Here is a 41,885-nt window from a genome sequence, read left to right as displayed (position 1 = left end):
AAAGCAACGATGCGAGCCATCATAAAGAACTCAAAAACCATAAAACAGGAATGAGAAAAATATAGCACGTATGAAAACCAAACAAAAAATGCTCACGAAGCCCATTACAGCAGGCTTTGCGAGCATTTTTTTTATTTTAAAAGTGTCAAAGATGGGATTATATACTTACAAGCCGTCTATTTCCAATAGGATGGTTAAAACTATTTTGTATAACAAAATAACGAACAATGATATTTTAGCAATATAACTATTATTGACAAACATAACTGGAAGATTATAATAATAGTATACCGGTATATCGGTATACCGGATGCACGTAATTAAGAAATTCTAGAATAGTGTTTTAGAGAGGAGAGAGTACTATGTTCAGGTTCATGCACACCAAACTCCCGGAATTTATCAAGAAAATGTATGTCGCTGTCCACGACGTGGATGACACGAAGACGATGGAAATCCATGGTCTGGAAAGTCTGCACAGTGCCAAGATGCAGTCACTGCGTACAGGCCGTATTGAAGAAGCAGTCCATGAAATCGCTGGCCGGGATGATGTACAGCATGTAGAAGTCCTCGTACTGCCCCGTGTTCCCGAAACGATGCATACTGTTCTTATCAAGGGCAAGGACGAAAACGGCAAGACGACGAAGATTATCATGGAAGTCATCAATATCATTCATCCTACAGAAGAAACAGAATTTGACGGCTGCACGGATATTGAAGACAGAAGACCAAAACTGGGTCTGCACTAAGGAGGCGCATACATCATGAAATATAAAGTTCTGCCCGGTGGGGATATTGATAATAAGATTATACCTGTATCGGTTGTATTTCTCGATGTCAAAGAAATTGAAAAGAGTGGTCTTTCCCAGGATGATGCTATCCGCAAGGTAGCTTCTACGATTGAAGGGCCGGCTGCTATCAATATATTTGATATGGATGCCGTGACGACAACCAGTGACGGCATTGTCGTCGAAGGGGCTATCGTCCGCATGGGGGCTTCCGATAATGGCAAAGTCAATAATGAATTCGGCATCCTGCCCATGCAGGAAATCACCCTCTCCGATGAACTCGTAGAAAAGGAACCCCATCTGAAACAGTGGAAGAAATTATTCCCGGAAAAGAAAATGTTCCGTGGCCCGAACCCGAAAGACAAGAAGATTCCTGTCCATAATGTCGTCATTACCGGCCGGGCTTCCAACAACAATTCCGCAACGGAAATGATGAATATCATCACTATGGATGAAGTCCTGTTCCCGATTCTGGGCCAGCTCGAATGTATGCATCACGGTGACGTCCTCGTCGGTCTGACCGGTCAGGTCATTTCTGTCGGCATCGGTATGACCGTCGCTGAAATGTACGGTCGTGTATTCCCGCATCCGCAGTTTGAAGCCGGCGATACGGCTCATGGTTCCGGTGCCTATGCCAAGACGTTGAAACAGTATATTCCCTGCATCGTCTGCGATAAGAAGGTCATTGCCCGTCTGACTATCCGCGCTCTCCAGTGCGGCTGCGTACCGGCCCGTGATATTGGCTGCTCGCCTGTCGTCCTGTCTATTGCCCGCGCTATGGGTACACCCATCGACTTTGACCGCATTACACCGGCCGCCCAGGCAGAACTGGACAGCATCGGCTGCACGCGGGAATGGATGAAACAGACGTCTCATATGACGGCAGATGAAGTCATCGCCCATGCCGATGAAATCCTGCCGGGCGTGGAACAGGCCAAAAAGTATCATGCCGATGATCTGCTGGTAGAAAAAGAAATCTGATAGAAACAGGGGATTTGCCATGGCTGATGAAAATATTATTGTCTATACGGATAAGACCGTTGTCAAAGTACAGGGACTCGATGTCAAAGGACTGGACACGCGGGCACTGGAAAAAATCCTGATGGATAAATTTCATTCTGTCGTCCGGGTCATTGGTGTAACCGGTTCGTCTATTGATATGGATATATATGGTATCGATCCGGAACAGATACAGAAAGACGAACATGGTCTGATCCAGGCTATTTCGACGACAGAAGGGGTTACGGCGACGGAGCTGGCGAAACTGGCAGGAGCGGAAAAAATCGTACCTGTCGATATCAATCATATTCCCCAGCGTGACCACGACTACTGTGCCCGGGAAAGGTGGATTCATCATGATTGATACGGCGACGATTATTCCCACCGGTGATGAAATCAAAGCGGGTATCGTCTTTGATACCGATAGTGCTGCTGTCGTGCAGCAGCTGGTGCGCTACAATCCGGAAATGCAGATTACCCGTATTGCGCCGGTGACAGATGAAGAAGATAAAATCGAACAGGCCATCCGCAAGGCTGCAGCCGTATCGGATCTGGTCGTGCTCATCGGGGGGAGCGGTGGAGGACACCGTTACAGTTCTACGCTGGGAAAAGATTTTACCCACACAGCACTGGAAGCGATGTTGTCGCCCAGTGCCAGCCGGCAGCTCTTTGGCAAGAACGGTCATTTGTGGAGCTGCCTGGTATGTGGCAGATTGGGTGATGCACTGGTTCTGAACCTGCCAGGTCCGTTTGTCGAAGCCAGCGCAGCGATTGAAGCATTCGTGAAAAATGCCGCATCAGACAATCTGGAAACCATCAATGCAGCCATGGCGGAGGCTGTGAGAAAGCAGTATCCCTGATGAATGATTACAGGGTACGACTCTACAGAACCTGCCTGTATCAGGTACCGGCGGCTGTCGGCGTCTGGTGCAGGGCAGAGGACCTGGATGGCGTTGATGGACAAATCAGACGGAGTCTGACGGCATATCAGAGGGAAGACGTACGATGTATTACAGATCCTGTAGCGCTTGACCAGTATCTGGCAGATTATGTGACCTGGCTCTGCCCGCTCGCTGTTCTGGCAGCGGCCGCCAATATAGCGGCCTGGCAGAATGGGCCACGGACAGGCGGTATTATCGGATCCCTGGGGGGAGAAGCCCATGTCATCGATGAACATATGGCGGAAATCCTCCCACAGGTCTGGTGCCTGTCGTATGCAGGAGGACCGGGACTGTTATTGCAGGGAAGCCGGCAGGCGGCCTGGAAAATGCGGGAGTACCTGGAATACCCGGGACAACAGTTTACCTGGGATGATGTGCGGCTGCATCTGAAACAGCAATCTGTTTCTGCCTACTTGTACGTTACCGATGGCAGTGGCGGAGAAGGCATACTGGCCTGTGGTGATGAACAAAAAGAAGAACGGATTTGTTTATCTGATAATAACATATCATTCTAAACGATAACTATATGATTTAAACTGAAACGTATGCAAGACAAATTGTTCGTGATGATCGTGAAGAAAGAGAGTTGAAACGTGACATGTTAGATTTGAAAAAGCAGGAACTGCCTCATCTCATACGGGTACGGCAGCACTTCCCGACAGACTGCATCAGTGACATTCCCGCTGCGGTACGGCAGGAACTGGATAAACTGACGCTGGATGACAAATTGCGCGATAAACAGATTGCCATTACGGCTGGCAGCCGGGGGATTGCCAATATTGCAACTATTATCCGCAGTATTGCTGACTATGTCAAGGCAAAAGGGGGACATCCATTCATTGTCCCTGCCATGGGAAGCCATGGCGGTGCGACAGCCCAGGGGCAGATTGACGTACTGAAAGGATATGGCATTACGGAAGAAACGATGGACTGCCCTATCCGTTCGTCCATGGAAACGGTATATCTGGGAGAAACGGAAAATGGCGCTCCTGTATATTTCGATAAAAATGCTTATGAATCGGATGGAATCATTGTCTGCAACCGGGTAAAACCGCATACAGATTTTTCGGCTCCCAATGAAAGCGGCATCGTCAAAATGATAGCCATCGGCCTCGGGAAAAAAGATGGCTGTTCGGCCATGCATGCCCATGGTCTGGCCCAGTCCATTGCCCAGTCCTGCAAGGTGTCGTTGCAGAAAGCGCCCATTCTCTGCGGCCTGGCCATCGTTGAAAATTCCAATGATCAGACATACCTCCTCCAGGGTGTGCCTGTAGAAACGTATATTGAAACCGATGCGAAACTCCAGCTTCTGGCCCGCAGTCTCGTACCGCATCTGCCAGGCAGCCAGTACGATCTGGTTGTCGTCAAGGAAATAGGAAAGATTTATAGTGGGACCGGGATGGATACGAAAGTCATCGGACGTATCCGCGTGCGCGGTGTGGAAGAACCGGAAAGCCCGGATATCCATATGCTCGTCGCTCTCCGTATGAATGAACATTCCTATGGAAATGCCCTGGGTATCGGTCTTGCCGACATAACGACGAAAGGTCTGGTCAGTCAGATAGACCGGGAATCCATGTATTCCAACCTCATTCCTACGACCTATCTCGAACGGGGCAAGATCCCTGTGTACTTCGATACGGAAGAAGAAGCTATCAGTCAGGCCTATGCATTGGCCAATCCCGGACCGGATGGACGCATTGCTATCATAGAAAACACACTTCATGTTCAGGAACTGCTCGTGTCGGCTCAGATAGTCAAAGAAAATCCGGAACTGGAAGTGTTGGAAGACGATGTGCCTGTCGTGTACACGCCGGACGGAATACTCAATGTGTAACGAATATAGACTGACCTGATTCATCTATCCACTGGAGGTATCATATCATGAATGATGGGAAACAGATTTCGAAAGTAAATGTCGTAGGGGCATTGTCCATTGCGGCGTTGATGTTCAGTAGTTATGTAGGACCGGGATTTGCCGCAGGGACGCAGACCGTAGCCTATTATCTGAAAGCCGGTTCGGCAGGTGTCATCTGGGGGCCGCTTCTGGTCGGTATCCTGACTTTTATCTGGTGCTGGCTGACCTTTGAATTCAACCGTATTTACAAACCGAAAGATTACCGGGAACAATCGGATATGATTTACAAAAATCCGGCTGTACGGCAGGTACTGGGGATTTTTAAGGATTTCTTTTCTCTGGTACAGATTTTCCTCGTAGCCGCCGGCATGATTTCCGGTGCCGCTATTATTCTGGAACAGACCTTTGGTATTCCTAATATGGTCGGGACCCTTCTCTTTGGCGTTTTCATGATTGGCTTTACGCTAAAGGGTGCTAATCTGGTCATGAAACTGGGCAACACGTTGACTATTCTGATCATTGCCATCATTATTTTCATTTTCTTCATCAGTATCGGTACATGCTGGCCGGCAGCGGACCAGTTCATCGAATCGGGCTCTACAGCTGCTGATTACGGTCTTACGACAGGCTATGCCTGGGTCATCGTTTTCTCGTCGATTATCCTCTTTACATGTGGCGCCAATGCGGCTGTTCCTTCCTGCCTTGTGACAATCCGCAGCAAGAAAGATACCTTCCTGGCAGCTCTGGGTACGGCGATTCTCTGTGGCGGCGGTACCATGCTCTGCACTATTCTGTTTGCCGCCGGCATGCCTCATATCACGAAAGAAAGCATCCCTATGCTGTATCTCCTTCACGATATCGTTCATTCTGCTGACTGGACACGGTATCTGTATGTTGCCATTGCCGTTTCCGCTATGCTGAGTACCGGCGTAGGCCTGTTATTCGGCATCAGCGAACGATTCCAGTTGTTGTCGGCCCGCCACAATATCATGGCCAATAAGACGGCGTTCTATCGCCGTGCTGTCATCGGTGTCATCGTCACCCTCATCAGTGTCGCATTCAGCCGCCTGGGTATCCTGACGATCGTTGCCAAAGGTTATGTCGCTTTTACACTCGTTTCGGCACCGTTCCTGATTTATATCCTTTTCCTGGCCGTTCCCTGGAGAATGTACAAAGACAAACAGGATGGGACCTATCCGGAACAGAAATAACGTCGTATATGCATAGTTTATACTATAATAGTAAGGGAGGAAGTCACTATGCCGTCACTTCACATTGAATTTTACTCAGATGTTTTACGCATTGATACGGGAATCGAAGTTATTTATCCGCAGAACTGTACCCGCACGCCGGAACCTCTGCGGGATGTCATCAAACCGCCATTCCCTGTACTGTATCTCCTCCATGGCATCATGCGTGACCAGACAGGCTGGATCCGTTTCACCAACGTGGAACAATACGTCATGGATATGGGCCTCGTCGTCGTCATGCCTACGACGGGCCGTGGCCATTATATCAACCAGCCCCATGGATACCGGTACTTTGATTACATTACCCAGGAACTGCCGAAGGTTATCGGCAATATGTTCCAGGTATCGCAGAAACGGGAAGACACATTCATTGCCGGCCTGTCCATGGGTGGATATGGCGCACTCCATGCAGCAGCCCTCTGCCCGGACCAGTATGCCGCAGCAGCCAGTCTGTCTGGTGTCGTAGATATCGGAGTCATGTATGAATCGAAGGAGCTCTATTCGGATGCAGAACGTCTCATGACCTTTGATAATAAAGATCCCCGTGGCGGTGAAAATGACCTGGTCGTAGAATTCCAGAATGCCGTCAAAGCCGGTAAGAAACTGCCGAAGATGGTATGTGCCGTAGGCAATCAGGATTTCCTCCATGATTATAATATTGCTTTTTATGACAAGGTCAAAGATCTGGCAGATATTGAACTGTGGACGGAAGATGGCGATCATACGTGGGATTTCTGGGACCGCAACATCAAACGAGTCCTTCAGTGGCTGCCAATCAAGCAGCGTCTCGATGATTACAAACCGCAGTTTGTCGTAAAATAAAAAGGAAAGGGTGAGCAGCATGAGCCGGAATGATGGAACAAAAAAAGGAATCGTCCTGTTTGGCGGGACCTTCAATCCCATTCATCAGGGACATATCCGGCTCTGCTGCAGTGCCTGGAAGGCGGTTCATCCACGTCTCGTCGTTCTCATGCCGACCCAGCCATTCTATAAAGAACTGAATACGGAGGCGTCGCAGCGCATTGAAATGTGCCAGCGGGCAGTGGAAAATCTGCCATTTCCCGTAGCTGTCGATGGTTATGAAATACAGCAGGGGAGTTCCTGCCGGACCTATGATACGCTTTGCGCGATGAAACAGAAATTTCCCGACGATCCGCTGTACTTGCTCATGGGCTCGGATACGTTCCTTTCCTTCAGTTACTGGTATCGCTGGCAGGAATGCGGCAGGATGGCAGGACTCCTTGTGGGAATGCGCAAAAGTGATGACCGTGAGCAGATAGAAATGGTAAAAAGTCTGGTGGAACAAGATGGCATTTCGGTGCGGCTGCTGGATCATCAGGCCGATGATATTTCATCTCATGATATCCGTCAGCATCAGGAAAAACAGAGAGAGGAACTGGCACCGGCTGTCTATACGTACATCAGGGAACACCATCTCTATGGAAACGATACGGAGCGATGAAAACGGTGTAAAGTGAGTTATCACGATTATTTGTGGTAACTCGCTTTTTTTATAGCAAAATAGGATGAAGTACGCTTTACGCTGTAAAAAAAACGACCTGCCACAATGCAGCAGGTCGTTGATGATTCACTATATAGATTATTTTGCGAAGTAGCGGGCGAGGAGACCATCGAATACACGGCCATGACGAGCTTCGTCTTTTGCCATTTCATGAACGGTGTCATGGATAGCATCATAACCGAGCTGTTTAGCCAGCGTTGCGATTTCTTTCTTGCCAGCGCAGGCACCCTGTTCAGCGAGGGCACGCATTTCGAGGTTTTCTTTGGTATCAGCCGTTACGACTTCGCCGAGGAGTTCAGCAAATTTAGCAGCGTGTTCGGCTTCTTCAAAAGCGATGCGTTTGTAAGCTTCGGCAACTTCCGGATAACCCTGACGGTCAGCGACACGGCTCATTGCGAGGTACATGCCAACTTCGGAACATTCACCAGTGAAGTTGAGGCGGAGACCTTCAACAACTTTTTCATCGAGGCCTTTGGCAACGCCTACCTGATGTTCGTCAGCATAAGTTTTCGGGCCTTCCGGAACGAGAGTGAATTTTTCTTTCGGAGCGCCACACTGAGGACACTTTTCCGGAGCATCGTTACCTTCAAAAACATAACCGCAAACGCCGCATACAAATTTTTTCATGATTGTTACCTCCTAATAATATGAAACATAATTTAATAATGATAAAATCTTTACCGGTTCGTAATAAATAATCATTATTTATTACGAACACATTATAGCAGGTTACTGGAATAATTGCAAGAGTTAATCTTCTTTTGTACTCCAGGTTTTCCATTCTTCCATCCAGTTTTTCAAGGCTTTCTGAGGAAGAGTATAATCACAGAGAGTAGATTTAAGAGCTTTTCTCAATTCAGCTTCTTTTTCTCCCAGGGGATAAATGGACTTATATTCATCATATACATCCCAGAAATCGCGCATGTGGAGATTGGCATAGGTACTGCCGTAAATCTTGAAGCACGTATCGCACAAGGTGATAAACACGGCTTCTTCGTCGTGCTGATTGGCGTCATCGAGGCCGCAGCAGCGGGTGTAGAGACGGATTTTGTCGCCGAAAAGACGACGCAGATAATCATACACATCAGAAACCATCGTAGGCTGTAACTGCAGGAGCTGACAGCCGGGAGCAAAATAAATTGGGTACTGGGCAATGTTGTCAAACGTATCCATAATTGACACCTCTTTTTAATTAATATTTTTTATTTGTTATTTACAAATATTATAGCACGAATCACTAGGATTTGCAATAAGCGTTACGTGTTTCTCCGTAAAATTTAGGGTAAAAAGTCAGGAATAGATTATTGAGGCGAAAATATATGTTAGTAGAGTTAGAATTTACTAGTCATGTATATTATCGTTATTACTCAATCATTATGAATTATATGCATTTATTATTTAGAAGAAGAAATGATATATTTCTTACAAAAATATTTTTTTTACAATTATCAAATGTGTAAAATAGTGCATGAACAGTTGTAAAATGATGAACAGAACTACACAATAATATTTCAAATAGATATACAATGCGTAGAGTTTACGTTTAACGTATATTTTTGTCAACATATGACAATAGGCAAACAACGATGAACAATAGTGAACGCAATGAACAAAAATAAACAATGAACAAATTAGATAGAGTTTTACAAAAAGGCATGTTAGACATAAAATACGGGCATGGAACGGCACAACATTCACTCATGTAATACTCACTAAGTTTTGTGCCATATTTTTTAGAAAAGAGGTTATTCATAATGGGTAAAGGTATTTTGGATGGAATTGTGGTTCTGGATTTGACCCGTGTATTAGCTGGTCCGTATTGTGGAATGTTCTTGGCTGATATGGGAGCCACCGTTATTAAAGTTGAACGTCCGGGGAAAGGCGATGACAGCCGGGCTTTTGGACCGTTCCTTAACGAACAGAGCTGTTACTATATGAATCTGAATCGTAATAAATATGGCGTTACCTTAAATTTAAAAGCTCCGGAAGGTAAAGAAATCTTTAAAAAGATGGTTGCTAAGGCCGATGTTGTCATTGAAAACTATCGTCCCGGTACTATGAAAAAACTGGGTCTTGATTATGAAGTTTTAAAGAAAATCAATCCTCGTATTGTTTACGGTGCCTGCTCCGGTTTTGGCCAATATGGCCCTTACAGTCAGCGTCCTGGCTACGATATCATTGGACAAGCTATGGGTGGTCTTATGAGCGTAACCGGCTGGCCCGGAGGTGAACCGACACGCTGTGGCACTGCGATGGGTGATGTCCTTGGTGGTCTTAGCTTAACGGTAGGCGTTCTTGGTGCAATTGTTCATCAGATTAAAACGGGAGAAGGACAGATGGTCGATGTTTCCCTTGTTGACTCTGTTGTTTCTTCCTTGGAAATCATTACACAGATTTATCTGGCTACAGGCCGTATTCCTGAACGTATCGGGAATCGTTATGAATCTACATATCCTTATGATTCTTTCAAAGCAAAAGATGGCAGTGTAATTATAGGCTGTGGCAATGATAAACTTTGGAAATTGATGGCTACTGAAATGGGTCAGCCTGAACTCATTGATGATCCTGATTATAAAGCTGTTAAAGACCGTGTAGCTCACCATGAACAGTTGAAGGTAATCGTAGAAAACTGGACAAAAGATCAGACTGTTGACCAGGTCGCAGATCGTCTGACAAAAGCTGGTGTTCCCTCCTGCCCGATTATGACGATTGACAAGATTGTTAAAGATCCGCATATCGTGGGAGCACGTAAAATGTTCGTCGATGTGGAACATCCGGTAGCAGGTCATACGACATTAACAGGTGATCAGATTAAATTCAGTGATTGGGAACAACAGGTTCGTATGCCAGCACCTGTTCTGGGACAACACAACGAAGAAGTATATAGCAAATTCATTGGTTTGACGAAAGATCAAATCGAAGATCTCAAGGAAAAGAAAGTACTCTAAGAGTCAGCATATCCAAGGGCTGCTACTATAATACAGCAGCCCGATGGATACTAGAATATATAGAAAGAAGGTTTATTCATGTCCAAGGTAAGAATTTGTGAAGTCGGCCCCCGTGATGGCTTTCAAAATATTAAAGATTATATCCCTGTAGAAGATAAATTACATATTATTGATGGGCTGATTCAGTCTGGCGTCACGTATATGGAAGTAACATCTTTCGTTTCTCCTAAAGCCATCCCTCAGTTAAAGGATGCCAAAGAAATCGTCGGAATCTGCTTGAAAAAATATCCTGACGTTGAATTTATGGCATTGATTCCTAACCTGAGAGGTGCTCAGACTGCTGTTGAAACGGGAATAAAAAAAGTTGCTTATGTTGTCTCACTGAGTGCTAGTCATAATAAAGCAAATATTAACCGGACTCATGAACAGTCTTATAATGCATTGAAAGAAATTATGGAAACATATCCTCAACTCGACATTTGCGTTGATCTTGCTACTGCGTTTGGCTGTCCGTTTGAAGGGAAATTCCCGACAAGCCGTGTCGTTGAATTTTTGAAAGACTATGTTGATCTCGGTGTTAAAGAAGTATGCCTCTGTGATACCATCGGTATTGCAAATCCAGCTCAGGTGCGTGAAACCTTAAAAGCATTACAAATCGCTTATCCACAACTTAAATTAGCTGTCCATATTCATGATACGCGTGGTATGGGGCTGGCTTGTACATTGGCAGCTATCGAAATGGGCGTAACTGACGTTCAGTCTACACTTGGCGGTCTTGGTGGTTGCCCATTTGCTCCAGGCGCTTCAGGTAATCTGGCAACAGAAGATCTGGTTTATATGCTTAATGAAATGGGTTTTGATACAGGTATCGATTTTGAAAAAATTTTAAATCTGGCTAAAGAAGAAATAAAATTGATTCCGTCTGGCGTCTATAGTGGACATCATATTCATATCGATAAAACGTCTAAATGTTTCCGATAGGAGGGAAAATCCACTATGGACTTAAAAGTAGCATTGCTGCTTGTTTTGGTTGCTGTTATCGTTATTGGCTTTGTCAGAAAAATTAATGTTGGCTTGCTGGCCATTGCAGCTGCTTCAATAGTGGCTTATGCTTCTGGCGCTTTTAAGGCAAAAGCCGTTATTTCTGGATTTAACTCATCATTATTTGTTACATTGATGGGTGTTACACTGTTATTTGGAGTTATCCAGTCCAATGGATGTCTGGATCTTCTTTTAAAAAAATTAGCTTATCTGTTCCGTAAACAGGTTTGGTTTATTCCAATTTTATTGCTGATAATTGGTTTTGCTTTCGCTGCTGTTGGACCAGGCTGCGTACCTGCATTAGCTGTTGTTGTAGCGTTGGCAATCCCACTGGCAAAACATACAGGGTATAATCCACTGATGCTTATGCTGATTGGGGAAATGGGAACATTTTGTGGCCGTTTTACTGCAATTACGCCGGAAGGTATCCTTATTTCATCCATCATGACTCCGCAAGGGTATCCAGGAATAGCTTGGCCAATGATTAAAATTGTTTTACTGGGTGTCGCTATTCTTTCAATCATAGTATATATTTACTATGGCGGCTATAAAATCAAGACGGCAAAGAATGTAGAACAAATGACAAAAGGCGATTCTTTTACGTCTAAACAGTTAATCGCCATGGTCAGTATCCTTGTCATGCTTGTCGGTGTCATTGGATTGAAGATGAATGTTGGACTTGCATCGTTCATTGTGGCCGTTTTTCTTCTCCTCATTGGCATTGGTGATTCCAAGGTTGTTATGAAAGATTTGCCTTGGAATACGATGGTCATGGTTTGTGGTGTTGGTGTACTCATTACATTGATTATCAGTTCCGGAGGAATTGATTTGGTAGTAGAAGTTTTATCTTCTGCTATGACTGCTTCAACAGCAGCACCTATTATTGGCTTCGTGTCGGGCTGCCTTTCCTGGTTCTCTTCTGCTTTAGGTGTCGTATTCCCGACAGTAATGCCGCTCATCGGCGGTATTGCTCAGAATGTTCCTGGTTCATCTGTTGAAGAAATGGTTTCAGCTGTTGGAATTGCTGCATCTGTTGCAGGTCTTAGCCCTGCATCTACCGGTGGTGGGTTGATTATGGGGGCTTTTCAGGGAGATCCCGAATTGGCAAAAACGAAGAGTGCAGACCGTTTATTTATTGAATTGTTTGCCTGGTCGGTTTTCTGCGTTGTATTTCTGTCAATCCTGGCATTTACAGGCATTTATGGCCTCTTGATTTAATGATCTGTCATATGTATAAATGGAACGGGTTCACTACATGTTGCTGAACCCGTTTTTTATTACTGTTGGAATTGTTTTTAGAAGGTGATATGTATGAACTGGTTAGTAAAGTCCTGTATCTGTACCATGTTTCTGACTGGAACTTCCGTTCCCATTGTTTTCGCCAATGAAGCAGCTCATCATGCTGTCGATATGGCATTGCCTGTATGGAGTATTATTCCTTTTGTTGCAATGCTTTTATCCATTGCTATTATCCCTCTTATTAGTGGTGATTGGTGGAGCAGGAACATGAAGTGGTTCTCTCTTGGTTGGTCACTGGTATTTCTTATACCGTTTTCTATTGTTTATAGTGTACATGAGGGGATATTTCGATTACTAGAGTCGGTGTTACTTGATTATATTCCTTTTATTGTCCTTTTATATGGATTGTTCGTCGTAGCTGGTGGTATTGTTTTTAAAGGAACTTTGGCAGGTACACCTAAAATCAATTCTTTGCTTTTACTTATTGGGACGGTTCTTGCCAGTTGGATTGGCACGACGGGGGCTGCAATGTTGCTAATACGCCCAGTCATTCGTGCAAATGCATGGCGTAAAACGAAATCTCATATTATGATTTTTCTTATTTTTCTGGTAGCTAACATGGGAGGATGCCTGACACCTCTTGGCGATCCACCTTTGTTTATGGGATTTCAGCGGGGCGTACCTTTTACATGGACATTCCATCTGCTGCCTATTTTATTGTTTAATATGGCATTGTTGTTTAGCATTTTTTATCTTTTAGATAATCATTTTTATAAAAAAGAAATTGCAGAAGGCCGATCTCCTGTTAAGGAGCCAATGAAAGAAACAAAAGAACACATTCATATTGAAGGTGCACAAAATCTTATTTTTATTGTTATGATTATTCTTGGTGTTGTTGCCAATGGCATTTTACCTGAATGGATTCCCTGTTTTTCAAATGGTGCAGGTATTCCAATTTTTGATGATATTGTGTTTCCTTTCGCAACGCTGGCAGAAATTATTATAATTTTAGCAGCGGCGTTTTTATCACTTAAAACAACATCAGCTCATACGCGTGAACTTAATGAATTTACGAATGGACCTATCATTGAAGTGGCTGTATTGTTTATCGGTATCTTTATTACTATGATTCCTGCTTTGATTCTCCTCAAAGTACATGGTACTGAATTGGGAATCAATCAGCCTTGGCAAATGTTCTGGGCAGCGGGTGCCTTGTCATCATTCCTGGATAATACACCGACATATCTGGTGTTTTTACAGACTGCTGGTACACTTGGCGCAGTGCAGGGCATTTCTACATCCGTTGGGACTGTTTCTCAGGTTATGCTGGAAGCCATTTCTGCGGGTGCTGTTTTTATGGGGGCTAATACTTATATTGGAAATGCACCTAATTTTATGGTTAAATCTATTGCAGAAGAAAACAATATTAAAATGCCGAGTTTCTTCGGTTATATGGGATGGTCCTGTGCTATTTTGATTCCTACATTTTTTATCGATATGATGTTGTTTTTCTTTTAAGAAATAGGGAATTGAAATTTTATTAGCATATTGAAAAGGAGATGTCGATAAAGACGTCTCCTCTTCAATATGTTTTGATATAGATTTGTTTCTGCATATGTTACAATAAACTATATAGTAGAGTACGAGTGAATTTCTATACAGGAGTGTGAAAGATTGTACTATGAATCAGATATTATTTATCTCTCCTTCGGAACAAGGAGCGAATAAAGCACGGGATATCATATTCAGGCATCATATGAAAGTTGATGTATGGGTTGGTTCTTGGGAAAATGCAAGAAATTATGCAGAACAGGCTATTAAACAAGGGGTAAAAGTTATTATTAGTCGTGGCGGTACAGCTGCTTTATTGCGACACTCTTTAGATACAGCAATTATTAAAGTGCGTTTTACTAGTGCCGCTTATCTGGAAGCATTTGAACGCCTGCGCAGTGTTGAAGGGAAGATTGCTTTTTTTGTGCTGGATACGATGCCAAGTTTTATTTCTCATTTCTGCAAGCTTCTTAACATTGATGCTTGTTATTATTCATACACAGGAGATAAAGATGTAGAAGAAGCTGTAAAAAAAGCAAAAGCAGATGGATGCCATTTTGGTGTAGGCGGTGTTTTAGCAAAAAATTATGCCCGTTTATATGATTTTAGTTATTATACACTGGAAAATACAGAAGATGAAATTGAATTAGCCCTTGACTCTGCCCAACAAACGTTATCGTCTATCATCCAAGAAGAAAAACATCACCGGGAACTACAATTAAAACTAGAGCAATACGAAGCAGTGTTAAATTATACTCATGACGGTATTTTAGCTATTAATAAAGAAGGCAATATCGTTGTCGTCAATAGACAGGCTGAAGAAATACTTCCGTTAAAAAATAAACCATATGAAGGAAAATATATTGAAGAAGTCTTTCCGTCATCTAAACTCTCATCTGTTTTACGAACTGGAGAAAAAGAAATGGATGAATTGATGAAGACTGGAAATGTTGTCATTAATACAAATCGTATTCCTATTATGGTTAATGGCAAAATAGAAGGGGTAGTAGCGACATTTAAAGATGTCGATTCTATTCGCAATAGTGAACAGAAAATACGTACCAATCTTCATAAACGAGGAATGATAGCACGTTATCGTTTTTCGGATATTGTTGGTGAATCTAAAGTCATGAAACGGGCTATTTATATGGCAAAAAGCTTTGCTAAATATGATGCCAATATTTTGATTCAAGGAGAAATTGGTACAGGAAAAGAAATGTTTGCTCATGCTATTCATCATGAAAGCCAGAGACGCAATCACCCATTTCTGGCGGTAAATTGTTCTAATATCTCAGCGGATCGGTTGACCAGGCAACTCTTGGGACGGGAAAAAGAGGGTGAGTTATTTGGATCTCCAGAATCACAGGAAGGCGCTTTCGAATTAGCTCATGGCGGCACTTTGTTTTTAGATAAAATTGATGAAGCTCCATTGGAAGCGCAGTCGGACATACTGCGTATTCTTGAAGATAATGAAGTTTGTCGTATCAATGGACGTCATACCATATCAGTTGATGTACGGATTATTGCTTCTGCCGGGAATGGTTTGCAAAAAAAATGCAAATAGGCGACTTTCTTGAAGAATTATATTATAAAATCAGCGTTCTTTCATTGGAAATTCCGCCTCTTCGTAATAGAGAGGCGGATTATCTGCTCCTCAGTGAGAACTTATTTCACCGGTATTTTGGTTCTGAATATTATATGTATGAAAGTAAAATCAGAAAAATTGAAGAGTATATGCAAAATTATATCTGGAAGGGGAATATCCGGGAGCTACAAAATTTTGTCCAGCGTGTAAGTGTTTTATTGAAGAATGCGATGCCTGTTGATGAAATTATGCTGACTATGCCGGAAAACAGCATGATGAATGATACCAGTATAGACGTTAAAATGAATAAATGGTCCCGAGCTCATGTAGTTGATGCATTGACTGCCAGCAAGTTGAATATTACAAAAGCTGCACGCATGTTAGGCTGCAGTCGCGGTACACTGTACAAAAAAATGAATGAATTAAATATTAAAATATCAAATATTGAATAAATAAATTGATACATCTCTATCATAAATTATTTTTCTTTTTTATATAAGTGTCTGTATTGTAGGCATAGAAAAAATACTATACAATGAAAGAGCTTGTAATAGTAACTGTATTTTATGAGGAGATATAGCGTGAAGAAGTTAGGGCTGAGTTCACAGATTTTTTTAGGATTGGCGCTGGGAGCGCTCGTGGGATATGTATTTCCTGATATAGCGGGGCATTTGAAGCCATTAGGTGATGCGTTCCTGCGGATGATCAAGATGATTGTGGTACCGCTTATTTTCAGCACCCTGGTCATGGGGATTGCCGGTACCGGCGACTTTAAGAAACTGGGCCGTCTGGGTGGCAAAGCGATTATATGGTTTGAATTTGCTACGACCATTGCCCTGGCTATCGGGCTGTTTGTCATGAATGTGACCGAACCGGGTGTAGGCGTGCCTTTATCGGCGGCGGTTGGAACGGAAGAAGCAGCTGCTGCCGGCCAGCACAGCATCGATATGGTGCAGTATGTACTGCATATTATCCCTACGAACATCGTCGATGCAGCGGCACGGCAGGATATGCTCCAGATTATTTTCTTTGCCTGTTTCTTTGGTGTCGCCGTTGCCCATATTGGCGAAAAAGGGGCGCTGATCGTCAGCTTCTGTCAGAGCGTGGCGGAAGCCATGTTCAAAGTGACTAACTACGTCATGCACTTTGCTCCTCTGGGAGTTTTTGCCATGATAGCCTATACGGTTGGTAGTTATGGCATTGCCATGCTGATTCCGCTGGGAAAATTGATCCTTTCTGTCGCCGGGGCCACGGCCTTATTTATTACCGTCATTGCCAGTCTGGCCAGTTTGTTTACAAAAATCAATTTTTTCCACCTGATTCTGGCTCTGAAAGACATTCTATTCCTTGCTTTTTCTACTGCCAGTAGTGAAGCCGCCCTGCCAGGTGCCATGAAGCGCCTTCACCGTCTGGGCGTACCGGAAGCGACGGTAACCTTCGTCATGCCGACGGGATACTCCTTTAACCTCGATGGCTCCACGTTGTACAGCTCGGCAGGAATCCTGTTCATCGCCCAGCTCTATGGCATCGCCATGCCTATCGAAAAACAACTGCTGGTCATGGTAACCCTCATGCTTTCCACAAAAGGCATTGCAGGCGTACCCGGTGCGGGCATTATCGTCGTCGCCGCGACAGCTGCCGCCTTCAACCTGCCTACAGAAGGCGTGGCAATCCTGCTGGGAATCGACCGCATCCTGGATATGATCCGGACCATCTGCAACGTATGCGGAAACTGCATGGCAACAGTCGTCGTATCCTGCTGGGAAAAAGAACTGGATCATACACGCTTTAATATGTTATATAAAGAATATAGGGAAGGGAAGTAAAAAGTACACAGAAAAAATGTGCCGGTCTTGTGTTGCAAAAGCAACAGACAAAATCCTGCCTGTCTGATACACTGCGAGTAAGAGGTGATATATCATGGATTTGCAGTACAGTGCCAATAAAATATGGATAGAGAATGAAGAAGGAAAGACTGTTGGTGAAGTTGATTTTTTCCAGGATGAACAGGGAAATTATGATATTGTCCATACGGAAGTCGATGACAGTCTGCGCGGTCAGGGAGCGGCCGGCCGTCTGGTACAGGCTGCAGCTGATTATATCCGCAGTACAGGCCATCAGACGAAGGCTTCCTGCTCGTATGCGTCCCGCTGGTTTATGCGTCATAAGGACTATAGCGACATATATCTTCCCTGATTTATGGATTGACAGTCTTTGTGATGGCGTGTAAAATAGGTTTCGTTAAGCCATATCGACAGTTCGCTTGTACCATCCTGTCGTTAAACAAAACCAGGACTGTTTATTTGTATGAGACAGCTCTGCTCTGGCAGGGCTGTTTTTTTATAGGAGTATAGCTATGTATTATTTAAAGACGGAACAGTCATTTGATGCGGCTCATTTCCTCAAAGGGTATGCAGGAAAATGTCATAATCTGCACGGTCACCGCTGGCGGGTCATCGTAGAAATCCAGTCGGAGCAGTTACGGACGGATTCACAGTGCCGCGGCATGGTGGTTGATTTCTCCGATTTGAAAAAGAGCCTGAAGGATATTTGTGATTTCTATGACCACAGCCTGATATATGAAACGGGGTCCCTGCAGCCGGCTACCGTTGAGGCGCTGAAGGGAGAAGATTTCTGTCTCCATGAAGTCCCGTTCCGGCCGACGGCAGAGGCGTTTTCCCGTCATATTTATGAACGTCTGCAGGAGGAAGGATACGAGATTCACCGTGTAGATGTGTATGAAACGCCCAATAATTGTGCGTCCTATGGAGGCTGACATGAAGGTAGCAGAGAAGTTTATCAGTATCAACGGGGAAGGGACCCGTGTCGGAGAATTGTCCGTGTTTGTGCGCTTTCAGGGATGCAATCTCCGCTGCAGTTATTGTGATACGTCATGGGCCTACGAAGCGGATTGCCCCTATAAGGATATGACAGCGGATCAAATTGTGGAGTACGTCCTGTCTACAGGTATTTATAACGTCACTCTCACGGGAGGCGAACCGCTGCTTGCTCAGGGAATCGCTGAATTAATAGAAAAACTCCTCGCTCAGCCGCAGCTCCGCGTGGAAATCGAAACGAATGGAGCCGTAGACCTGCGCCCGTTCTGTACGCCCGTGCGGCCTGTTTTTACGATGGACTACAAATTGCCATCCAGCGGCTGGGAACGGGCCATGAAGGTAGAGAATTTTGCCATTCTGGAACCGCAGGACACGGTAAAATTTGTCTGCGGCAGTCAGGAGGACCTTCAGCGGGCCTGGGACATCATACGTGAGTACAGGCTGACTGACCGGTGCCATGTCTACCTCAGTCCGGTATTCGGTTCCATAGAGCCGGTCCATATGGTCACGTTTATGGAAACACACAAAATGAATGATGTACGCTTACAGATCCAGATGCACAAGGTCATCTGGGATCCGGAGAAACGGGGTGTCTGATATGATTGATACGAAAGCCATAGAAGAACATGTACGGGGAATCCTCATTGCTCTCGGGGACAATCCCGACCGGGAAGGCCTGGTGGAAACACCAAAACGGGTAGCCAAAATGTATCAGGAAGTCTTTGCCGGCATGAATTATACGAATCATGAACTGGCACAGATGCTGGACAAGACCTTTACGGAAGATACGGCCAGTACCTGCAGTGATCAGGTCGTCGTCATGAAGGATATTGATCTTTTTTCGTATTGTGAACATCATATGGCCCTCATGTACGATATGAAGGCAACGGTCGCTTATATTCCCAAGGGCCGGGTCATCGGTCTCTCCAAGATTGCCCGGATCTGTGATATGGCAGGACGGCGGCTGCAGCTTCAGGAACGGCTGGGCCGGGATATTGCCGATATCCTGGGAGAAATCACGGGCAGTACGGATATTGCGGTCCTCCTGGAAGGCCGGCACAGCTGTGTCAGTGCCCGGGGCATCAAAAAAACGAATGCAAAAACGCGGACGGTAGAACTGAGGGGCCGTTTCAAAAAGGAACCGGCGCTGCAATTATATCTGCGCTGATAAAAATGCTGTCACACCATGGCGTAACATCCATGGTATGACAGCATTTTTTGTCAGGTATTTCAAATCTTTTTACCTGCCCTTGGGAACGGCCGGGCTTTCCAGCAGTTCCAGACTGGCTGTACCGTCTTCGCTGGCCGTGAGGCGGCCCCGGGTTCCCAGGGGCAGGTAAATATTATATTCTGTATGACCGGCAGGAAAATTTTTGATAGCTGGTTTTCCCGCCAGACTGGCATAATGGGCGATGATATCATCGTATTCTTCTCTCTCTGCAGCATGACCGTCTTGGTCAGGAAAGAGTCCGAATACGATTCCCTGGACGCGGCTTAAGAGACCGCTCTGATACAGCTGCAGGAGGTCCCGGTCCAATTGATAGGGACTTTCGTATGTATCTTCCAGGAAAAGAATGCCGCCATCGCCACGCAGTTCGTAAGGCGTACCGGCAAGGGATGCCAGAATCGTAATATTACCACCGCAGAGGCGCCCTTCTGCCGTGCCGGGAATGAGGCTGCTGAGCTCTATCCCATCGGGCATGGGAACATTTCCCGGTACATCCGTCCCGGTCAGGCCCTGTTCAAACTGGTAGAGCGTATAGGCCGTCGTGTCATGGGTAAGAGAGGTCAGGACAGGGCCGTGTATCGTGACCAGGTGACTTCGCTGGCCGAGTGCCGTGTGCAGGGCGGTGATATCGCTGAACCCGATGAATAATTTGGGGTGGCGGGCAATCATCTGATAATCGAGCTGACTGAGCAGCCGGGCAGAACCATAGCCGCCACGCAGGCAGAGAATAGCCTGGACAGAATCATCACGAAAGAATTCGTTGATATCCCGGGCCCGCAGGTCGTCACTGCCAGCCAGGTAGGTACCATCGGTTGTAGCCGATTCTCCGACTTTTGTCTTGTATCCCATAGCATGGAGGAGAGCCAGCTCGTCATCCAGTTCCTCCTGAAGGGCCGGGGAAGCCGGTGCGATGATTCCAATCGTATCGCCGGGAGATAAGGCCTGGCCACGGCTGCGCTGGCCTGTCAATTCGTTATACCATAAGGCTGCCGGAGGGATTTCACTGCCGTGCCGGGAGGGAATCAGCAGGATACTAAGGGTGCATAAGAGAAGCAGACAGCCCATCACCATAGCTGCCCGATGTTGAGATTTCATGTTTTGTTACCTTCCTTTTTCATCGTACGGCTATTATAACACGGATAGAAGATAAGAGGCAGAAAATCTTTTTCCGGTATAAGACTAAAAAATTCCTATAGAAAGAGGCTGTTTCATGATATACTAAAAAAAAGACTGTTTCGCACTCGTGCAATCATGTGTTATGCAAATCATCAGTATATGAGGAGTGATGTATCATGAAATGGAAAGAACCGCTGTCTATCCACCATCTGACGTTGACAAACCGTATTGTCATGCCGCCTATGGCTACCCGTTCTGCTTCGCATGGCTATATTGATGACGAAATCTGCAAATACTACCAGAAGCGGGCAGAAAAGGGCTATCTGGGACTGATCATTACAGAGCATATGTATATTGATAAGCAGGGAAAAGCAGATCCCAATCAGATTTCCATTTCCCGCAACTGTGATATTGCCGGCCTGCGCCAGTTGACAAAAGGCATACATCGTGAAGGCAGTACGCGGGTCTTTGCCCAGATCAATCATGCCGGCTCCATGGCAGACCCCATTGTGACACGGCAGCAGGCCGTAGGGCCCTCGCCGGTTCTGCATCCCCGTCAGAAACAGAGCCAGGTACCGCCACGGGAACTTTCTGTTGAAGAAATACAAGTGCTTGTCGCTGAATACGCGGCAGCGGCAGGCCGGGCCAAGGCTGCCGGATATGACGGAGTCGAAATTCATGCGGCCCATGGGTATCTGCTGAATCAGTTTTATTCTCCCCTGACCAATCATCGTAACGATGCGTATGGCTGTGATACACTGGAAAAACGGATTCATTTCCATCTTCAGGTCATCCATGCTATCCGCATGGTCGTCGGTACGGCGTATCCACTGGCTATCCGTTTTGGCGGATGTGATTATCAGCCAGGCGGCAGTACGATCAATGAAGCCGTAGAAGCGGCTAAGTTATTTGTGACGGCCGGGGTTGACCTGATCGATGTGTCGGGAGGAATGAACTTCTTTATCCGGCCGGATCATACAGAACCGGGGTATTTCCGGGATATGTCCTCGGCAATCCGCCATAATGTATCCGTCCCCGTCCTTTTGACTGGCGGCGTCCAGACCGTAGAAGAAGCCGAAGACCTCCTGGTCACAGGATCTGCCGATATGATTGGTGTTGGCCGGGCTATCTTCAAGGATCCCGGATGGCCAGAACGTGAATTGGGTAAATAATAAATGAAGCATAACACAACAGGCTGCCCTCATCGGGCAGCCTGTTTGTCAATGCTGTATCGTCGCTTTTTTTATGGACAGGGCAATGCGTTTCCGTTCCGTATCTACAGAGAGAATCATGCAGTCTACAATATCGCCGACATGTACGATATCTGTCGGATGGTGGAAGGGATGATTACAAAGTTCCGACCGGTGGACGAGCCCCGGTATTTTGAGGCCGATATCGACAAAGGCACCGAAATCGACGACGTTGTGGACCGTACCGCGCACGATAGACCCGATTTCCAGTTCGTCCAGGGACAGGACATGGCGCCGGGTCAGCGGTTTGGGGAAATCGCTGCGCACATCCCGGCCGGGCTTCCGCAGTTCTTCCAGTATGTCACGGACGGTCGGTTCACCCGCCTTGAGGACCGATGCCAGTTTAGGGGCCGCGTTCATCTGGAGACGGCTCTGCAGATCCTGCAGACGGGCCGGGTTTTTCAGATCTTTCAGTGTAAATCCGTACTGGTGTACGATTTTAGCGGCCAGATCATAGGATTCAGGATGGACGGACGTATTATCCAGCGGCTGGGTGCTGTCTTTGATGCGCAGAAAGCCGGCACACTGGGTGAATGTCGCCGGGCCCAGGCGGTTTACGTTCATCAGTTCCTGACGGTTGTGGAACGGGCCGTTTTCGTTGCGATAGGCGACGATATTGGACGCTGTTGCCGAGGTCAGGCCGGATACATGCTGCAACAGGGCGGCTGATGCCGTATTGAGATCGACGCCGACATAGTTTACAACGGATTCGACGACCGTATCCAGAGCTGCTGACAAGGATTTTTGATTGACATCATGCTGATACTGGCCGACACCGATGGACTGGGGATCGATTTTGACCGATTCTGCCAGGGGGTCCTGGATGCGGCGGGCGATCGAAACGGCTCCGCGGATGGTGACATCGAGGTCGGGCAATTCGTCCCGTGCCAGTTCCGATGCCGAATAGACAGAAGCCCCGGCTTCATTGGCAATGAGATAGCGGCATTTCAGATGCTGGTCATGAATCAGCCGGGAAACGAACTGTTCCGTTTCGTAGGAGGCCGTACCGTTGCCGATGGAAATAAGGGTGACTTCGTGATCCCGGATCATGTGGGTCAGAGCATCGGCGCTTTCATGGCGCTGCTTTTCCGAGCCCGTGAGATGATACGTCCCATAGGCCAGCACGGCACCGGTAGAGTCGATGACAGCGGCCTTACAGCCTGTGCGGTAGCCCGGATCGAGGCCAAGGATGGTCTGCCCCGTGAACGGCGGCTGCAGGAGCAGGCTGCGCAGATTGGCGGCAAAGACCTGGATAGCCTGTTTTTCGGCTTTTTCTGTGAGCTCATTGCGTATTTCCCGTTCTATCTGGGGACAGATGAGCCGTTTATAACTGTCTGCAGCGGCACTTTCCAGTATATCCGTATACGGGGAAGGGTTTTTGATGATCATCTGGCACAGCCGTTTGATGTATGCATCGGTGCGGACTTCCAGACTGACTTTCAGTACTTTCTGGTTTTCTCCACGGTTGATGGCCAGGATACGATGGCTGGGCAGACGCCGTATGGCTTCATGAAAATCTTTATAAGCGAGGTAGGTCCGTGATTTTTCATCTTCCTCCTGCAGCGTACAGGTGAGTTTGCCGTCATGCCAGAAGGCACTGCGCAAAAAACGACGGTACGGTGCAAGCTCAGAGCAGCGTTCAGCAATAATATTGCTGGCACCCTGGATAGCCTCTTCTACGGTTGGCACGTCGTCTGAGATATATGCTTTTGCCGCTTGTTCCGGGGCCGGCCCATGGACATCCTGGTTCCAGAATACATCTGCCAGAGGTGACAGGCCTGCGTCCCGGGCCATGGACGCTTTCGTACGTTTTTTGGGCTTAAAGGGGAGATAAATATCTTCTACATCCTGAAGCTGCCGGGCTTTTTCCAGCTGGCTTCTGATTTCGTTGCTCCACAGCCCCTGATCCATGATGGATTGGCGTACCGTGTCTTTACGGTTGCTGAGCGCTTCTTCGTATTCGTACTGCTCCTTGATCTGGCGCAGCTGCTGTTCATCCAGAGTACCCGTCGCCTCTTTGCGGTACCGGGCGATGAACGGGATGGTATTGCCACTGGCAAACAGGTCCAGTGCGGTCCGGACCTGTCCCGGACGGACATGCAGGTCAGAAGCTATCTGACGAATAATCATTTCTTCATTCATGCCGCTTCTCCTTTCTTTCTAATACTACATTATGAGTGGAAATGTCTGTTCCGTCAACGGCAGATTTGACAAAGAGGGGGATATAATGTATATTTTTCGTATTATTTAGAATCTTTGTATTGCCATTTCAACAAATAACAGTTACAATATAATAGAAGTAGAATTTAAAAATCATACTCATTTAATAGTATTCACAGGTGAAAAATCTTTGTTACTGGAGAAAGGAGGATTACATCTATGGATATTGCTGCAGTATTGCGGGAAAACGGCTATAAAGTGACACCGCAGCGTCTGGCCGTATATGAAGTGGTCAACAACAATACGACACATCCCAATGCGGAAGCCATTTATAAAGAATTGCAACCCAAATATCCGTTTATGAGTCTGGCGACGGTATATAAAACGATGGAAATTTTTGCAAAAATTGGTGTCGTACAAGTATTGCAGTGCGAAGAAGATGCGCACCGCTATGATTTCAACACGAAACCCCATGCTCATATCCGCTGCACCCGCTGCAACCGCGTTATGGATGTGGATGTAGAACGGGACAAGCTGGCAGAGATGGCTCAGGCACAGACGGGATATCGTGTAGATTCTGTCAATGTATCCTTTACGGGAATTTGTGCAGAATGCCAGAACGAAAACGAAAATTAACAGGATAAGCAGGCAGGCTGGGACGAAGCAGTTTCGTTGCAGCCTGTTTTTGTATAAAAGGAGAAAAGGCTATGCTTCATATAGGTTGTCATTTATCGGTTTCCCAGGGGTTTCTGCATATGGGAGAAGAAGCCCTGTCTATCGGTGCTGATACGTTTCAGTTCTTTACACGGAATCCCCGCGGCGGCAGTGTCCGGCCTCTCGATACGGAAGATATGGCGGCATTGAACCGGCTGATGGAGGAGCATCATTTCGCGCCCATACTGGCCCATGCGCCGTACACGCTGAACGGCTGTTCGAAGACGGAAAAGACGCGGGTTTTCGCCAGAGAAGCCATGGCTGATGATTTGCGCCGTCTGGAATATCTTGACAACTGCCGCTATAATTTCCATCCGGGCAGTCATGTCGGTCAGGGCGCAGAGGCCGGTATCGATTTTATCGCCGACATGCTCAACACATGCATGTTCAAAGGGCAGAAAACGACGGTCCTGCTGGAAACGATGGCCGGCAAGGGAACGGAAGTTGGCCGTAATTTTGAAGAAATCGCCGCCATCATTGAAAAGGTGGAACTGCAGGACAACATCGGGGTATGTCTCGATACATGCCATGTGTTTGACGGCGGGTATGACATTGTCGATCATCTCGATGACGTGCTGACTCAGTTTGATACGCGGATTGGCCTGTCCAGGCTGAAAGCAGTCCATATCAACGACAGTAAAAATGAATTGGGAAGCCATAAAGACCGTCATGAAAAAATAGGCGAAGGCCATATCGGCATAGAAGCGTTTACGCGGATCATCAATCATCCGGCATTACGGCAGCTTCCCTTTTACCTGGAAACGCCGAATGAACTGGCCGGTTACGCTCATGAAATTTCTCTCTTGCGCAGTTTGTACAACGAATAAGAGGTGACGACATGCGTATCTTACATACGGCGGACTGGCACCTGGGCAAAATGTTTTACGGTGATTATCTGACAGAAGAGCAGGGATATGTATTAAAAGAACAGTTTCTGCCACTACTGAAGGACGAAGGAGTAGAAGCCGTTGTCCTTTCAGGAGATGTCTATGACCGCAGCCTGCCACCAGCAGCTGCTGTTGAATTATTTGATGAAATCGCAACGAAGGTAACAGCAGAACTTCACATTCCCTTTCTGGTCATCAGCGGCAATCATGACAGTGCGTCCCGCCTTTCCTTTGGCAGTGCACTTCTGGCCCGGCAGGGACTGTATATTGCCGGGGATCTGGATAAACTGACGGGACCGGTCATCCTCCGCGATGAGGCAGGCCCCGTAGCCTTTGTACTGCTTCCCTATGCCGAACCAGCCGATGTCCGCCATTTTCTGGATGACGAAACTATCCACGATCATCAGAAAGCGCTGGAAGCCTTATGTGCATTCCAGTCCAGAGGCTGCGACGGCATGCGGGCGGTCTGCGTCAGTCACGTATTTGCTTCTGGTGGCAAAAGCAGTGATTCCGAACGCCCCCTTTCTATTGGAGGTACAGATTTGATTGACAGCGCAGCGTTTGACCGTTTCCAGTATACGGCACTGGGACATCTTCACGGACCGCAGCAGGTGGGGCGTCCCGAAGTGCGCTATGCCGGCAGCCTGCTCAAGTATTCCTTCAGTGAAGCGACGCAGAAAAAAGGAGCTGTCCTCGTCGATCTTGACGGTGATGGAAAGGTCAGCAGCCAGTTCATTCCACTGACGCCCCACCATGATGTGCGCATTCTGAAAGGATCCTTCCAGGATATCATGGAGCGGGAAGATGACCGGACCGGTGATTATGTACTGGCACGCATCGACGATACGGAACCGGTCCTCGATGGCATGGCCCGGCTGCGCAAAAAATATCCTAACGCCATGGCACTGGAAGCACCGCAGCGGTGTGTTTCTGCCAGTGCGGGGGACCGGGATTTTAATATCCGTGGGACGACGGAAGAACAGCTGTTTTCCAGCTTTGCCGCTGCCATGAGGCCGGATCAGCCTTTGTCGGAAAAGGAAACAGGCTGCCTGCATCAGCTCTGGGATGCACTGCGCAAAGAAGAAGGAGGCGGTATTCTATGAAACCGGTTTACCTGGATATGACAGCTTTTGGCCCTTACGCAGGCCGGCAGGTCATCGATTTCCGCCTTCTCGGCGACCGGCAGCTGTTTCTCATTTATGGGCCCACCGGTTCGGGCAAGACGACCATTCTCGATGCCATGTGCTATGCGTTATATGGAGAGCTGACCGGCGGTACAGAAGGCCGTAACGGAGCTCATATGCGCAGTGAATACGCCACGGCAGAGGAAACGACGCGTGTAGCCTTTACCTTCAGGGTCGGTCAGAAGCTATACCGGGTCGAACGGAGCCCGGAGCAGGAAATTGCTAAAAAACGGGGGACAGGTACACGGCATGTTTCCATGAAGGCAGCCTTGTATGAACAGGATGAGTCCGGCAATGAAACATTGGTGACCAGCAAGAATGTCTCCCAGGAAATCGAACAGATCCTGGGATTTAAATCGGATCAGTTCCGGCAGGTAGTCCTTCTGCCCCAGGGCGATTTCCGCAAACTGCTCCTGGCTAATTCATCGGACCGGCAGCGCATCATGCAGGTATTATTCCATACCCAGCGCTATGACCGGCTGCAGGTCCTGGCCAGGACCATGTATGATGATGTCAGTCGTGCCTATGAAGATCTGAAGAAAAAAATTGAGCAATATCTGTCCCTGGCGGGAGCCGCTGACGAAGAAACGCTGACCCGGACCATTGCCGACAAAACGGCCCGGACAGAAACGGCGAAGGAACAGGCCGGCAAGGCTGTACGCCAGCGCGATGCCTTTCAGGAGGAAGTCCAGCAGGCAGAAGCTGTTGCCAGTCATTGGAAGGCGTGGGACGATGCCAGAACCCGGCTGCAAAAGCTGGAGGAACAAAAGGATACGATGGCAGAGATGAGGAAACGGCTGGATCTGTTGGAAAAGGCCCGCCTTCTCAGCGAACCGTGCCGTACACTGGACGATATTCAGAAACAGGGAATGGATGCTTCCAAAGAATGGGATAACCTGCAGAAAAAAGCGCTGGCGGCAGATGAAGAGCTGAAACGGCTCAATGGACAGGAAACGGATATGAAAGCCGGCCATGACGCCTGTGAACGAGATAAGGCCGGGGTAATCCGCCTGGAAAGTCTCGTAGGCGAAGCCAGTTCATATGCAGCACTGAAAGCCGAGCGGGACAAAGCATCCCAAACGGCAGCGGCTTGTGAAAAGGCCTGGCATAGGGCCGATCAGAACCGGGAAGCGGCCCAGAACGAACTGGAAATGATCCGCAAGAACCGGGACGCCCTCTCTGGCAGGGAAGGTGAGTATGAAAAGACAAAAGCCAGAACAAAACAATGGAAGCTCCGTGCCGCTCAGGAAAAGCAGATAGAAGCATTGCAGCAGACGTGGCAGGATACGGAAGGAAAGCAGAAAGAAGCAGCAGACCGCCTGCAGAAAGCCGTGAAGAAGGCCATGCAGGATAAAACGGATTTTGAAGCCGTAAATGCCATGTTTTTGCAGGGACAGGCCTTCGTCCTGGCGGAACATCTGCATGATGGGGATGCCTGTCCCGTATGCGGTGCCGTATCTCATCCCAAACTGGCCGTAAAGCCTGCCGATTTTCCGGAAAAAGCCGATGTCGAACGATGCCATAATAGAGCAGAAGCAAGCGAAAAACAGCGCCAGCAGGCAGAGCAGGATGCACAGGTCCTGAATGCACAGGCCCGGGAACAGCAGCGGCAGTATGAAGCGCTGCGTCAGCAGTATCCGGCCGACGGGACGAGTGCAGACTGGTCCCGCCGGGCCGATCAGTCTGCTGCGGAGGAAGCGGCTCTTCTGAAAGAAATCGAACAGGTCCGCAAGCTTACGCAACAGCTGGAAGAAAAAGAAAAGACGGTGACGTTGCGTTCGGCAGAGGGCGAACAGGCCCGCAAGGCATATGAAGAAGCACGGCTGCACCTGACGCGGGCAGAAGAAGGGCTGTCCAGAGCGGAACAGACTCTTCCTGAAGAGTACCGCAATCCTGCCGCATTGAAAAAGAAGATACAGAGCCTTAAACAACGGCTTGCTGAATTTGAACAGAAAGAAAAAGACTGGAATGCTGCCAGACAGCAGAAGGAGCAGGAAAAGGCCCATTGGAGCGGTCAGGCGAAAATAAAAGCAGAACAGCGGGATGCTCTGCGCCTGAAATATAAGAGCGCACTGGAAGAACTGAAATCACAGGCGGGTCAGTACGGATTCCGCGACATGAATGAATGCCGTGCTCTGCAGAAAGAATTGCAGCAGATCGAGTCGTTAAAAGACACATTGACATCGTATGAAGCCTCCCGCCAGCAGACACAAGGCCAGGTACTGCAGGAAGAAAAGGCAATCAAAGACAAGGCCAGACCGGACATGGAACGGTATCGGAAGAAACTGGATGCACTGAATCAGGCATGTCAGGATCTATCGCGGCAACAGGCAGCTCTGGCAGCAGAACTCGGCCAGCTCATGAACTGTGCCAGCCAGATCCGTGCCTGGCATGAAGAACAGGCAGAGCTGAGCGAACGCTATAAGACCGTCGGGGCGCTCTATGATCTCATCAGCGGTAAGACGACGGGAATCAATTTTGAACGGTATGTCCTGGGGGCGCTCCTCGATGAAGTACTCCAGGCGGCGAACCAGCGGCTGCAGAAGATGAGCCGCAACCGCTATGAATTGCAGCGGTCCCATTCATGGGATGACCGCCGGGTCCGTCAGATCGGCCTCGATATTGAAGTGTTTGACGCCTATACAGGCTATGCCCGTCCGGCCAATACCCTTTCCGGAGGAGAAACCTTTCTGGCCTCCCTGTCTCTGGCACTGGGACTGGCCGATGTGGTACAGGCCTATTCCGGAGGCATACATCTCGATACGATTTTCATTGATGAAGGATTTGGGACGCTGGACCCGGAAACACTGGATTTCGCACTGAAAGCGCTGCTGGAATTACGACAGGGCGGACGCCTGGTGGGGATTATTTCCCACGTAGGAGAATTGCGGGAACGCATCGATACCCGTCTGGCTGTCAGGAAGACCGATTGCGGCAGTGTTGCATCCTTTGAACTCCTCTAGAACTACCTTGAATGGCTGACTTTTTTGGTATATAATTTTTAATGTCTGCCGGAGTAGAATGTTCAGTAGTGTATTGGGGACGGGGGATTTACATTATGTCATTAGAAAAAGTGAAAGCTTATTTTGCACAATATGGTATGGAAGACCGGGTGCAGGTGTTGCACGAATCGAGCGCTACCGTCGATCTGGCGGCGGCGGCACTGCACACGGAAGGGAAGCGCATTGCCAAATCCATGTCGTTTTATGGCGACGATGATACGGCGTTTCTCGTCATTTTTGCCGGTGATGCCCGGGTGGATAACCGTAAATTCAAAGATACATTTCATCGCAAGGCGTCTATGGTCAAGCATGATGATGTAGAACGTCTCATCGGTCATCCCGTAGGCGGTGTATGCCCCTTTGCGGTCAATCCCGGTGTAGACGTATATCTCGATGAGTCACTCAAACGGTTCCAGACCGTATTCCCGGCCTGCGGGACCGGAAATAGTGCCATCGAACTGACGCTGCCGGAATTAGAAACCTACTCCCATGCCAAAGGCTGGGTCAATGTAGGTAAAGGCTGGGAAGAAGAGTAAGGAGGGAATCCCATGACATTTAAATTTGCCCATACTAATTTCAATGTCCTCGATCTGGACAGAAGCCTGAAATTTTATAAAGAAGCCCTGGGACTGGTAGAACAGCGGCGCATCGAAAATCCCAATTTCACCATTGTCTATGTTGGCAACGATGCCAGCGATTTCCAATTGGAACTGACCTGGCTCAAAGACCGGAAAGAACCGTATAATCTGGGAGAAAATGAATTCCACACGGCGTTCCGGGTACAGGATTTCGATGCTGCCCACAAAAAGCATGAAGACATGGGCTGTATCGTCTTTGAAAACAAAGCGATGGGGATTTATTTTATTGCCGATCCGGACGGATACTGGCTGGAAGTCATTCCCGTGCGCTGATACCTATCGGTTCAGAATAATAGAATGCGACAGCGAGAAAGACAACCTCTGGCAGAAGCCAGAGGTTGTTAGCGTTTATAGAAGGGGGAACAATATGTACAGACCAGAGGTTTTTATTTTTGACATGGATGGTCTTATGTTCGATACAGAACGAATCTCTGTGCCGTGCTGGCGGGCCGTTGGCCGCAAGTACGGGATAGAGATGGAGGATTCCTTTTTTGATAAAATTTTTGGTATGAATAATGCCAAAATAAAAGAAATGTTTTTGCAGACCTATGGAAACAATTTTCCCTATGACTCCTTCCATGACGAGAAAAAGGCGATGCAGCTGGCCATTTATCAGGAAAAAGGAGCCCCGGTGGAACCGGGACTGGAGGAATGTCTGGACTTTGCAAAAGATATGGGTATCCGCTGTGCTGTCGCTTCTTCTTCTGCTGAAGACACGGTACGCCTGCTTCTCCATAAAGCCGGTCTGACCTCGTATTTCTGCCATATCCAGAGCGGCGACGCCATGGCTCACAGCAAACCGGCTCCTGACATTTTTCTGGCGGTCTGCCAGATACTGGATGTGGAACCGGGACGGGCCCTTGTCTTTGAAGATTCAGGAAATGGCCTGAAAGCAGCGGCGGCAGCCCATATCCCGTCTATCTGGGTACCGGACCTGGTTCATGTGGAACCGGAGGTGGCAGCGACAGCCTGGCATACCTGTCAGACCCTGGCAGACGTGCCACCACTGATTCGAAATCTGCCTGTGTGGAAAGAGAGTGCAAAATAAATGAATGGACAACGTCAGAATCTGATGATTGTATTGACTGTATTTCTGGGGATGCTGGCAGCGATTGCCCCCCTTTCGACCGATATGTATCTGCCGGGACTTCCGGCTATGATGACCGACTTTGGTGTCGTACCGTCTATGATACAGCTGACGCTGACGGCATCCATGGCTGGCATGGCGGCAGGTCAGATTATAGCCGGGCCTGTCAGTGATGATGCAGGGCGGCGTAAGCCCCTGTTTCTGGGCATGGCCGTCTTTTCTATTTCCTCTGTCGCCTGCATTTTGTCGCCGACTATCTGGCTGCTCCTGCTGTTCCGGTTTATCCAGGGGTTTGCCGGCGGTGCCGGTATCGTCATTGCCCGGGCAATTGCCCGTGATGTCTGCCGTGGTACGGCCCTGACCCGTCTCTTTTCCATGCTTATGCTGGTCAATGGGATTGCGCCTATCCTGGCCCCGGTCATTGGCGGGCAGATTTTACGGTTTGCCAGCTGGCGCGGCATATTCTGGCTGCTCGTCATCATCGGGCTGGTGCTGGCGGTCAGCGCTCTCATCATGCCGGAAACGCTGCCGGTCCGCAAACGGATTCATGGCGGGCCGCTGGCAGGTATCCGGAGCTTTGGCAAGTTGTTCCGCGACAAGTATTTTATGGGGCATTGTATCATGCAGTGCTTCGCTTTTGCCGCATTTTTTGGATATATATCGGCGTCTTCCTTCGTTTTCCAGAATATCTATGGCGTGACACCCCAGACATTCAGTCTGATTTTCGGCATCAACGGCATTGGCCTGATGATCAGCGGAGGTCTGACCGGCCGTCTGGCAGGGCGGATCCCCGACTGGAAGATGCTGCGTTTCGTACTCTGGGTGGCCTCACTGGGCAGTATGGCCCTTCTGGCAGGATTTTTCTTCCACCTGTCCGTATATGCCATCCTGGTCATTCTCTTTATCACGGTGGCAACGCTGGCCTCTTTATCGACGAGCAGTTTTTCTATGGCTATGCAGGCCCAGGGCCGGAACGCCGGCAGTGCTGCGGCGCTCATCGGCTTTTTCTCCATGATTTCCGGGGCAGCCATGGCGCCTGTAGTCGGAATTGCCGGCAGTTATACGGCCATCCCTATGGGCATCGTCATGGTCATAGGAGAAGTCGGGGCTCTCGTATCGTTTTATCTGTTCATTTACCCGGCCCATAGGAATAGAAGAGATACGGAAGATGTGGTACAATAAAAGTATCAATTTGTTTGAGGTGATAACATGAATACAAAAGCAGAAAAATTTAAAGCCTATATCGACAAAGTAGATCCGAAAGCCTTTATGGTGGATGAAATAAAAGACGACGAACGCCATTCCGTCGCTTTCCGGTCGGGTATCGAAGTCAAAGGTCAGCGGCTGCCGTTCCTGGTACTCATCGACGACAGTATCTATGTTATGCTGCGCATTTTCGTTGCGACCCAGGTTGTCAACGATGGGAATAAGGCTGCCATTCATGATTTCATCAATCAGGGCAATAAGGAATACAAAGTATTTAAATTCTACACGTCGGATAACGGCGATATCGTACTCGATATCTGCCTGCCCGCCAGCGATGATGCCTTTGATCCCCAGCTCGTCGATGCTATGATCCGTCAGGTTGCCTATCCCTATCTGAACGATAACCTGACCAGCATCCTGGAAAAAGTATAATAGTGAAATAAAGCATAGTAGTGAAATAGAAAAAGGGAATGCCACATGATAGCTTATGTTATCATGCAGCATTCCCTTTTTAACGTCAAACATCAAACATCAAACAATCTTTTATCTCAGCTGCGGAGAGAATCCATATATGCCAGATACTGTTCTTTTGTCATACGCGGTTTGTAGTCTTTCAGGATGTCTTCCAGACCCTGGGCGTCGTCGTACAGCAGGTCGATGACAGTCATTGCCATGACTTTGGTCGTCTTGATATAGGCGGCCTGTTTCTGGAAGAGTTCAAATTCTGCACTGTGAAGGGCTCCGTGGACGCATCCGACGTGGGGATGGATACAGGGCATGAGATTGCAGATATCACCGACGTCGGTGCTGCCGGCATTGAACGGCGGGTTCGTATCGACGTGTTCTTTGCCAAAAATAGCGTCGGCATTGGCTTCACAGATTTTGCCCAGGGCTTTGTCCTGTTCCATGGGCAGATAGCCCGGCATATCCTTGATTTCACACGTGGCCCCGATGGCGTCGGCACCGGCGCGGAGGGCGCGGTTGATGCGGTCGTTGTAGAATTTCATGGCATCGGCCGAAGCGGCGCGGACATAGCTTTCCATGCGTACCAGATCGGGGACGACATTGACCAGATCACCGCCGGACGTGATGATGGGATGGAAACGGACGTGGTCTTTTTCCTGGAACGTTTCCCTCAGGGCGTTGACGCCCATGATGCCCAGCATGCAGGCATTGAGAGCATTGACGCCAAGATGGGGCTGGCCGGCCGCATGGGCTGCCTTGCCGTGGTATTCGATGAGTTTGGTGATGAAGCCGCTCATACCGCCGTTGAGGATGATATTGCCTTCCGGGTCATCTGTCGAGTAGGCATGCATTTCCATGGCTGCGTCTATATCGTCGAATCCGCCCTGGAGGATGATTTCCTGTTTGCCGCCGAAGAAATGGATTTTACCTTCATCCATGAGTTTCTTACGGTATTCGATTTCGATACATTCTTCGCTCGGGACGGCAAAGAAGACGACATCGCCGCTGAGATAGTCCATAGCGCCGGCATCTTTCAGTGCCATTGCGACGCCGAGCATATCGGAAATCTGGATGAAATGACCGCAGCAGTGGGCAGCGCCTGTTACGGGGTCAGCTGACGGATGACGGCGGCAGACGATGGAATCGAGTTCACCCATGACTGCGACAGTACGTTTGGAATGTTTGCCTGTGAGGCGGCCTTTGACACCGGTAATGCCCCAGCCTGTCGTATAGGGAATGCCAAGTTTATCCATGGCTTCCTGGACTTTGGCGGATGTCTTCGTTTCTTTGTAACCCAGTTCAGGTTCATTGAATACGGACGTTCCGAATGACATGATATCTTCTGCGCGTTTATCGATGGCATCGCAGACTTTCTGTTTTAATTCTTCTTTTGTCATAGTGAAGACCTCTTTTCACGGACTAAATGACACCTTCGAGATGGAGCATGATTTCTGCCATGATGGTGGCGCAGATAAATGTGCCCGACGATACCATGAGGGCCACAGGAACGATGCGCCAGGACAGCCGTTTAAATGCCGGGATATCTTTACCAAGGGACAGGCCGCCATATGCCAGGATAGGCGTGCAGGCTGCCAGGAAGTTGACATTCTTGGTAATGGTCGTAATCCATTCGGCACCGGGGATGCTCGGAATCGAAACGACGACAGCTACAATGGAGACCCAGAATACATTGGGGAGCTTGTTCAGTACGGGAACGTGGGCGATGAGGATGCCGACGAGACAGATGGCGATGATGACCACGATACCGAGCCAGTCGTCGAGAGGATTGACTTTGAAGCCGACGAAATTGGCTACGAGGGTGAGGAACCCGGTGATGCAGAGGATGAGCAGGTCATCGCTCAGGGTAGAACCTTTTTTGGCTTCCTGTTCTTCTGTTTCTTCTTTCTTGATGTCAGCGGCGACGGCTTCTTCGTTCTGTGCCATCGTTTCCTTTGTTTTGGCATCAGCCTGTTCTTCTTCCGTTACTTCATCTTTCCGTTTCCGACCCGTGACGAATTCATAGACCTTGATGGTGACAGGCAGGGAAATAAAGAGGGAGAAATAGATTCCGATGACCGATGTCATGAGGTTGGCAGCACCGGCAAAGGCAGTAATCTTCTGTACTTCATCAGGGAATACGGCGACGATAGAGCCGACAGAGGCGGCCATCATGCTGGCAGAACCGATGCCACCGCCCATAGCCAGCGCGTAGGGATGAAAGATTCCCGTACGGGATACGATGCCGGCGAGAATGGAAATCCAGAGTGCCCCGAAGAGGGTGCCGCAGATGTACATGCCCATGACGCCACGGCCTTCGGGAGAGAAGATACCGAATTTTTCAGCAATGATAGCGACATTGGCTTCCCGGTCGATGGAATAGCAGGCGCCGATGGCTTCCCGGCCCATTTTCAATAAAATAGCCGTAGGCAGGCCAAAAATCAGTGTGCCGAAGAAATGACCGAATTCCTGCATGATCAGTGCCAGACCGGAGTTCAGGAGCAGATGCAGGTTCGGGCCGATGCCCAGACCGATTTTGGCAATCAGGAAGAGCATAGTGATGCCCATGAGATTGCCGGCACGGGTCATCTGTTTTTCGTTCAGGATGTGAAATGATGGGTAGGAAATGATTCCGCCCAGTACCAGTGCATAGAGCATTGGCAGGAAGATGACCAGTCCATGTTTCTGGATGCCGATAAATTCTGCCACGATGACGAGCAGCAAGGCGAAAACATGGATTTTCCAATTTTTGATAAGGTCCAATTTAGTGCCTCCTAAAAATGAAATAAAAACATGAAAACATATATATAAATAATAACAGCTGCCTTGTCGCAACCGCCATTATTCTACAATATAATGTACCAGAATGCAATTGTATTTTTACGATAGACAATATGCGTGTCATACATTTCGCGCGGCCAGTGTATCTAACGGTTCATCTGTGCGTATGAATGATGTTTGTGGCTTTTCTTTCAAAAATGCCAATGCATAGGATATACAGGCTGTCGTGCCGTAGACGAGAGAGTCTTCATCGAGGTCGAATTCCGGCGTATGGTGGTTGCCGCCCGTGCCTTTTGACGGATTGGCAATGCCCGTAAAGGTGAGGACTCCCGGATAAAGCCGTGTGAGGATGGCGAATGTTTCCGAAGCCATCCAGGGGTCGCATGTCGTGAGGACATCCTCTCCCAGAGAGGCCGTGATGGCCTTTTCTGCCAGGGCCGCACAAGTAGGGTCGTTGTGGACTTCATATAACGGTTTGGGGACAGGCCCGCTGGTCCAGCTGCAATGATGACTGGCACAGGTATGGTCCAGCAGATGATAAAATTCATCATAAAAGGGCTTGCCAGCCTGATCATAATCGAAATAGCGGCACGTACCGCCAAAAGTCAGGTCCTGTGGAACGACGTTTTGTAATTCTCCGCTGTGGAGGCTGCCGATAGAGACGGCCAGACACTGGCGGGGCGGAACGGTACGGAGACGCAGGCCCTGCAATTCCTGATTGAAGGCAGAAAAGCAGTCGATGGGACTGTGGCACAGGTCCGGACGGGATCCATGGCCTCCCTGACCGTGGATGGTAATGTCAAAACGGAATCCCCCTGCCATAGGAGCATCGGAGCAGATGGCGATTTTACCGGTCGGGATATCCCAGCGCAGATGCGTGGCATAGCATCCATCGATGTGATAGCTGCTCTTTGTTTCCAGCCAGGGAACGATATATTCCATAGCGTGGGAATCTTCCTCTCCTTGTTCGAACAGACAGATGATGGTGCCGGACCAGGTATCTTTCCATTCATGCAGTATCTTTGCTGCGACCAGGAGCATGGCTATATGACCGTCGTGACCACAGGCATGCATAACGCCGGGAACGCGGGAGATACACATCCTTTTCTGAGAGAGATTCTTTGGCCCTTCCTGCACGGGCAGGGCGTCTATATCTGCCCGGAGCAGCAACGTAGGACCGGGCCGGCCGCTTTCCAGGATAGCGGCGATGCCCCCTTTTTCGATGGACTGGAAGGGAATATGCCAGCTGTCCAGCTTTTCAGCAATATATGCCAGCGTTTTTGTTTCCTGCCAGGAAAGTTCCGGGTATTCGTGACAATGACGACGGATTTCGACGAGCAGGGGAAATTGTGTTTCGACGAATGCTTTTATATCCAGCGACATGAGATGGCCTCCTGAAGTATAATTTTTCTATAGTATAGCATATTTAAACAACAATACAAGACGATGTATGGTATTTTTTCCCGTTGTGGGTGGAGGATAACTTGTAATTTGATGACCTGTCATAGTATAATTAAGTATTCTGTTAATATATTACAGGATTCAGTGCAAAACGATGGGCCTGACATCCTGTTGGTGTAGAAAATGAGGTGTATCTGTTGAATCCAATTGTACGGCGCGTCCTGCGCGCTTTCCATGACGCCGGTTTTGAAGCGTATATCGTCGGCGGGGCCGTACGGGACCTGTTGATGCAGCGGCAGCCTCATGATTATGATGTGACGACGTCGGCGCGTCCGGAAGAAATCCGGGCCCTGGCAGAAAAGGAACACTGGCATACCGTAGAAATCAACGGAGAAGCCTTCGGCATCGTTGTCCTCGTCGTCGATGGGATGACCATCGAGACGGCGACATTCCGGGGAGAACGGTACGGAACGGACAGTCACAGGCCGGAAGAAGTCTGGTATGCTTCCACACTGCGGGAAGACGTGATGCGCCGCGATTTTACCGCCAATGCCCTGGCCATGGATGCGGAAGGGCAGATTTATGATTATACAGGTGGCCAGAAAGATATAAAGAAAAAACGCCTGGTCACTGTAGGCGACCCGCGGCGCCGCTTTGCGGAAGATGCTCTCCGCCTGTTCCGGGCCTGCCGGTTTACGGGACAGCTCGATTTCCTGCCCGTGAAAGAACTGCTGCGTGCTATGCCATCGGCATATGACCGCGTACCGGGGCTGTCACTGGAACGGGTGGTTTCTGAAATAGACCGGCTCATGGTAATGCCGGCAGCCTATAAAGGCCTCGACGTCCTCGTACGCAGCGGTCTCGGCCAGTGCAGCTGCCGGCAGAAAGAAAATGGCGTCTATCACGAAATCCCCATTCTGCCGGAATTGGCCCATCTGCCGGATACGCCGCAGTCACTGCCGTTCCATGCGTTTGATGCCTGGTTCCATACGCTGGCCGTCATTGCCCATACGCCACAAGATCTGGTCATCCGCTATGCCGCCCTGTTTCATGATGTGGCCAAGGGGATGCCGGGAATCCGCGGCGTCCACAAAGGCAGGCTGACTGACTATGGACACGACGATAAAGGCGCCGGCATGGCTGCAGACATCCTGACACGGTGGCATAAGAACCCGGCTTTTGTCCGGCGCATAGCGTGGCTGGTCCGGACTCACATGAAATTCCATTACTTTGCCAATACAGGCGAAGGAGATATCAACAAATGGCTGCGCCGGGAAGCCCTGTATGGTCCGTTCCGGCGCAGTGAAGAGCTGGCAGAAGCCATCCGGCAGGCGACGGCTCTGGCTGTAGGCGACATATGGGGATGCGGTCATGAACACACTGATACGAGTGGTACCGAGTCATTTGGAGCCTTTATGGAAGAACTGGCCCGGGAGATGCCGGTCAGTACGAAAGATCTGCAGTATGACCGCCGCCTCCCCGATGCCTGCGGACGCCGGACGGGGGACTGTCTGCGCAATCTACTGAAACGGGTCCAGAACAAACAGCTGGAAAATGATCCGGATGTACTGCTCGATGCGGCAGAAAAATGGCTGAAACGCCATGAAGAGGCGGAAACGCGATGAATACAGAGGATAAAAAAAGACAACAATTCATGAAACGGCGCATTGCTTCCTGCATCGTCGTCATGTTCGCCGTATGTGCCGTCGTTTTTGGCCGGCTGTTCTGGCTGCAGGTCGTGCGGGGACCCAGCCTGTCACGGCGGGCCGATGCCCAGACGGAAGAAAGCCGGAAAATCCAGTCTCCGCGGGGCACCATCCTGGACCGGGACGGCCGGGTGCTGGCTATCAGTGAAATGGCGAAATCCCTGTACGCCGATCCCACTATGATCAACCGCACTCCCAGCGAAATGGCGCATCTCCTCGCACCGTATCTGAAAATCAAGGAAAGCGAGATACAGGAACGGCTCCAGCGGGATACGGCCTTTGTCTGGCTGGAACGGACCATGGATCATGACCGCTACGAAGCCCTGCAGCAGGTGATTAAAGATGAAAAGCTGCAGGGGCTGCGGTTTAATGATGAAAATCACCGTTACTATCCCAATGGCAAGATGGCGGCCCAGCTCATCGGCTTTGTCGGCGAAAACGACCAGGGCCTGGATGGCATTGAAATGGTCCTCGATAAAGAAATAAAAGGGGATGTGCAGAAATTCCATATTACGACAGACCGTAATAACATTCCTATTCTCGAATCGGCATTGGAAAAAATACTGCCGGATCAGGAACGTTCTGTCCAGCTGACCATTGATAGCACCATCCAATACGTCGTGGAAAAAGGGCTGGACGGCATCATGCAGCGCAACCATCCGTCAGGAGCCGCCATTATTGTCATGAATCCTAAGACCGGGGAAATCCTGGCCATGGGCAGCCGCCCTAATTTTGACCCCAATGAATACGGCAAGGGGAATGCGGAAGCGTATAAGAACCGGGCCGTAGTGAACCTGTATGAACCGGGATCGACATTCAAGCCGATTATGGCAGCTTCAGCCCTGGATTCCGGGAAATGGGATATCAACCGCGTGTATCACGACGTAGGCTACATCGACGTCGATGACCGGACCATCCATAACTGGGATAATGCCGGCATGGGCAATGTCACCATCAAGGAAATATTGAAGTTTTCCATCAATACCGGCATGGCCTATATCGGCATGCAGATGGGCGGCCGGATAGAAACGGAATACGCCCGGCGTTTTGGCTTCGGCCAGCCGACGGGAATTGAACTGCCCGGTGAAGGGGCTGGCATTCTTTTTGATGCTTCCTCTATGAGCCATATCGACGAAGCGATTATGGGAATCGGTCAGGGCAATGCGGTTACGCCGCTCCAGATGGTCCAGGCATTCGGAGCCATCGCCAATGGCGGCCATATGATGAAACCCTATGTCATCAAGGAAATCGATAATCCTGATGGTTCCATTTATAAAAAGGCCGAACCGACCGAAGTGGGACAGCCTGTATCAGCTGAGGTGAGCAAGACTATCAGTAAAATCATGGCGGAAGAAATTTCTTCCGGTGGTGGCCAGAATGCCCGCGTTGCCGGCTACGATTTCTGCGGCAAGACGGGGACGGCCCAGCGGCTCAATGCAGAGGGGACTGGCTATGCCGAGGGGCAGTATATTGGCTCTTTTGTCGGCTTCGGGCCATTGGAAGATCCACAGTTTGTCGTCCTCATCGTCGTCGATAATCCATCGGGCGTCTATTATGGCGCCCAGGTAGCGGCACCGGTATTCAAAGAGATTATGGAAGAAATTGTGCGATTTAAGGGAATTCGTCCATCTCACGGGCAGGAAAATCTGCTGCCACGTCGAAAACAAGACATAAAGGGGCAGCACAGCATACCGGACATCCACCGCAGTGAAGACGGCATTCTCATGCCGTCCTTTATCGGCTGGGATAACCGGGAAGTCAATGACTGGCTGGATAAAGCAGGCCTTGGCTTCGTGCCGAACGGGGCCGGACGCGCCGTATACCAGAGTCCGAAAGCTGGCACATATGTCAGGGATGGCGATGATGTCCATGTGACATTCCTGCGCTAAAAGGGGGAATTTTTGTGTTATTGTTAGATGGCAAGGCCGTGGCGGCCTTTCACCGTGAGCGGGTAGAAAGCCGGATTTTTGATTTCCAGGAACAGCATATCCGGCCGGAACTGGCCATCGTACTGGCCGGTCAGGACAAGCCGTCGGCTATGTATGCGTCTTCTATGCAGCGCGTATCCCGCAGTGTAGGTCTTTCTGCTGAAATTTACCGCTTGTCTGAATCGGTAAGCGAACGGGATATCATTTCCATGCTCGAGCATTTCAATGAGCAGAAATATATTTTTGGTATTCTCATGATGATGCCCCTGCCGCATCACCTCAACGCTACACGGATCATCAACTGTATCAGTCCCGATAAAGATGTAGACGGCCTGACTGATACGAATATTGCCCGTCTGTTTTCCGGGAGGTCCGGTTTTGTGCCCTGCACGCCCCGTGCTGTCATGGCTATCCTGGATTATTATCACATTTCACTCACGGGGAAAGATGTCGTCATCATTGGCAGGAGCAATGTCGTCGGCAAACCACTGGCCCAGCTGTGCCTGAACCGCAATGCGACCGTTACTCATTGCCATACCCGTACCCATGATCTGAAAGCCGCAGCACGGCGGGCCGATG

The 41,885-nt window shown here is 48.7% G+C and carries 40 protein-coding genes (1 of these 40 only partly in view); 33 read left to right on the top strand and 7 right to left on the bottom strand.

The genetic code is table 11. The annotated features are described in order from the left end of the window. Positions 1–362 precede the first annotated feature (362 nt). The 9 genes from DW949_RS07680 to nadD all read left to right on the top strand — a co-directional run bounded on the left by DW949_RS07680 (position 363) and on the right by nadD (position 7,295). On the top strand, positions 363–746 hold the full coding sequence (locus tag DW949_RS07680; RefSeq protein ID WP_118022652.1) for a hypothetical protein: 384 nt from the start codon (positions 363–365) through the stop codon (positions 744–746). Positions 747–761: 15 nt separating this feature from the next. Continuing rightward, positions 762–1,766, top strand: a complete 1,005-nt coding sequence (locus DW949_RS07675) for a hypothetical protein (protein WP_118022651.1) — start codon at positions 762–764, stop codon at positions 1,764–1,766. Between the two features lie 19 nt (positions 1,767–1,785). Beyond that, positions 1,786–2,148, top strand: a complete 363-nt coding sequence (locus DW949_RS07670; RefSeq protein WP_118022650.1) for a hypothetical protein — start codon at positions 1,786–1,788, stop codon at positions 2,146–2,148. Beyond that, positions 2,141–2,644: a molybdopterin-binding protein gene (locus tag DW949_RS07665; protein WP_118022649.1), complete on the top strand. Its 504-nt coding sequence runs from the start codon at positions 2,141–2,143 to the stop codon at positions 2,642–2,644. Before DW949_RS07670 ends, DW949_RS07665 begins: the two co-directional genes overlap by 8 nt. After that, complete coding sequence (locus DW949_RS07660; protein ID WP_118022648.1) at positions 2,644–3,240, top strand: hypothetical protein; 597 nt, start codon at positions 2,644–2,646, stop codon at positions 3,238–3,240. The genes DW949_RS07665 and DW949_RS07660 overlap by 1 nt, the downstream gene beginning before the upstream one ends. 83 nt (positions 3,241–3,323) lie before the next feature. Then, positions 3,324–4,562, top strand: coding sequence for a lactate racemase domain-containing protein (locus DW949_RS07655; protein WP_118022647.1), 1,239 nt, complete (start codon positions 3,324–3,326; stop codon positions 4,560–4,562). A 47-nt stretch (positions 4,563–4,609) separates the two neighbouring features. After that, entirely contained in the window at positions 4,610–5,794 is a 1,185-nt protein-coding gene (locus DW949_RS07650; RefSeq protein ID WP_118022646.1) for an amino acid permease, read from the top strand. Between the two features lie 48 nt (positions 5,795–5,842). Further along, on the top strand, positions 5,843–6,655 hold the full coding sequence (locus DW949_RS07645) for an alpha/beta hydrolase family protein (RefSeq protein WP_118022645.1): 813 nt from the start codon (positions 5,843–5,845) through the stop codon (positions 6,653–6,655). A gap of 19 nt (positions 6,656–6,674) precedes the next feature. Continuing rightward, positions 6,675–7,295 carry a nicotinate (nicotinamide) nucleotide adenylyltransferase gene (gene nadD / locus DW949_RS07640; protein WP_118022644.1) on the top strand — a complete coding sequence of 207 codons (621 nt, stop codon included), beginning with the start codon at positions 6,675–6,677 and terminating at the stop codon, positions 7,293–7,295. 138 nt (positions 7,296–7,433) lie between these two features. Here the strand turns inward: nadD and DW949_RS07635 are convergent, their stop codons facing one another. After that, positions 7,434–7,982 carry an NADH peroxidase gene (locus tag DW949_RS07635; RefSeq protein ID WP_059075422.1) on the bottom strand — a complete coding sequence of 183 codons (549 nt, stop codon included), beginning with the start codon at positions 7,980–7,982 and terminating at the stop codon, positions 7,434–7,436. 123 nt (positions 7,983–8,105) lie between these two features. Next, positions 8,106–8,528 carry a hypothetical protein gene (locus DW949_RS07630; protein WP_118022643.1) on the bottom strand — a complete coding sequence of 141 codons (423 nt, stop codon included), beginning with the start codon at positions 8,526–8,528 and terminating at the stop codon, positions 8,106–8,108. Between the two features lie 581 nt (positions 8,529–9,109). Between DW949_RS07630 and DW949_RS07625 the strand changes: the two genes are divergently transcribed. The 11 genes from DW949_RS07625 to folE all read left to right on the top strand — a co-directional run bounded on the left by DW949_RS07625 (position 9,110) and on the right by folE (position 19,724). Further along, on the top strand, positions 9,110–10,303 hold the full coding sequence (locus tag DW949_RS07625) for a CaiB/BaiF CoA-transferase family protein (RefSeq protein WP_118022642.1): 1,194 nt from the start codon (positions 9,110–9,112) through the stop codon (positions 10,301–10,303). Between the two features lie 78 nt (positions 10,304–10,381). Continuing rightward, complete coding sequence (locus DW949_RS07620; protein ID WP_118022641.1) at positions 10,382–11,284, top strand: hydroxymethylglutaryl-CoA lyase; 903 nt, start codon at positions 10,382–10,384, stop codon at positions 11,282–11,284. A gap of 15 nt (positions 11,285–11,299) precedes the next feature. After that, a complete protein-coding gene (locus DW949_RS07615; RefSeq protein WP_118022640.1) occupies positions 11,300–12,562 on the top strand; it encodes an SLC13 family permease in 1,263 nt (420 codons plus the stop codon). A 93-nt stretch (positions 12,563–12,655) separates the two neighbouring features. Beyond that, positions 12,656–14,101, top strand: coding sequence for a sodium:proton antiporter (locus tag DW949_RS07610; protein ID WP_118022639.1), 1,446 nt, complete (start codon positions 12,656–12,658; stop codon positions 14,099–14,101). A gap of 163 nt (positions 14,102–14,264) precedes the next feature. Beyond that, the gene (locus tag DW949_RS07605; protein ID WP_118022638.1) at positions 14,265–15,698 is read left to right on the top strand and encodes a sigma-54-dependent Fis family transcriptional regulator; all 1,434 of its coding nucleotides are present in this window, start codon (positions 14,265–14,267) and stop codon (positions 15,696–15,698) included. Further along, positions 15,689–16,171 (top strand): helix-turn-helix domain-containing protein, encoded by a 483-nt coding sequence (locus DW949_RS07600; protein ID WP_118022637.1) that lies wholly within the window; start codon positions 15,689–15,691, stop codon positions 16,169–16,171. Before DW949_RS07605 ends, DW949_RS07600 begins: the two co-directional genes overlap by 10 nt. Before the next feature lie 129 nt (positions 16,172–16,300). Next, on the top strand, positions 16,301–17,545 hold the full coding sequence (locus DW949_RS07595) for a dicarboxylate/amino acid:cation symporter (RefSeq protein ID WP_233539534.1): 1,245 nt from the start codon (positions 16,301–16,303) through the stop codon (positions 17,543–17,545). Between the two features lie 94 nt (positions 17,546–17,639). Then, on the top strand, positions 17,640–17,915 hold the full coding sequence (locus DW949_RS07590) for a GNAT family N-acetyltransferase (RefSeq protein WP_118022635.1): 276 nt from the start codon (positions 17,640–17,642) through the stop codon (positions 17,913–17,915). Positions 17,916–18,075: 160 nt separating this feature from the next. After that, positions 18,076–18,495: a 6-carboxytetrahydropterin synthase QueD gene (gene queD, locus DW949_RS07585; protein ID WP_118022634.1), complete on the top strand. Its 420-nt coding sequence runs from the start codon at positions 18,076–18,078 to the stop codon at positions 18,493–18,495. Position 18,496: 1 nt separating this feature from the next. Continuing rightward, positions 18,497–19,153, top strand: a complete 657-nt coding sequence (gene queE / locus DW949_RS07580) for a putative 7-carboxy-7-deazaguanine synthase QueE (protein WP_118022633.1) — start codon at positions 18,497–18,499, stop codon at positions 19,151–19,153. Between the two features lie 4 nt (positions 19,154–19,157). Beyond that, positions 19,158–19,724 (top strand): GTP cyclohydrolase I, encoded by a 567-nt coding sequence (gene folE, locus DW949_RS07575; RefSeq protein ID WP_199595807.1) that lies wholly within the window; start codon positions 19,158–19,160, stop codon positions 19,722–19,724. Between the two features lie 72 nt (positions 19,725–19,796). On the opposite strand, the gene DW949_RS07570 is transcribed toward folE, so the two are convergent. Further along, a complete protein-coding gene (locus DW949_RS07570; RefSeq protein WP_233539533.1) occupies positions 19,797–20,879 on the bottom strand; it encodes an LD-carboxypeptidase in 1,083 nt (360 codons plus the stop codon). A gap of 197 nt (positions 20,880–21,076) precedes the next feature. Here DW949_RS07570 and DW949_RS07565 point away from each other — a divergent pair, with 197 nt between their 5' ends. Continuing rightward, complete coding sequence (locus tag DW949_RS07565; RefSeq protein ID WP_118022631.1) at positions 21,077–22,072, top strand: NADH:flavin oxidoreductase; 996 nt, start codon at positions 21,077–21,079, stop codon at positions 22,070–22,072. A gap of 48 nt (positions 22,073–22,120) precedes the next feature. On the opposite strand, the gene DW949_RS07560 is transcribed toward DW949_RS07565, so the two are convergent. Next, positions 22,121–24,292: a Tex family protein gene (locus tag DW949_RS07560; protein WP_118022630.1), complete on the bottom strand. Its 2,172-nt coding sequence runs from the start codon at positions 24,290–24,292 to the stop codon at positions 22,121–22,123. Positions 24,293–24,529: 237 nt separating this feature from the next. Here DW949_RS07560 and DW949_RS07555 point away from each other — a divergent pair, with 237 nt between their 5' ends. From DW949_RS07555 to DW949_RS07515, 9 genes are all read left to right on the top strand, one after another. Then, the gene (locus tag DW949_RS07555; RefSeq protein ID WP_118022629.1) at positions 24,530–24,946 is read left to right on the top strand and encodes a Fur family transcriptional regulator; all 417 of its coding nucleotides are present in this window, start codon (positions 24,530–24,532) and stop codon (positions 24,944–24,946) included. Between the two features lie 71 nt (positions 24,947–25,017). Beyond that, the gene (locus tag DW949_RS07550) at positions 25,018–25,851 is read left to right on the top strand and encodes a deoxyribonuclease IV (protein ID WP_118022628.1); all 834 of its coding nucleotides are present in this window, start codon (positions 25,018–25,020) and stop codon (positions 25,849–25,851) included. An 11-nt stretch (positions 25,852–25,862) separates the two neighbouring features. Continuing rightward, a complete protein-coding gene (locus DW949_RS07545) occupies positions 25,863–27,014 on the top strand; it encodes an exonuclease SbcCD subunit D (RefSeq protein ID WP_118022627.1) in 1,152 nt (383 codons plus the stop codon). Beyond that, entirely contained in the window at positions 27,011–30,058 is a 3,048-nt protein-coding gene (locus tag DW949_RS07540) for an AAA family ATPase (RefSeq protein WP_118022626.1), read from the top strand. The genes DW949_RS07545 and DW949_RS07540 overlap by 4 nt, the downstream gene beginning before the upstream one ends. Before the next feature lie 95 nt (positions 30,059–30,153). After that, positions 30,154–30,633 (top strand): YbaK/EbsC family protein, encoded by a 480-nt coding sequence (locus DW949_RS07535; protein WP_118022625.1) that lies wholly within the window; start codon positions 30,154–30,156, stop codon positions 30,631–30,633. A 12-nt stretch (positions 30,634–30,645) separates the two neighbouring features. Next, positions 30,646–31,008 (top strand): VOC family protein, encoded by a 363-nt coding sequence (locus tag DW949_RS07530; RefSeq protein ID WP_075581324.1) that lies wholly within the window; start codon positions 30,646–30,648, stop codon positions 31,006–31,008. Between the two features lie 94 nt (positions 31,009–31,102). After that, entirely contained in the window at positions 31,103–31,783 is a 681-nt protein-coding gene (locus DW949_RS07525) for an HAD family phosphatase (RefSeq protein ID WP_158570656.1), read from the top strand. Continuing rightward, positions 31,784–33,004: a multidrug effflux MFS transporter gene (locus tag DW949_RS07520; RefSeq protein ID WP_118022623.1), complete on the top strand. Its 1,221-nt coding sequence runs from the start codon at positions 31,784–31,786 to the stop codon at positions 33,002–33,004. Between the two features lie 27 nt (positions 33,005–33,031). Then, a complete protein-coding gene (locus DW949_RS07515) occupies positions 33,032–33,460 on the top strand; it encodes a YbjN domain-containing protein (RefSeq protein ID WP_118022622.1) in 429 nt (142 codons plus the stop codon). A gap of 116 nt (positions 33,461–33,576) precedes the next feature. Here the strand turns inward: DW949_RS07515 and DW949_RS07510 are convergent, their stop codons facing one another. From DW949_RS07510 to DW949_RS07500, 3 genes are all read right to left on the bottom strand, one after another. Next, positions 33,577–34,890: an amidohydrolase gene (locus DW949_RS07510; protein ID WP_118022621.1), complete on the bottom strand. Its 1,314-nt coding sequence runs from the start codon at positions 34,888–34,890 to the stop codon at positions 33,577–33,579. A 22-nt stretch (positions 34,891–34,912) separates the two neighbouring features. Further along, positions 34,913–36,253 carry a DUF3100 domain-containing protein gene (locus DW949_RS07505; protein ID WP_118022620.1) on the bottom strand — a complete coding sequence of 447 codons (1,341 nt, stop codon included), beginning with the start codon at positions 36,251–36,253 and terminating at the stop codon, positions 34,913–34,915. Positions 36,254–36,391: 138 nt separating this feature from the next. After that, on the bottom strand, positions 36,392–37,654 hold the full coding sequence (locus tag DW949_RS07500) for a M20 family metallopeptidase (RefSeq protein ID WP_118022619.1): 1,263 nt from the start codon (positions 37,652–37,654) through the stop codon (positions 36,392–36,394). 215 nt (positions 37,655–37,869) lie between these two features. Here DW949_RS07500 and DW949_RS07495 point away from each other — a divergent pair, with 215 nt between their 5' ends. The 3 genes in view from DW949_RS07495 to DW949_RS07485 are tightly spaced (at most 14 nt apart) and all read left to right on the top strand, a layout consistent with a single transcriptional unit that may run on beyond the window. Further along, positions 37,870–39,297: a CCA tRNA nucleotidyltransferase gene (locus tag DW949_RS07495; protein WP_118022618.1), complete on the top strand. Its 1,428-nt coding sequence runs from the start codon at positions 37,870–37,872 to the stop codon at positions 39,295–39,297. Further along, the gene (locus tag DW949_RS07490; protein WP_118022617.1) at positions 39,294–41,267 is read left to right on the top strand and encodes a penicillin-binding protein; all 1,974 of its coding nucleotides are present in this window, start codon (positions 39,294–39,296) and stop codon (positions 41,265–41,267) included. Before DW949_RS07495 ends, DW949_RS07490 begins: the two co-directional genes overlap by 4 nt. Before the next feature lie 14 nt (positions 41,268–41,281). Then, positions 41,282–41,885, top strand: partial view of a bifunctional 5,10-methylenetetrahydrofolate dehydrogenase/5,10-methenyltetrahydrofolate cyclohydrolase gene (locus tag DW949_RS07485; RefSeq protein WP_118022616.1) — the 5' portion only. It continues 236 nt past the right edge of the window; only the first 604 of its 840 coding nucleotides appear in the window; its start codon is at positions 41,282–41,284; its stop codon lies beyond the right edge, outside the window.

Source organism: Megasphaera sp. AM44-1BH, assembly GCF_003467125.1.
Taxonomy (GTDB): Bacteria; Bacillota; Negativicutes; order Veillonellales; family Megasphaeraceae; genus Megasphaera.
Note: the sequence above shows the minus strand (reverse complement) of the source record. Positions and strands in the feature narration are given on the sequence as shown.

Coding starts and splice junctions, on each gene's coding strand:
- DW949_RS07535 (WP_118022625.1), top strand. CDS start 30,154: ATGTCATTAGAAAAAGTGAAAGCTTATTTTGCACAATATGGTATGGAA.
- DW949_RS07490 (WP_118022617.1), top strand. CDS start 39,294: ATGAATACAGAGGATAAAAAAAGACAACAATTCATGAAACGGCGCATT.
- DW949_RS07620 (WP_118022641.1), top strand. CDS start 10,382: ATGTCCAAGGTAAGAATTTGTGAAGTCGGCCCCCGTGATGGCTTTCAA.
- DW949_RS07550 (WP_118022628.1), top strand. CDS start 25,018: ATGCTTCATATAGGTTGTCATTTATCGGTTTCCCAGGGGTTTCTGCAT.
- DW949_RS07500 (WP_118022619.1), bottom strand. CDS start 37,654: ATGTCGCTGGATATAAAAGCATTCGTCGAAACACAATTTCCCCTGCTC.
- DW949_RS07515 (WP_118022622.1), top strand. CDS start 33,032: ATGAATACAAAAGCAGAAAAATTTAAAGCCTATATCGACAAAGTAGAT.
- DW949_RS07645 (WP_118022645.1), top strand. CDS start 5,843: ATGCCGTCACTTCACATTGAATTTTACTCAGATGTTTTACGCATTGAT.
- DW949_RS07605 (WP_118022638.1), top strand. CDS start 14,265: ATGAATCAGATATTATTTATCTCTCCTTCGGAACAAGGAGCGAATAAA.
- DW949_RS07545 (WP_118022627.1), top strand. CDS start 25,863: ATGCGTATCTTACATACGGCGGACTGGCACCTGGGCAAAATGTTTTAC.
- queE (WP_118022633.1), top strand. CDS start 18,497: ATGAAGGTAGCAGAGAAGTTTATCAGTATCAACGGGGAAGGGACCCGT.
- DW949_RS07660 (WP_118022648.1), top strand. CDS start 2,644: ATGAATGATTACAGGGTACGACTCTACAGAACCTGCCTGTATCAGGTA.
- DW949_RS07650 (WP_118022646.1), top strand. CDS start 4,610: ATGAATGATGGGAAACAGATTTCGAAAGTAAATGTCGTAGGGGCATTG.
- DW949_RS07565 (WP_118022631.1), top strand. CDS start 21,077: ATGAAATGGAAAGAACCGCTGTCTATCCACCATCTGACGTTGACAAAC.
- DW949_RS07555 (WP_118022629.1), top strand. CDS start 24,530: ATGGATATTGCTGCAGTATTGCGGGAAAACGGCTATAAAGTGACACCG.
- DW949_RS07600 (WP_118022637.1), top strand. CDS start 15,689: ATGCAAATAGGCGACTTTCTTGAAGAATTATATTATAAAATCAGCGTT.
- DW949_RS07520 (WP_118022623.1), top strand. CDS start 31,784: ATGAATGGACAACGTCAGAATCTGATGATTGTATTGACTGTATTTCTG.
- DW949_RS07560 (WP_118022630.1), bottom strand. CDS start 24,292: ATGAATGAAGAAATGATTATTCGTCAGATAGCTTCTGACCTGCATGTC.
- DW949_RS07610 (WP_118022639.1), top strand. CDS start 12,656: ATGAACTGGTTAGTAAAGTCCTGTATCTGTACCATGTTTCTGACTGGA.
- DW949_RS07630 (WP_118022643.1), bottom strand. CDS start 8,528: ATGGATACGTTTGACAACATTGCCCAGTACCCAATTTATTTTGCTCCC.
- DW949_RS07615 (WP_118022640.1), top strand. CDS start 11,300: ATGGACTTAAAAGTAGCATTGCTGCTTGTTTTGGTTGCTGTTATCGTT.
- DW949_RS07510 (WP_118022621.1), bottom strand. CDS start 34,890: ATGACAAAAGAAGAATTAAAACAGAAAGTCTGCGATGCCATCGATAAA.
- DW949_RS07530 (WP_075581324.1), top strand. CDS start 30,646: ATGACATTTAAATTTGCCCATACTAATTTCAATGTCCTCGATCTGGAC.
- DW949_RS07525 (WP_158570656.1), top strand. CDS start 31,103: ATGTACAGACCAGAGGTTTTTATTTTTGACATGGATGGTCTTATGTTC.
- DW949_RS07590 (WP_118022635.1), top strand. CDS start 17,640: ATGGATTTGCAGTACAGTGCCAATAAAATATGGATAGAGAATGAAGAA.
- DW949_RS07675 (WP_118022651.1), top strand. CDS start 762: ATGAAATATAAAGTTCTGCCCGGTGGGGATATTGATAATAAGATTATA.
- DW949_RS07680 (WP_118022652.1), top strand. CDS start 363: ATGTTCAGGTTCATGCACACCAAACTCCCGGAATTTATCAAGAAAATG.
- DW949_RS07625 (WP_118022642.1), top strand. CDS start 9,110: ATGGGTAAAGGTATTTTGGATGGAATTGTGGTTCTGGATTTGACCCGT.
- DW949_RS07655 (WP_118022647.1), top strand. CDS start 3,324: ATGTTAGATTTGAAAAAGCAGGAACTGCCTCATCTCATACGGGTACGG.
- queD (WP_118022634.1), top strand. CDS start 18,076: ATGTATTATTTAAAGACGGAACAGTCATTTGATGCGGCTCATTTCCTC.
- DW949_RS07670 (WP_118022650.1), top strand. CDS start 1,786: ATGGCTGATGAAAATATTATTGTCTATACGGATAAGACCGTTGTCAAA.
- DW949_RS07665 (WP_118022649.1), top strand. CDS start 2,141: ATGATTGATACGGCGACGATTATTCCCACCGGTGATGAAATCAAAGCG.
- nadD (WP_118022644.1), top strand. CDS start 6,675: ATGAGCCGGAATGATGGAACAAAAAAAGGAATCGTCCTGTTTGGCGGG.
- DW949_RS07570 (WP_233539533.1), bottom strand. CDS start 20,879: ATGAAATCTCAACATCGGGCAGCTATGGTGATGGGCTGTCTGCTTCTC.
- DW949_RS07635 (WP_059075422.1), bottom strand. CDS start 7,982: ATGAAAAAATTTGTATGCGGCGTTTGCGGTTATGTTTTTGAAGGTAAC.
- DW949_RS07540 (WP_118022626.1), top strand. CDS start 27,011: ATGAAACCGGTTTACCTGGATATGACAGCTTTTGGCCCTTACGCAGGC.